This window comes from Streptomyces sp. NPDC031379, from assembly GCF_055569615.1.
This window is the reverse complement of the sequence record NZ_JBVIIT010000001.1, coordinates 1-53523: the sequence shown is the minus strand read 5'-3', so window position 1 is coordinate 53523 and position 53523 is coordinate 1. Positions and strand designations below refer to the sequence as shown.

At 70.9% G+C, this 53523-nt stretch carries 57 protein-coding genes, 2 rRNA genes and 1 pseudogene (1 of these 60 only partly in view); 35 read left to right on the top strand and 25 right to left on the bottom strand.

Going from position 1 to position 53523, the window contains the following annotated elements:
• Both ACZ5CW_RS00300 and ACZ5CW_RS00295 read right to left on the bottom strand, forming a co-directional pair.
• Positions 1–96 carry the 5' end (the start) of a Fur family transcriptional regulator gene (locus ACZ5CW_RS00300; protein ID WP_468596975.1) on the bottom strand. 342 nt of this gene lie to the left of the window's left edge, so 96 of the gene's 438 nt are visible here — the first part of the coding sequence; it begins with the start codon at positions 94–96; its stop codon lies beyond the left edge, outside the window.
• Between the two features lie 30 nt (positions 97–126).
• On the bottom strand, positions 127–702 hold the full coding sequence (locus tag ACZ5CW_RS00295; protein ID WP_468596974.1) for a heme-binding beta-barrel domain-containing protein: 576 nt from the start codon (positions 700–702) through the stop codon (positions 127–129).
• 230 nt (positions 703–932) lie between these two features.
• Here ACZ5CW_RS00295 and ACZ5CW_RS00290 point away from each other — a divergent pair, with 230 nt between their 5' ends.
• Positions 933–1295, top strand: a complete 363-nt coding sequence (locus tag ACZ5CW_RS00290; RefSeq protein WP_468596972.1) for a DsrE family protein — start codon at positions 933–935, stop codon at positions 1293–1295.
• A 46-nt stretch (positions 1296–1341) separates the two neighbouring features.
• Here ACZ5CW_RS00290 and ACZ5CW_RS00285 read toward each other — a convergent pair whose 3' ends face one another.
• Positions 1342–1605 carry a DUF3099 domain-containing protein gene (locus ACZ5CW_RS00285; RefSeq protein WP_468596970.1) on the bottom strand — a complete coding sequence of 88 codons (264 nt, stop codon included), beginning with the start codon at positions 1603–1605 and terminating at the stop codon, positions 1342–1344.
• Positions 1606–1736: 131 nt separating this feature from the next.
• Between ACZ5CW_RS00285 and ACZ5CW_RS00280 the strand changes: the two genes are divergently transcribed.
• From ACZ5CW_RS00280 to ACZ5CW_RS00265, 4 genes are all read left to right on the top strand, one after another.
• Positions 1737–2483: an LmeA family phospholipid-binding protein gene (locus ACZ5CW_RS00280; protein ID WP_468596968.1), complete on the top strand. Its 747-nt coding sequence runs from the start codon at positions 1737–1739 to the stop codon at positions 2481–2483.
• Positions 2484–2680: 197 nt separating this feature from the next.
• Positions 2681–2761 carry an Ms5788A family Cys-rich leader peptide gene (locus ACZ5CW_RS00275; protein ID WP_350751515.1) on the top strand — a complete coding sequence of 27 codons (81 nt, stop codon included), beginning with the start codon at positions 2681–2683 and terminating at the stop codon, positions 2759–2761.
• 122 nt (positions 2762–2883) lie between these two features.
• Positions 2884–3729 (top strand): sulfurtransferase, encoded by an 846-nt coding sequence (locus ACZ5CW_RS00270; RefSeq protein ID WP_468596967.1) that lies wholly within the window; start codon positions 2884–2886, stop codon positions 3727–3729.
• A 45-nt stretch (positions 3730–3774) separates the two neighbouring features.
• Positions 3775–4062 (top strand): DUF1416 domain-containing protein, encoded by a 288-nt coding sequence (locus ACZ5CW_RS00265; RefSeq protein WP_004986406.1) that lies wholly within the window; start codon positions 3775–3777, stop codon positions 4060–4062.
• Positions 4063–4153: 91 nt separating this feature from the next.
• Here ACZ5CW_RS00265 and ACZ5CW_RS00260 read toward each other — a convergent pair whose 3' ends face one another.
• Together ACZ5CW_RS00260 and ACZ5CW_RS00255 are read right to left on the bottom strand one after the other, a co-directional pair.
• Positions 4154–4468: a hypothetical protein gene (locus tag ACZ5CW_RS00260; protein WP_468596966.1), complete on the bottom strand. Its 315-nt coding sequence runs from the start codon at positions 4466–4468 to the stop codon at positions 4154–4156.
• On the bottom strand, positions 4465–4770 hold the full coding sequence (locus tag ACZ5CW_RS00255; protein WP_468596965.1) for a hypothetical protein: 306 nt from the start codon (positions 4768–4770) through the stop codon (positions 4465–4467). Before ACZ5CW_RS00255 ends, ACZ5CW_RS00260 begins: the two co-directional genes overlap by 4 nt.
• 165 nt (positions 4771–4935) lie before the next feature.
• Between ACZ5CW_RS00255 and ACZ5CW_RS00250 the strand changes: the two genes are divergently transcribed.
• Both ACZ5CW_RS00250 and ACZ5CW_RS00245 read left to right on the top strand, forming a co-directional pair.
• Positions 4936–5778 carry a helix-turn-helix domain-containing protein gene (locus ACZ5CW_RS00250; protein ID WP_468597724.1) on the top strand — a complete coding sequence of 281 codons (843 nt, stop codon included), beginning with the start codon at positions 4936–4938 and terminating at the stop codon, positions 5776–5778.
• A complete protein-coding gene (locus tag ACZ5CW_RS00245) occupies positions 5760–5969 on the top strand; it encodes a DUF397 domain-containing protein (protein ID WP_468596963.1) in 210 nt (69 codons plus the stop codon). Before ACZ5CW_RS00250 ends, ACZ5CW_RS00245 begins: the two co-directional genes overlap by 19 nt.
• A 15-nt stretch (positions 5970–5984) precedes the next feature.
• Here the strand turns inward: ACZ5CW_RS00245 and ACZ5CW_RS00240 are convergent, their stop codons facing one another.
• From ACZ5CW_RS00240 to ACZ5CW_RS00230, 3 genes are read right to left on the bottom strand one after another with little or no spacing between them, the layout of a single operon-like run.
• Entirely contained in the window at positions 5985–7223 is a 1239-nt protein-coding gene (locus tag ACZ5CW_RS00240; protein ID WP_468596961.1) for a hypothetical protein, read from the bottom strand.
• 4 nt (positions 7224–7227) lie between these two features.
• Positions 7228–7482 carry a MoaD/ThiS family protein gene (locus tag ACZ5CW_RS00235; protein WP_468596959.1) on the bottom strand — a complete coding sequence of 85 codons (255 nt, stop codon included), beginning with the start codon at positions 7480–7482 and terminating at the stop codon, positions 7228–7230.
• Between the two features lie 56 nt (positions 7483–7538).
• A complete protein-coding gene (locus ACZ5CW_RS00230; RefSeq protein WP_468596957.1) occupies positions 7539–8390 on the bottom strand; it encodes an alpha/beta hydrolase family protein in 852 nt (283 codons plus the stop codon).
• A gap of 181 nt (positions 8391–8571) precedes the next feature.
• On the opposite strand from ACZ5CW_RS00230, the gene ACZ5CW_RS00225 reads away from it, so the two are divergent.
• The 6 genes from ACZ5CW_RS00225 (at position 8572) to ACZ5CW_RS00200 (ending at position 14275) form a co-directional block, all read left to right on the top strand.
• Positions 8572–9351: a response regulator transcription factor gene (locus ACZ5CW_RS00225; protein WP_468596956.1), complete on the top strand. Its 780-nt coding sequence runs from the start codon at positions 8572–8574 to the stop codon at positions 9349–9351.
• Positions 9352–9457: 106 nt separating this feature from the next.
• The gene (locus ACZ5CW_RS00220; protein ID WP_468596954.1) at positions 9458–10483 is read left to right on the top strand and encodes a LacI family DNA-binding transcriptional regulator; all 1026 of its coding nucleotides are present in this window, start codon (positions 9458–9460) and stop codon (positions 10481–10483) included.
• Between the two features lie 99 nt (positions 10484–10582).
• Entirely contained in the window at positions 10583–11716 is a 1134-nt protein-coding gene (locus tag ACZ5CW_RS00215; protein WP_468596953.1) for a S1C family serine protease, read from the top strand.
• Positions 11717–11726: 10 nt separating this feature from the next.
• Positions 11727–11963 carry a hypothetical protein gene (locus ACZ5CW_RS00210; protein WP_468596952.1) on the top strand — a complete coding sequence of 79 codons (237 nt, stop codon included), beginning with the start codon at positions 11727–11729 and terminating at the stop codon, positions 11961–11963.
• Between the two features lie 93 nt (positions 11964–12056).
• Positions 12057–12791: a response regulator transcription factor gene (locus ACZ5CW_RS00205; RefSeq protein ID WP_468596950.1), complete on the top strand. Its 735-nt coding sequence runs from the start codon at positions 12057–12059 to the stop codon at positions 12789–12791.
• Positions 12788–14275, top strand: a complete 1488-nt coding sequence (locus tag ACZ5CW_RS00200; protein WP_468596949.1) for a sensor histidine kinase — start codon at positions 12788–12790, stop codon at positions 14273–14275. The genes ACZ5CW_RS00205 and ACZ5CW_RS00200 overlap by 4 nt, the downstream gene beginning before the upstream one ends.
• A 20-nt stretch (positions 14276–14295) precedes the next feature.
• Here the strand turns inward: ACZ5CW_RS00200 and ACZ5CW_RS00195 are convergent, their stop codons facing one another.
• A complete protein-coding gene (locus tag ACZ5CW_RS00195) occupies positions 14296–14775 on the bottom strand; it encodes a MarR family winged helix-turn-helix transcriptional regulator (protein WP_468596947.1) in 480 nt (159 codons plus the stop codon).
• Positions 14776–14878: 103 nt separating this feature from the next.
• Between ACZ5CW_RS00195 and ACZ5CW_RS00190 the strand changes: the two genes are divergently transcribed.
• Both ACZ5CW_RS00190 and ACZ5CW_RS00185 read left to right on the top strand, forming a co-directional pair.
• The gene (locus ACZ5CW_RS00190) at positions 14879–15778 is read left to right on the top strand and encodes an NmrA/HSCARG family protein (protein ID WP_468596945.1); all 900 of its coding nucleotides are present in this window, start codon (positions 14879–14881) and stop codon (positions 15776–15778) included.
• A 44-nt stretch (positions 15779–15822) separates the two neighbouring features.
• Entirely contained in the window at positions 15823–17895 is a 2073-nt protein-coding gene (locus ACZ5CW_RS00185) for a pectinesterase family protein (RefSeq protein WP_468596943.1), read from the top strand.
• Between the two features lie 79 nt (positions 17896–17974).
• On the opposite strand, the pseudogene ACZ5CW_RS00180 reads toward ACZ5CW_RS00185, so the two are convergent.
• Positions 17975–19773 (bottom strand): annotated as a pseudogene (locus ACZ5CW_RS00180) (bifunctional metallophosphatase/5'-nucleotidase).
• Between the two features lie 168 nt (positions 19774–19941).
• Between ACZ5CW_RS00180 and mshD the strand changes: the two are divergent.
• From mshD to ACZ5CW_RS00165, 3 genes are all read left to right on the top strand, one after another.
• Complete coding sequence (mshD, locus tag ACZ5CW_RS00175) at positions 19942–20868, top strand: mycothiol synthase (protein ID WP_468596941.1); 927 nt, start codon at positions 19942–19944, stop codon at positions 20866–20868.
• Between the two features lie 101 nt (positions 20869–20969).
• Positions 20970–21356 carry a GntR family transcriptional regulator gene (locus ACZ5CW_RS00170; RefSeq protein ID WP_468596939.1) on the top strand — a complete coding sequence of 129 codons (387 nt, stop codon included), beginning with the start codon at positions 20970–20972 and terminating at the stop codon, positions 21354–21356.
• Complete coding sequence (locus ACZ5CW_RS00165; RefSeq protein WP_468596937.1) at positions 21353–22243, top strand: ABC transporter ATP-binding protein; 891 nt, start codon at positions 21353–21355, stop codon at positions 22241–22243. The genes ACZ5CW_RS00170 and ACZ5CW_RS00165 overlap by 4 nt, the downstream gene beginning before the upstream one ends.
• Positions 22244–22772: 529 nt before the next feature.
• Here the strand turns inward: ACZ5CW_RS00165 and ACZ5CW_RS00160 are convergent.
• Positions 22773–23099 (bottom strand): hypothetical protein, encoded by a 327-nt coding sequence (locus ACZ5CW_RS00160; RefSeq protein WP_468596936.1) that lies wholly within the window; start codon positions 23097–23099, stop codon positions 22773–22775.
• 200 nt (positions 23100–23299) lie between these two features.
• Here ACZ5CW_RS00160 and ACZ5CW_RS00155 point away from each other — a divergent pair, with 200 nt between their 5' ends.
• From ACZ5CW_RS00155 to ACZ5CW_RS00130, 6 genes are all read left to right on the top strand, one after another.
• Positions 23300–24052, top strand: coding sequence for a hypothetical protein (locus tag ACZ5CW_RS00155; protein ID WP_468596934.1), 753 nt, complete (start codon positions 23300–23302; stop codon positions 24050–24052).
• A 156-nt stretch (positions 24053–24208) separates the two neighbouring features.
• Positions 24209–26563, top strand: a complete 2355-nt coding sequence (locus ACZ5CW_RS00150) for an RNA degradosome polyphosphate kinase (RefSeq protein ID WP_468596932.1) — start codon at positions 24209–24211, stop codon at positions 26561–26563.
• Positions 26544–27764: a CHAD domain-containing protein gene (locus ACZ5CW_RS00145; RefSeq protein WP_468596931.1), complete on the top strand. Its 1221-nt coding sequence runs from the start codon at positions 26544–26546 to the stop codon at positions 27762–27764. The genes ACZ5CW_RS00150 and ACZ5CW_RS00145 overlap by 20 nt, the downstream gene beginning before the upstream one ends.
• Before the next feature lie 19 nt (positions 27765–27783).
• Positions 27784–28209, top strand: a complete 426-nt coding sequence (locus tag ACZ5CW_RS00140) for an NUDIX hydrolase (protein ID WP_468596929.1) — start codon at positions 27784–27786, stop codon at positions 28207–28209.
• Between the two features lie 357 nt (positions 28210–28566).
• On the top strand, positions 28567–29421 hold the full coding sequence (locus ACZ5CW_RS00135; RefSeq protein WP_468596927.1) for an SCO4651 family lipoprotein: 855 nt from the start codon (positions 28567–28569) through the stop codon (positions 29419–29421).
• Positions 29422–29522: 101 nt separating this feature from the next.
• Positions 29523–29681, top strand: coding sequence for a hypothetical protein (locus ACZ5CW_RS00130; protein ID WP_468597768.1), 159 nt, complete (start codon positions 29523–29525; stop codon positions 29679–29681).
• A 37-nt stretch (positions 29682–29718) separates the two neighbouring features.
• On the opposite strand, the gene ACZ5CW_RS00125 is transcribed toward ACZ5CW_RS00130, so the two are convergent.
• Entirely contained in the window at positions 29719–30024 is a 306-nt protein-coding gene (locus tag ACZ5CW_RS00125) for a metal-sensitive transcriptional regulator (RefSeq protein WP_468596926.1), read from the bottom strand.
• 206 nt (positions 30025–30230) lie between these two features.
• On the opposite strand from ACZ5CW_RS00125, the gene ACZ5CW_RS00120 reads away from it, so the two are divergent.
• Entirely contained in the window at positions 30231–30851 is a 621-nt protein-coding gene (locus ACZ5CW_RS00120) for a DUF47 domain-containing protein (RefSeq protein ID WP_015493282.1), read from the top strand.
• Positions 30852–30858: 7 nt separating this feature from the next.
• Positions 30859–31857 (top strand): inorganic phosphate transporter, encoded by a 999-nt coding sequence (locus tag ACZ5CW_RS00115; RefSeq protein WP_468596924.1) that lies wholly within the window; start codon positions 30859–30861, stop codon positions 31855–31857.
• A 37-nt stretch (positions 31858–31894) separates the two neighbouring features.
• On the opposite strand, the gene ACZ5CW_RS00110 is transcribed toward ACZ5CW_RS00115, so the two are convergent.
• From ACZ5CW_RS00110 to pstS, 5 genes are all read right to left on the bottom strand, one after another.
• Positions 31895–32872, bottom strand: coding sequence for a DUF4331 family protein (locus ACZ5CW_RS00110; RefSeq protein ID WP_468596923.1), 978 nt, complete (start codon positions 32870–32872; stop codon positions 31895–31897).
• 127 nt (positions 32873–32999) lie between these two features.
• On the bottom strand, positions 33000–33776 hold the full coding sequence (pstB, locus tag ACZ5CW_RS00105) for a phosphate ABC transporter ATP-binding protein PstB (protein ID WP_468596922.1): 777 nt from the start codon (positions 33774–33776) through the stop codon (positions 33000–33002).
• A gap of 40 nt (positions 33777–33816) precedes the next feature.
• Complete coding sequence (gene pstA, locus ACZ5CW_RS00100) at positions 33817–34878, bottom strand: phosphate ABC transporter permease PstA (RefSeq protein WP_468596921.1); 1062 nt, start codon at positions 34876–34878, stop codon at positions 33817–33819.
• Entirely contained in the window at positions 34875–35882 is a 1008-nt protein-coding gene (gene pstC / locus ACZ5CW_RS00095) for a phosphate ABC transporter permease subunit PstC (protein WP_468596920.1), read from the bottom strand. Before pstC ends, pstA begins: the two co-directional genes overlap by 4 nt.
• A gap of 120 nt (positions 35883–36002) precedes the next feature.
• Positions 36003–37133 (bottom strand): phosphate ABC transporter substrate-binding protein PstS, encoded by a 1131-nt coding sequence (pstS, locus tag ACZ5CW_RS00090; protein ID WP_468596918.1) that lies wholly within the window; start codon positions 37131–37133, stop codon positions 36003–36005.
• A gap of 323 nt (positions 37134–37456) precedes the next feature.
• Here pstS and ACZ5CW_RS00085 point away from each other — a divergent pair, with 323 nt between their 5' ends.
• On the top strand, positions 37457–39025 hold the full coding sequence (locus ACZ5CW_RS00085; RefSeq protein WP_468596917.1) for an FAD-binding oxidoreductase: 1569 nt from the start codon (positions 37457–37459) through the stop codon (positions 39023–39025).
• Positions 39026–39053: 28 nt separating this feature from the next.
• Here the strand turns inward: ACZ5CW_RS00085 and ACZ5CW_RS00080 are convergent, their stop codons facing one another.
• The 5 genes from ACZ5CW_RS00080 to ACZ5CW_RS00060 form a co-directional block, all read right to left on the bottom strand.
• Entirely contained in the window at positions 39054–39794 is a 741-nt protein-coding gene (locus ACZ5CW_RS00080) for a hypothetical protein (protein ID WP_468596915.1), read from the bottom strand.
• A 16-nt stretch (positions 39795–39810) separates the two neighbouring features.
• A complete protein-coding gene (locus tag ACZ5CW_RS00075) occupies positions 39811–40515 on the bottom strand; it encodes a phosphatase PAP2 family protein (protein ID WP_468596913.1) in 705 nt (234 codons plus the stop codon).
• Positions 40516–40744: 229 nt separating this feature from the next.
• Positions 40745–41746: a C40 family peptidase gene (locus ACZ5CW_RS00070; protein WP_468596911.1), complete on the bottom strand. Its 1002-nt coding sequence runs from the start codon at positions 41744–41746 to the stop codon at positions 40745–40747.
• A gap of 92 nt (positions 41747–41838) precedes the next feature.
• A complete protein-coding gene (locus tag ACZ5CW_RS00065; protein ID WP_468596910.1) occupies positions 41839–42615 on the bottom strand; it encodes a trypsin-like serine peptidase in 777 nt (258 codons plus the stop codon).
• A gap of 121 nt (positions 42616–42736) precedes the next feature.
• Positions 42737–43669 carry an oxidoreductase gene (locus ACZ5CW_RS00060; RefSeq protein ID WP_468596909.1) on the bottom strand — a complete coding sequence of 311 codons (933 nt, stop codon included), beginning with the start codon at positions 43667–43669 and terminating at the stop codon, positions 42737–42739.
• 89 nt (positions 43670–43758) lie between these two features.
• Between ACZ5CW_RS00060 and ACZ5CW_RS00055 the strand changes: the two genes are divergently transcribed.
• The 7 genes from ACZ5CW_RS00055 (at position 43759) to ACZ5CW_RS00025 (ending at position 51947) form a co-directional block, all read left to right on the top strand.
• Positions 43759–44361 (top strand): TetR/AcrR family transcriptional regulator, encoded by a 603-nt coding sequence (locus ACZ5CW_RS00055; RefSeq protein ID WP_468596907.1) that lies wholly within the window; start codon positions 43759–43761, stop codon positions 44359–44361.
• Between the two features lie 363 nt (positions 44362–44724).
• Positions 44725–45033, top strand: coding sequence for a hypothetical protein (locus tag ACZ5CW_RS00050; protein WP_014673544.1), 309 nt, complete (start codon positions 44725–44727; stop codon positions 45031–45033).
• A gap of 177 nt (positions 45034–45210) precedes the next feature.
• Positions 45211–46041 carry a DUF8175 domain-containg protein gene (locus ACZ5CW_RS00045; protein ID WP_468596906.1) on the top strand — a complete coding sequence of 277 codons (831 nt, stop codon included), beginning with the start codon at positions 45211–45213 and terminating at the stop codon, positions 46039–46041.
• On the top strand, positions 46031–47368 hold the full coding sequence (locus ACZ5CW_RS00040; protein WP_468596904.1) for a hypothetical protein: 1338 nt from the start codon (positions 46031–46033) through the stop codon (positions 47366–47368). Before ACZ5CW_RS00045 ends, ACZ5CW_RS00040 begins: the two co-directional genes overlap by 11 nt.
• Positions 47365–48921: an SCO6880 family protein gene (locus ACZ5CW_RS00035; RefSeq protein ID WP_468596903.1), complete on the top strand. Its 1557-nt coding sequence runs from the start codon at positions 47365–47367 to the stop codon at positions 48919–48921. Before ACZ5CW_RS00040 ends, ACZ5CW_RS00035 begins: the two co-directional genes overlap by 4 nt.
• A gap of 14 nt (positions 48922–48935) precedes the next feature.
• Positions 48936–50348 (top strand): ATP-binding protein, encoded by a 1413-nt coding sequence (locus tag ACZ5CW_RS00030; protein ID WP_468596901.1) that lies wholly within the window; start codon positions 48936–48938, stop codon positions 50346–50348.
• 12 nt (positions 50349–50360) lie between these two features.
• A complete protein-coding gene (locus ACZ5CW_RS00025) occupies positions 50361–51947 on the top strand; it encodes a type VI secretion protein (protein WP_468596899.1) in 1587 nt (528 codons plus the stop codon).
• Here ACZ5CW_RS00025 and ACZ5CW_RS00020 read toward each other — a convergent pair.
• Positions 51944–52510 carry a GNAT family N-acetyltransferase gene (locus ACZ5CW_RS00020; protein WP_468596898.1) on the bottom strand — a complete coding sequence of 189 codons (567 nt, stop codon included), beginning with the start codon at positions 52508–52510 and terminating at the stop codon, positions 51944–51946. The genes ACZ5CW_RS00025 and ACZ5CW_RS00020 overlap by 4 nt on opposite strands.
• 113 nt (positions 52511–52623) lie before the next feature.
• Here ACZ5CW_RS00020 and ACZ5CW_RS00015 point away from each other — a divergent pair, with 113 nt between their 5' ends.
• A complete protein-coding gene (locus tag ACZ5CW_RS00015; protein ID WP_468596896.1) occupies positions 52624–53172 on the top strand; it encodes a cysteine hydrolase family protein in 549 nt (182 codons plus the stop codon).
• A 54-nt stretch (positions 53173–53226) separates the two neighbouring features.
• Here ACZ5CW_RS00015 and rrf read toward each other — a convergent pair.
• Both rrf and ACZ5CW_RS00005 read right to left on the bottom strand, forming a co-directional pair.
• Positions 53227–53343 (bottom strand): 5S ribosomal RNA (gene rrf, locus ACZ5CW_RS00010).
• Positions 53344–53426: 83 nt separating this feature from the next.
• Positions 53427–53523, bottom strand: a 23S ribosomal RNA gene (locus ACZ5CW_RS00005); the annotation flags it as partial.

Genomic DNA, 53523 nt, shown 5'->3' with positions numbered 1-53523 from the left:
CTCAAGGGTGTCCACGGCTTCGAGGACAAGCTGCCGCTGCGGCGTCAGCCGGTAGCCGCGCTGCCTGAGGTCGCTCTTCCAGTCGGTGCTCACCACACCGAAGAGTCTAGGACCACTTGGGCGGGCCTATTTGAAGAAGGCGATCCCGTCGTCGGGAAGGTCGTCCGGAAGGGCCTTCGCCCAGCGCTCGACGTCCTCGGGGGTGACGACCTTCTTCAGGTGGGCCGACATGTAGGGGCGCAGCTCGACCTCGGGGGTCTGCTTCTCGCCGACCCACATCAGGTCGCTCTTGACGTAGCCGTACAGCCGCTTGCCGCCGGCGTACGGCTGGGCGGCGGCCGTCCGGGCGACGGCGTCCGTGACCAGGTCGATCTGCGGCTTCTTGTCGGCCATCTCGCCGTACCAGATCTCCACCGTGCCGTCGTCGCGGGTCATCGTGACCTCGACCTTGCGGTCGGCGTCGATCCGCCAGAAGCCGGACTCCGACTCCAGCGGACGGACCTTGTTGCCGTCGTTGTCCAGCACCCAGGTGTGGGAGTGGTACTCCAGGAAGTCCCGGCCGTCGTGGGTGAAACTGACCTCCTGCCCGAAGTTGCACTTCTGCGAGCCGGGGAAGTCGTGCACGCCCGCGCCGGCCCAGTTGCCGAGCAGGAAGGCGAGCGGGACGAGGTCCTTGTGCAGGTCGGACGGGATCTCGATCATGAGCGGAAGCTTTCCTCGGTGTGGATCAGCGCTGGCCCTGGTACAGCTTCTTCACGGTCAGACCGGCGAAGGCGAGCACGCCGACGCAGACCAGGACCAGCAGGGTTTCGAAGAAGATCTCCACGGGTGCTCCTTGAGCGAGGGTGGGCATACGACAGAGCCGGGGCCCAGCTTACGCGGCCGAGGCCCGGCCCTCCTTGTGAGGTGGGCGGTAGGGCTACCCTGCCCCCATGGCGAAGAAGCTCGTGATCAAGGTGACGGCCGGGGCCGACGCCCCCGAACGCTGCTCGCAGGCGTTCACGGTGGCTGCGGTGGCCGTGGCCAGCGGGGTCGAGGTCTCGCTGTGGCTGACCGGGGAGTCCTCCTGGTTCGCGCTGCCGGGGCGGGCGGCCGAGTTCGAACTGCCGCACGCGGCCCCGCTGCCGGATCTGGTCGACTCGATCCTCGCGGCCGGCCGCATCACCCTGTGCACGCAGTGCGCCGCCCGCCGGGACATCACGGAGAAGGACGTCGTCGAGGGCGTGCGGATCGCGGGCGCGCAGGTCTTCGTCCAGGAGGCCCTGGCGGACGACACCCAGGCGCTCGTCTACTGACACCGGCTTCCGCGGGCGGCCCGGCAGGGCCGCCTCCACGGGGCTCTCACGGACGCGGGCGCTTCTTGCCGTCCAGTTCGTCCCACCACTCGTCGGACTTCGGATCCCCGGACGGATCGTCCCACCAGCGGTCCTCCGGGCCCCGCCGGTTGGCGATCATCGCGGCGACCGGCGGGATGACCATGGCGAGGACGCACATGCCGACGGCGGCCGGCACGGACCACAGGCGCACGACCGCCCAGGCCAGGACGAAGAGCCCGATGCACGTTCCCATCATGGCGAAGTAGATGTGCCGCCGCCGTGCGTACATGGTTCCAGGGTAGAACCGACAGCCCCTGTCACAGGTGATCGACAATCCCCGCCCGGGCCCGGCCCCCAGGGTTACCGTGGCGTAGACGTACCGGATTCCGAACGCTGTCGCCGACCCGGGGGAAACACCTCATGCGTGCCCTGCGAATACTTCTGATCGTCGTCGTGATCCTGGGCGTGCTCTTCGTGATCGTGGACCGGGTGGCCGTGCACTTCGCCGAGAGCGAGGCCGCGGACAAGCTGAAGGCGACGGAGAACCTGGCCTCCACCCCGGACGTGGACATCAAGGGCTTCCCGTTCCTCACCCAGGCCGCCGGCGGCTCCCTGGACGACGTCGAGGTCGGCATCAAGGACTACGAGGCGGCCACCGGCAAGGCCGGCCAGACCATCCGCATCGACGACCTGACGGCCGACATGAAGGGCGTCGAGTTCTCCGGCGACTACAGCTCCGCCACCGCGGCCACCGCCACCGGCACCGCGACGGTCTCCTACGCCGAGCTGCTCAGGACCGCCAAGTCCGAGCCGACCGACGTCGGCCTCGGCGTCAAGGCCCAGGTCGTCGGCCTCTCCGACGGCGGCAACGGCAAGATCAAGGTCGCCGTCAAGGTGCGGGGCACGGTCGCGGGGGCCATCCCCATCGACCGGACGGTGTCCGTGCTCAGCTCGGTGACCGTGGAGAACGACAAGGTCCAGGTCCACGCGGACTCCCTGCCCGCGATCAGCGGCCTCGCGCTCGCCGAGAACCGCGTCCGCACGATCACCGACTTCCGGCAGGCCATCGACCGGCTGCCCGGCGGCATCAAGCTGGACAAGGTGGAGGCCGCACCGGACGGCGTGAAGATCAGCGTGAAGGGTTCGGACGTCAGGCTGGCGGGGTAGGCAGGCCGTCGATGGACGCCCGACGTCCGACTGGCGAGACATTCACGTCCGTACCGCAGATGCTGCACCCCCAAGAGCGCCCGGAGGCCGGAGGACGGCCGCCCGGGCGCGATTCATATCCCGCCATTCGGACGATCGCATCTCGCCATATGACACACCGGTGACACGCCCGCCCGGACGTCCCTACGATCGGGCCCATGAAGCGACAGGCGGATCTCACGAAGCGGCGGGCAGTGGACCTGTGCCGCGTTGCCGCCATGCTCTGTCGCCCCTTCTGAGCGAAAGTCCCCGACTTCCGCGTCTCATCCCTGCCCTGCTGGAAGGGCACCCGTGCGCCGCATCAGCGCGCACCCCTCTCTACTCGCACGCCCCGCCGCGACTGCCCCGGAGGAGAAAGAGCATGAGCCGCAGCGACGTCCTCGTCGACGCCGACTGGGTCCAGGACCACCTGGACGACCCGACGATCGCCATCGTCGAGGTGGACGAGGACACGTCCGCCTACGAGAAGAACCACATCAAGAACGCGATCCGCATCGACTGGACCAAGGATCTGCAGGACCCGGTCCGCCGTGACTTCATCGACCAGGAGGGCTTCGAGAAGCTCCTGTCGAAGAAGGGCATCGCCAACGACACGCTGGTGATCCTCTACGGCGGCAACAACAACTGGTTCGCGTCCTACGCCTACTGGTACTTCAAGCTGTACGGCCACGAGAACGTCAAGCTTCTCGACGGCGGCCGCAAGAAGTGGGAGCTGGACGCCCGCGAGCTCGTCGACGGCGGCGACGTGCCCGAGCGCGCCGCGACCGACTACCAGGCCAAGCCGCAGGACACCTCCATCCGTGCCTTCCGCGACGACGTCGTCGCCGCGATCGGCGCGCAGAACCTGGTCGACGTGCGTTCGCCCGACGAGTTCTCCGGCAAGCTGCTCGCCCCGGCCCACCTGCCGCAGGAGCAGTCGCAGCGCCCGGGCCACGTCCCGAGCGCCCGGAACATCCCGTGGTCGAAGAACGCCAACGACGACGGCACCTTCAAGTCGGACGAGGAGCTGAAGGCCCTCTACGCCGAGGAGAACGTGGACCTCGCCAGGGACACGATCGCCTACTGCCGCATCGGTGAGCGCTCGGCCCTGACCTGGTTCGTGCTGCACGAGCTGCTCGGCGTCGAGAACGTCAAGAACTACGACGGCTCCTGGACCGAGTACGGCTCCCTGGTCGGCGTGCCGATCGAGCTCGGCGCCAACAAGTAACCCACCCCGACCGACCTTCCGGTCAGACCCCTCTGGAGAAACAGCATGTGTGGAGCGAAGGCCGGCGGCCCGGACGCCTCGACGATCAAGCCCGGTGAGACCACGATCCAGGGTCAGGTGACCCGCGACGGCGAGCCGGTGACGGGCTACGTCCGTCTGCTGGACTCGACCGGCGAGTTCACCGCGGAGGTTCCCACCTCCGCCACGGGGCAGTTCCGCTTCTACGCGGCCGAGGGCACGTGGACCGTCCGCGCGCTGGTGCCCGGCGGCACCGCCGACCGCACGGTTGTGGCCCAGCAGGGCGGCCTCGCGGAGGTTGCCATCGCGGTCTGAACGGACTCGGTGACGGAACTGAAGGGCCGCACCCCCTGGGTTGGACGCCAGTGGGGGTGCGGCCCTTCGGCCTGCCGTCGTGGGGGATGCGTCAGCCCCGTTCCCGGACGGCCGCGAGGGCGATCGCCGCGAACAACGCGGTGACACAGAGAACGACGAGCAGGCCGCTCACGGCCGCGCCGTCGGCCGCTCGGCGCCCGGAACGACGCCTCGTGCGAGGGCCGGGCCGGGAAGTGCGGCGAGGGACGGGGGCGGGGTCGGCGGCGGGGACGTCGGGTGTGCCGCGCGCACCCGGACGGAACGGCGGAAGCGCGTAGGCCGGCCATGGGGTGGTCCGGTCCCGCGGTGCCATGCGCTGTCCCTGTCGCCTGCACTCCTCGTACGGCAGACCTCCGACGGCCGTCATGCGCGGTGCTCCTTCCTCTGGTGCTGGCGCAGCAGGACGTTCACATCGGTTTCGGCACTGCGGTCGTACGCCACCCGCGCCGCCTCCCGCCGCTCGGCCAGCTCCAGGCACGCGGCACAGCCGGGTACGGGACGCGGTGGCCGACTGGCGGCATCCAAGGGCGGGGGCAGGGGCGGCACCGAGCGGGTGCGCTGGTTGACGGCTCGGACACTCGCGGCGAGCCGTTCCCGGTCCGTGGCCGGACGAAGGGTCTCCGGGTCGGCCTGACGTCCGGGCTCGTGGGACTCCGACTTCGCTGTCATGCGGCCAGCTCCTTTCCGTGAACGCCTGTGCGCAGCGCTCATCGATGACTACGCTGCGTGTTCGGGATGCTTACGAGCATGGCGCACGGAGTGAGCGTCCGGGCTGTTGAAGGGCCCAAATTCAACGGTGGGCCTGCCAAATTCAACAAATTCAACAGGAGCGCGATGCCGCAGCGTCTGGTGTTCACGGGACGGAGTCAGGAGCCGAGGGAGCGGTTCACCGAGGAACTGCGGCGCCTGAGAAGCGAGCGGGGCCTGAGCCTGCGGGACCTCGCGAAGGAGGTGGGCTGGGACTCGTCCCAGTTCAGCAAGATGGAGAGCGGCCGGACGCTGGGCGGGCCGGAGGTCGTACAGGCGCTGGACCAGTTCTACGGGACGCCGGGTTTGCTGGTGACGTTGTGGGAGCTGGCGGCGGGGGATCCGACGCAGTTCAAGGAGCAGTACCGGCGGTACATGGTCCTGGAGGCCGAGGCGATCAGCCTGTGGCACTACGCGGTGAGCGCGCCACCGGGCCTTCTCCAGACGTCTGGGTACGCACGCGAGGCGCTCGCGGTGGGCTGGCTCAAGGGCCCCGAACTGGACCAGCAGGTCGAGGCGCGCCTGGGGCGACGGCAGTTGCTGGAGGGCGACGACCCGCCGCCTTTCCGCGTCATCCTGTCCGAGGCGGTGCTGCGCACCTCGCTGCGTGACGCGGGAGCGTGGCGGGAGCAGTTGGAGCACTTGGCGGAGGCCGCCGAGCGCCCGAACATCACCCTCCAGGTGCTGCCGTTCAGCGCAGGCCCGCATGGCCTGATGAACACCGCCGTGAAGTTTCTGCGCCTGCTGGACGGCCGCACGGTCGCTTACACCGAGAACGATCTGCGCGGCGAACTTGTCGAAGAAAACGCCTCAGTTGAGCTTCTGCAGCGTAGGTACGATGCGATGCGCGACCTCGCGCTGCCCCCAGCCGAGTCGCGCAAGTTCATCCTGCGGATGTTGGAGGAAATGCCGTGCGAGCCATCGACCTGAACGGCGTGACCTGGCGCAAGAGCAGCTACAGCAACACGAGCGGCGGCGACTGCCTCGAAGTCGCCGCCGACGTCCCCTTCCTCGTCCCCGTCCGCGACAGCAAGGCCCCCGCCCGCGGCACCCTCGTCTTCCGGGCCGACGCCTGGGCGGCCTTCGTCAACGAGGTCAAGCGTCGGGGGCCGGTCGGCTGAGACCGTAAACGGTCTTCAGCCGGCCAGTGCGCGTCCCAGGACCCAGACGACCGGTGCCGCCGCCGACAACGGCAACGCCACGCCCGCCGTGAAGTGCACGAACCGGGACGGGTAGTCGTAACTGGCGACCCGGTGACCGATCAGAGCGCACACCCCGGCGGCCCCGCCCAGCAGCGCCCCCTTCGCTCCGAAGCCGGTCATCCCGCCGACGGCGATTCCCGCGCCCGCCGCGGCCAGCAGCGCGACCACGACCGACGCCGGCGTCGGCAGGGGCAGGGCCCGTGCCAGGATCGCCACCGCCACCGCCGCCGCGCCCACGGACACCGCGTGCGTGTCAGCGCCGAGATACCCCGTCGCGAGGACGGTGAGCGACGCCGAGGCGACCGTCGCCATCAGGCCGTACATCCGCTCGTCCGGCGAGGCGTGCGAGCGCAGCTGCAGGACCAGGGAGAGCAGGACCCAGACGCCGAGCGGCCCGAGGATCGCCGCCGGGGCGTGCTCGCGGCCCGCGACCAGCACCGCCGCATCGGCCGTCAGTCCGCCCGCGAAGGCGAGCGCGATGCCCTGCCTGGCCGGCCACATGCCGTTCAGCCGGAACCATCCCGCCGCCGTCACCGCCTGGAGCAGCACCAGCGGGACGAGGAGGGCGTAGGAACCGATGGGGGCCGCGGCGGCCAGCAGCAGACCCAGCAGCGCGGTGAGCGCCGCCGGCTGCATGCCGGGCTCGATGATCGGGGAGCGGCCCTCCAGGCGGGCCCGCTGGGCGTCGGTGATCCGGGCGTTCCCGGCGAGCGTCGCGGGGCCGTAGTCAGGCCCCGGGGACTCCGGTCCGGTGGCCGGGGGCTCGGGCCGCGGCGCCGGCTCGGGCCGCGGCGCCTGGGGCGCGTACGCCTCCGTGAACCCGTGAGCCTGCTGGTGCTGCTCAGGCTGCTGGTACTCCTGATACGGCTGCTGCTGATACGCCGCCTGCGGCTCGTGCTGCTGCTGATAGGCCTGCGGCTCGTGCTGGGCCGGATACGCCTGCTGCTGGTGCTGCTGCGGCGGCAGGTACGCCGTCTCCGGCGACTGCACCGGGGCGTGCGTCTGCGTCTCCCAGGTCTGGCCCTGCCACTGCTGGGTGAGCTGCGGGTCGTAGCCGGGCTGCCGGCCGTACTGCTCGTGACCGGGCCACGCCTGCTGGGGCTGGTGCTGGGGCTGCTGCTGATAGGGGTCGTAGCCCTCGTACGGGCCGCCCTGATACGGCTGGTCGCTCATCGCCTCACCCTCCTGCGAACGGCGGGAGCACCTCGACCGTGCCGCCGTCGGCCAGCCGTACCGTCTCATGCGCGCGGGTCCCGACGGGGTCACCGTCGATGAGGAAGGAGCATCGCTGCAGCACGCGTGTGAGTTCCCCGGGGTGTCGCGCGCGCACGGCGGCCAGCGCGTCGGCGAGCGTGTCCGCGTCGTACGGCTCCTCGGCGACTCCGGCCGCGGCCTTGGCGGCGGCCCAGTAGCGCACCGTGACCTTGGGCATCTGATTCCTCAATCGACGGCAAGAAAAGACAAAGACAAAAGACAGATGGTGTCAGGCTAGCCCGCCGCCGTCGCGGCCCAGTCCCCGATCCGGGCCAGCAGGGCGTCGTCCGCCGCGTTCTCCGCATGGCCCATGCCCGGCTCCACCCAGAGTTCGCCGTGGTCACCGGCGGCCTCGGCCAGCATGCGGGGGTGGTCGAGCGGGAAGTAGCCGTCGCGGTCGCCGTGCACGATCAGCAGCGGGGCGGGGGCGATCCCCGGCACCGCCTCGGCCGGGGAGAGCGGGACCGGGTCCCACTCGCCCTGGTGGATGCGCGTGCGCAGGCCGTAGCGGCTGACCAGGCGGCCCGCGGGGCGGGTGACCAGCCAGTGCAGACGGCGCATGGGGGCCGTGCCCCGGTAGTACCAGCGGGCGGGGGCGCTGACCGAGACCACCGCGTCCACCGTGCCGGGGCGCAGGGCTGCGTGCCGCAGCACCACCGAGCCGCCCATCGAGAAGCCGACGGTCACCACGCGCGCGTGCCCGAGGCCGCGGGCCCACTCGACGGCGGCGGCGAGGTCCAGCACCTCCTTGTCGCCGACCGTGGAACGGCCGCCGGAGCGTCCGTGGCCGCGGAAGGAGAAGGTGACGACGGCGCCGTGAGCGCGCAGGACGCCCACCACCCGTCGAACATGCGGGCGATCCACGTCGCCGGTGAAACCGTGGGCGACCACGAACACGAGGTCACGGGAGGCAGGCGGGAAGGTGTCCGGAGGTGTTTCGTATACGGCGGCGCCGGGATCGTATACGGAATCGATCGGAATTCCGTCTGCGCTGTACAGGAACGTCCGGATAGCGGCACGTCCGCTTGTCTCGGAATTCGGACGAACGGTGGAACCTGCCACATGACCTGCCGGACGGTTGCTCATGTGGGCTATTCTGCTGTGCAGAGGACTCGGGCAGCGTAGCCCCCGGGTCCTTTTGTGCTTTCGGAAGCGTTGTATACGAAGCGGGAAACACCAGGTGACCGCGGATGTACGGGGCCTTCGGGATCGCGAAGCAGTGCCGCACCGCACACGTCCTCGCAGGGACCGAGGAGGAACCAGACGTATGAGTTCTCTGCTGCTCCTGACCAACGCCCTCCAGCCGTCGACGGAGGTGCTCCCCGCCCTCGGCCTGCTGCTGCACAACGTGCGGGTCGCCCCGGCCGAGGGCCCCGCCCTCGTCGACACCCCCGGCGCCGACGTCATCCTCGTCGACGGCCGCCGCGACCTGCCGCAGGTGCGCAGCCTGTGCCAGCTGCTGCGCTCCACCGGCCCCGGCTGTCCGCTCATCCTCGTCGTCACCGAGGGCGGTCTCGCCGCCGTCACCGCCGACTGGGGCGTCGACGACGTGCTCCTCGACACCGCCGGCCCCGCGGAGGTGGAGGCGCGGCTGCGGCTCGCCATGGGCCGGCAGCAGATCGTCAACGACGACTCCCCGATGGAGATCCGCAACGGCGATCTCTCGGTGGACGAGGCGACCTATTCCGCGAAGCTCAAGGGACGGGTCCTCGATCTCACCTTCAAGGAGTTCGAGCTGCTGAAATACCTCGCCCAGCACCCGGGCCGGGTCTTCACCCGCGCGCAGCTGCTGCAGGAGGTGTGGGGATACGACTACTTCGGCGGCACCCGTACGGTCGACGTGCACGTACGGCGGCTGCGCGCCAAGCTCGGACCCGAGCACGAGTCGCTGATCGGCACTGTCCGGAACGTCGGTTATCGATTCGTTACGCCCGAGAAGGGCGAGCGGGCCTCCGACGAGGCCAAGGCCAAGGCGGACCGGGCAAAGGCGGAGGATGCGGACGCATCCGCCGCCCTGGACGGTGCCGAGTTGCACGCGGACGCGTAGTTCTCCCCGGCGGGGCGTGGAAGGCGCTCGGGCGGGGCATTGCTTCCGCACATCCAAGCGGTGATACGCCCTGCCCAGAGCGGGTCAATCCGCGTAGACTCCGCGCGTGGCCAAGGTGACTCGGGATGATGTGGCACGGCTGGCTGGGACCTCCACCGCCGTCGTCAGTTATGTCATCAACAACGGACCCCGGCCGGTCGCCCCGGCCACGCGCGAGCGTGTCCTCGCCGCGATCAAGGAACTGGGGTACCGGCCCGACCGGGTCGCCCAGGCGATGGCGTCGCGGCGCACGGACCTCATAGGCCTGATCATCCCGGACGCCCGCCAGCCGTTCTTCGGCGAGATGGCGCACGCGGTGGAGCAGGCCGCCTCCGAGCGCGGAAAGATGGTCCTCGTCGGCAACACCGATTACATCGGCGAACGCGAGGTCCACTATCTGCGTGCCTTCCTGGGCATGCGGGTCTCCGGTCTGATCCTGGTCAGCCACGCCCTCAACGACCTCGCCGCCGCCGAGATCGACGCCTGGGACGCCCGGGTGGTGCTGCTGCACGAGCGTCCGGAGGCCATCGACGACGTGGCCGTGGTGACGGACGACCTCGGCGGCGCCCAGCTCGCCGTACGCCACCTGCTGGAGCACGGCTACGAGTACGTCGCCTGTATGGGCGGTACGGCCGACACACCGGCCGTCGGCGACCCGGTCTCCGACCACGTCGAGGGCTGGAGGCGGGCCATGGCCGAGGCGGGCCTGTCCACGGAGGGCCGGCTGTTCGAGGCACCGTACAACCGCTACGACGCCTACCGCGTGGCCCTGGACGTCCTCTCCGGCCCGGACCGGCCGCCGGCGGTCTTCTGCTCCACCGACGACCAGGCGATCGGCCTGCTGCGGGCCGCCCGCGAGCTGCGCATCGACGTACCCGGGAAGCTGGCCGTCGCGGGCTTCGACGACATCAAGGAGGCCGCGCTCGCCGACCCGCCGCTGACCACGGTCGCCTCGGACCGCTCCGCCATGGCGCGGGCGGCGGTGGACCTCGTCCTGGACGACGGCCTGCGGATCGCCGGGTCCCGGCGCGAGCGGCTGAAGACCTTCCCGTCCCGGCTGGTGCTGCGCACGTCCTGCGGGTGCACGGGCTGAGCCCTCCGGGCTCCGCCTTTATATCGGGCAAACGAGGTTCTGCCGGGCTTCTCAGGGAGCACTCAGGAAGCTCTCATGGTCGCGGGGGAACCTCTTGTCATGACCGAGAGCATCCGCCGCAGCGGCGAGTACGGGTACGGCACCCCGCAGGGTGACGTCCACCAGGGCACGTACGTACAGCAGGACGCGTACGCCCAGCAGCACAGCTACTCCGCTCCCGTGAACCCCGAGTGGCCGCCCCCGCCGCCGTACGAGCCCACGACGGCGACGGCCGGCGCGCCGGCCCCCGAACCGATGGCTTCCGGGCCGGTGACTCCCGAACCGATGGCTTCCGGGCCGGTGACTCCCGCGCCCGGGAAGAAGCGCACCCGGGGTCCGGTGGCCCTGCTCGCGGCGGTCGCGATCGTCGCGGCGGCGGTCGGCGGCGGCACGGCGTACGCCTTCCAGCAGCTGACCGCCAAGGACACGGTCGCCTCGGCCGGCACCACCACCAAGGTGGTGCCCGCCGGCAAGAAGGGTGACGTCGCCGCGATCGCCGCCGCGGTCAGCCCGAGCGTCGTCGAGATCAACGCGACCCTGAGCAACGGCTCCTCCACCGGCTCCGGTGTGATCATCACGTCCGGCGGGGAGATCGTCACCAACAACCACGTCGTCTCCGGCGCCACCTCGGTCAAGGTGCGCACCAGTGACGGCAAGAGTTACTCCGCCCGGATCGTCGGCACCGACAGCTCCAAGGACCTCGCGCTGATCAAGGTGGAGGGCGCGTCGGGGCTGAAGGCGGCGAGCCTCGGCGACTCCGACAGCGTCCAGGTGGGTGACTCGGTCGTCGCGATCGGCTCCCCCGAGGGCCTGACCGGCACCGTCACCAGCGGCATCGTCTCCGCCCTGCACCGGGACGTCACCGTCTCCACCGAGGAGAACCAGGGCCAGAACCAGGGCGGCGACGGACAGTGGCCGTTCCAGTTCGGCGGCCGTGAGTTCAACGGCGACACGGGTTCGTCCACCACGACGTACAAGGCCATCCAGACGGACGCGTCCCTGAACCCCGGCAACTCCGGCGGCGCGCTGATCGACGCGAGCGGCCACATCATCGGCATCAACTCCGCGATGTACTCCTCGAGTTCGCAGGCCTCCTCGTCCTCGGACGCGGGCAGCATCGGCCTCGGCTTCGCCATTCCCGTCAACACCGTCAAGTCCGACCTCGCCAAGCTGCGGGCGGGCTCCAACAGTTAGGGAGCAGGTCATGATCAAGAAGGTTTCGCACCAGGTCTCCGACCACGGTCCGGCCGACTTCGCCCTGGCCCTCTCGGTCGCGTCCACGCTGCACCCGCACGTCCCGGCACCCCGCGCCCCGGAGGTGCCCGCGACGCTCGTCCCCCAGCTGATGGGCCTGCGGACCTCCGCCTCCCGTCCGCACCGCCGCAAGGTGCCCCTGAAGCGCCTGAACACGATACGCAACCTGAGCGTGCTGACGGTCTGAGCCCCGCGCCTGCCCACCGACCGGCCCGGGACCGTGCGAGGCTGAGAGACGCCCCGCCCACCCCACCCACCGCACCCCGAGGAACCGCGAGCGATGAGCCCCTCCGAAGGCGACCGTGACCCCCAGCGCATCCTGATCGTCGACGACGAGCCCGCCGTCCGCGAAGCGCTCCAGCGCAGCCTCGCCTTCGAGGGATACGACACGGAGGTTGCCGTGGACGGAGCCGACGCACTGGAGAAGGCCACGGTCTACCGGCCGGACCTGGTCGTCCTGGACATCCAGATGCCGCGCATGGACGGCCTGACGGCGGCCCGTCGCATCCGGGGCACGGGCGACACCACCCCGATCCTCATGCTCACGGCCCGCGACACGGTCGGCGACCGGGTGACGGGGCTGGACGCGGGCGCCGACGACTACCTCGTCAAACCCTTCGAACTGGACGAACTCTTCGCCCGCATCCGCGCGTTGCTGCGCCGCAGCTCCTACGCGGTCGCCGTGTCGGCCGAGGCCCAGGAGGACGAGGCCCTCACCTTCGGCGACCTGCGCATGGACCTCGCGACCCGCGAGGTCACGCGCGGCGGACGGCAGGTGGAGCTGACCCGCACCGAGTTCACGCTCCTGGAGATGTTCATGGCCCACCCCCGCCAGGTGCTCACCCGTGAGCAGATCCTGAAGGCGGTGTGGGGCTTCGACTTCGAGCCCTCGTCCAACTCCCTCGACGTCTACGTCATGTACCTGCGCCGCAAGACCGAGGCCGGCGGCGAGCCGCGCCTGGTGCACACGGTGCGCGGCGTGGGGTACGTCCTGCGCCAGGGCGGCGCGGAGTGAGGAGGCTGGCGCGCCGCTACCGGGCGCTGCCGATCCGGGCGCGGCTGGCGATGCTGGTGGCGGCGGCGGTGGCGTTCGCGGTGGCGGCGGTCTCGGTCACCTGCTGGTTCATCGTGGAGCGGAAGCTGTACGACCAGGTCGACAAGGACCTGCAGAAGACCGCGCAGCCCCAGCGGGAAGGGAACGTGGCGTCCGCGCTCGCGACGTGCCCGCAAGCGCCCGGCGGGAACATCATCGGCGGCCTGCACACCCATGTCAGCTATTACTACCTGCAGCTCGTGAAGCGGGACGGCACCGCCTGTGTGTCCGCCGACTCCGCGGGCCGGGTGAAGACCACCTCCGCCGACACGGACGTCATCGTCAGGGCGAACGACAGCCGCGGCGGCGCGCTCGACGGCATGCTGCGCGACGGCACCGACGCCGAGGGCGACGCGGTGCGCGTGCTGACCCAGCCCCTGACCATCAGCCAGGGTCCGGGCGTCCCGCCCCAGCTGTATCCGGAAACGGCCCTCCAGGTCGCGATATCGCTGAAGAGCACCAAGGACACGCTCAAGGACCTCGCCCTGGTCCTCCTGCTCGTCTCGGGCATCGGCGTGGTCGGTGCCGGTGCGGCGGGGCTGGCGGTGGCGCGGGCGGGGCTGCGTCCGGTCGACAAGCTCACGGAGGCCGTCGAGCACGTCGCGCGGACCGAGGACCTGGGCATCCGCATCCCCGTCGACGACGACAGCGAGGACGAGGTGGCCCGCCTCTCGCGGTCCTTCAACTCGATGACGACCGCGCTGGCCGGCTCCCGCGAGCTGCAGCAGCAGCTGATCGCGGACGCCGGGCACGAACTGCGCACCCCTCTCACCTCGCTGCGTACGAACATCGAGCTGCTCACCCGCAGCGAGGAGACCGGCCGGCCCCTCCCCCCGGAGGACCGCAAGGCGCTGCTCGCCTCGGTGAAGGCGCAGATGAGCGAGCTGGCCTCGCTGATCGGCGATCTGCAGGAGCTGTCCCGCTCGGAGGGGCAGCGGGGCGAGCGGGTACAGGTGGTGGCGCTCCAGGACGCCGTCGAGGCGGCCCTGCGCCGGGCGCGCCTGCGCGGGCCGGAGCTGACGATCACCACGGACCTGGAGCCCTGGTTCGTCCGGGCGGAGCCCTCCGCGCTGGAGCGGGCGATCGTCAACATCCTCGACAACGCGGTGAAGTTCAGCCCCGGGGGCGGCACGGTCGACGTCCGGCTGAACGGCGGCGTGCTGACGGTACGCGACCACGGGCCCGGCATCCTCGAGGACGAACTCCCGCACGTCTTCGACCGGTTCTGGCGCTCCCCCAGCGCGCGGGCCCTGCCCGGCTCGGGCCTCGGCCTTTCCATCGTGGCCCGTACGGTCCAGCGGGCGGGCGGCGCGGTCACCCTGGCCCGCGCGGAGGGCGGCGGCACGGTGGCGACCGTACGGCTGCCGGGCGCGCCGACGCCTCCGCCCCCGGCGCCGGCCGCCTGAGCGGGTGCGTCCCGGTCGGCTCAGTCCGGCTCGGGCATGGCGCGCAGGCGTTCGATCTGGGTGTGGCTGAGGTCGTTCGCGCGGCGCATGTGCCGGGTGATCGCCTTCAGCTCGTCCTCGCTGTGGTCGTCGAGGATCGTCTCCCAGGTCCGTCCGAGGTCGTCCCACACCGCGGTGACACGGGCGACGCGCTCCGGCACCGGGGTGACCAGCACCCGGCGGCGATCCTGCCGGTCGGGGGTGCGGGCGACGTAGCCCGCTCGCTCGAGCCGGTCCACCAGGCGGGTGGCCGAGCCCGTGGTGAGGCCCGTGCGGTCGGCGATCTGCTTGACCGTGAAGGGCTCGGCCTCGGCCGTCAGCAGGCTCAGGCACTGCACGTCGGTCGGATGCAGCCCCAGGTGGTCGGCGACGGCCTGGTTGAACAGGACGTACGCCGCCAGATAGCGGCGGGACTCCATCGACAACTCCTCGTACAGCCGGGCCCGGCGCGGGTCTGTCATGGGGTCCCCTTCCTCAATCGCTGCGTGACGCAGCGATAACTGCTACTCTCTGCGTGACGCAGTCAATGCGCCACGCAGTAATTCTATCCACTGGGGGACCACCATGCTCACCGTCGCCGTCACCGGTGCCACCGGCGCCCAGGGCGGAGCCACCGCCCGCGCCCTGCTGGCCGCCGGCCACCACGTCCGCGCCCTCACCCGCCGCCCGGACTCGCCGGCCGCCGGCGCGCTGCGGAGCCAGGGAGCCGAGGTCCGGCAGGCCGACCTCGACGACCGCGCCTCCCTCGACACGGCCCTCGCCGGGGCCGACGCGCTCTTCGCGGTCACCACCCCGTTCGGCACCGACACCGACACCGAGATCCGGCAGGGCAGGGCCCTCGTGGACGCCGCCGCGGGCGCCCGCCTCGGCCACGTCGTGTTCACCTCCGCCGCCCACGCCGACCGGGGCACCGGCGTCCCGCACTACGAGAGCAAGCACGCGGTCGAGCGGTACCTGTGCGCGTCCGGCGTGCCCTGGACGGTGATCGCCCCGGCCGCGTTCATGGACAACTACGCGAGCGGCTGGACCCTCGACGGGCTGCGCGAGGGCACCTTCGCCTGGCCCATGCCGTCCGACCGGCCCCTCACGCTCATCCCCGCCCGTGACATCGGCGCGTTCGCCGCGCTCACCCTGCAGCGCCGCGCGGAGTTCACCGGCCGCCGGATCGACATCGCCTCCGACACGTGCACCCCCGAGCGGATCGCGGCCGTCCTGGCCGGCGCCACCGGCCGTCCGGTCACCCACCGGGAGGTGCCACTGGACCACGTGCGGACCAGGTCCGAGGACCTGGCGTCGATGTTCGCGTACTTCACGACGCACGGCCTCGACGTCGACGTGCCCGGGCTGCGCCGCGTCTTCCCCGAGGTCGGCTGGCACTCCTTCACCGACTGGGCCGCGGCGCAGGACTGGCCCGCGCTGCTGACCCGCCACGCCGGGCACGGCAACCATTCCGGCCGCGGGTGACGACTGCTCAGCAGTCCAGTCCCCACAGGAAAGGCAGCTCGCGCATGAGTGAGCACCGCAGCACCGCCAGGCCCCGCCACCGCAGAAGCCGCCGGACCCTCGCGTTCGGCCTGCCGCTCGCGCTGACCGCCACGGGCGCCCTCGCCTACGGCCTCCTGGGGGCCGGCACCCGCTCGCAGGCCTCCGCCGCCACCACCACCGCCGCCGTGCCGGCCTGGGCGACGGCCACCGCCGACGGGTTCGCCTCCGTCGACGCCCTCGGGCAGAACGGCACCTACGGCGGCCGGGGCGGCGCGATCGTCACCGTGAAGACCCTGGCCGATCTCGAGAAGTACGCGACCGCCGACGAGCCGTACGTCATCGTCGTCGCCGCCACCATCGACATGGACCCCGTCGGCAAGGAGATCAAGGTCCGGTCGGACAAGACCATCATCGGCTCGGGCACGTCCGGGCAGATCGTCGGCGGCGGCTTCTTCCTCGGCCAGGGCGTGCACAACGTGATCATCCGGAACCTGACCATCCGGGACGCGTACCAGGGCGTGTGGAACGACAAGGAGCACGACTACGACGGCATCCAGATGGACGGCGCCCACCACGTCTGGATCGACCACAACGACATCCGGCACATGGCCGACGGCCTCATCGACAGCCGGAAGGACACCACGTACCTCACCGTCTCCTGGAACAGGCTCGGCCAGGAGAACAAGGCCTTCGGCATCGGCTGGACCGACAACGTCACCGCGGACCTCACCCTCCACCACAACTGGATCCGCGAGACCGAGCAGCGCAACCCGTCCACCGACAACGTGGCCCACGCGCACCTCTACAACAACTACCTGGAGGACGTGGCGGGGACGGACATCACGTCGTCCTACGGCAACTACGCCCGGGGCAGGACGAACATGCTCCTGGAGAACTCCTACTTCCAGGGCCTGAACAACCCGGTCGTCAGGGACGCCACCGCCACCCTCGTCCAGCGCGGCAACGTCTTCTCGGGTACGACGGGCAAGAACGACAGCGGTGGATCGGGCACCGCCTGGGACCCGAAGAAGTACTACGCCTACACCCTGGACCGGACGGCCGACGTCCCGGCGCTGCTCAAGTCGGGCGCGGGTCCCCGCGGTTCGCTGGGCACCACCGCGACGACGAAGGCCGCCACGGCCACGACGATCACCGTGGCCGCCGACGGCAGCGGCCGGTTCCGGACCGTCCAGGCCGCCGTGAACGCCGTACCCGCGAACAACGCCTCCCGGGTGGTGATCTCCGTGCAGCCGGGGACCTACCGCGAGGTCGTGAAGGTCCCGGCCGACAAGCCGCACGTCACCATCCAGGGCGCGGGCGGCAGCCGCAAGGACACGACGATCGTCTACGGCAACGCGGCCGGCATGACCAGGCCCGACGGCTCCGGCACCTACGGCACTCCGGGCAGCGCCACCGTCTCCGTCATGTCGGACGACTCCCAGATCCGCAACCTCACCGTCACCAACGACTTCGACGAGTCCAGGCACCAGGACATCGCCAACCAGGCGGTGGCCCTGCTGACGCAGGCGGACAGGATCGTGCTCGACGGGGTCATCGTCGACGGCGACCAGGACACCCTGGAGACGGAGACCGCCGCCAAGGACAAGCCCGGCCGGGTCTACATCGGCAACTCCTACATCACCGGCAACGTCGACTTCGTCTTCGGCCGGGCCACGGTGGTCGTCGACAGGTCCGTCATCACCCTGAAGAAGCGCTGGAACGGCACGTCGGCGGGGTACGTCACGGCGCCCAGCACCCCGGCCGGCCGCAAGGGCATCCTGATCAACCGCTCCACGGTGAACGGCGACGTCTCCGCGTCCTCGTTCCATCTCGGCCGCAACTGGCACCCCGGCGGCGACACGACCGTCGACCCGCAGACGACCGTCCGCAACAGCACCCTGAGCGCCGCGGTCAAGCCCACCCCCTGGTCGGACATGGGCGGCTTCTCCTGGAAGGACGACCGCTTCGCCGAGTACCGGAACACCGGCCCGGGGTCGGGCACGGCGACGTCCGACCGGCCCCAGCTGACCGATGCCCAGGCCGCGGACCAGGAGGTCACGGACTGGCTGGGCGACTGGACACCGGCCGCCTCCTGACACCGGCGCCCCGCACGAGAACGCCCCTGAGAGAAGCTCTCAGGGGCATTTCCGCAACCGGCGGGCCACGCGCACGGGCCTACTGCACGACGGTGATCCGGCCGGTCTTCGGCGGGGCGATCGGCGCGGCGGGCGTCGAGTTCGCCGTCAGGTACTTCTCCAGGGCCGCCAGGTCGTCGGAGCCGACCAGGTCGTTCGTGCCCTGGCCCAGCGTCGGGAAGCCGTCGCCACCACCCGCGAGGAAACTGTTGGTGGCGACCCGGTAGGTGGCCGCCGGGTCGATCGGGGCGCCGTTCAGGCGGATGGAGTCGGTGACCACACGGTCCGCGCCGGACCTGGTCAGGTCCAGGGTGTAGGTGAGCCCGGCGGACGGCTGGAGGATCTTGGGCGCCGCCGCGTTGACCCCGCTCACCTGCTCCTTGAGCACCTGGATCAGCTGGGCACCGGTGAAGTCCTGCAGGTTCACGGTGTTGGCGAACGGCTGGACCGTGAAGCCCTCGGCGTAGGTGACCACTCCGTCGCCCTCGGCGCCCTTGGCCGGGTAGGTCAGGCCGGCCCGCACCCCGCCCGGGTTCATCAGCGCGAGGCTGGTCCCCGGGTCCAGCTCCCTGCCGTGGGCGAGCTGCGCGTCGGCGATCAGATCGCCCATCGGGGACTCGGTGCCGGTGTTGCCGATGTCGGCGGAGATGTAGCCGATGGGGCGGTTGCCGATCGGCGCGGCCAGGGTGTTCCACCGGGCGATCAGGTCCGTCATGTCCTGCGCCTTGGGGACGTCCCGGGTGACCACGTGGTTCGCGGACTTCACGGACGTACGCGCGATGTCGCCGGTGTAGCGGTCGTACCTCAGCGTGGTGTCCGTGTAGAGACGGCCGAAGGAGGCCGCCGAGGTGACCATGCGGGGCCTGCCCGAGGGGTCGGGGACCGTGCACACGTACGCGGTGTGGGTGTGGCCTGTGACGAGGGCGTCGACGGACGGCGTGACGTTCTTGGCGATGTCGACGATCGGGCCCGAGATGCCGTCGCCCGCGCCCGGGGAGTCGCAGTCGTAGTTGTAGGCGCCGGAGGCCGGGAAGCCGCCCTCGTGGATCAGGGCCACGATCGACTGCACGCCCTGGCGCTGGAGCACCTTGGCGTACTTGTTGATCGTCTCGACCTCGTCCTTGAAGGTCAGGCCCTTGACGCCGTCGGCGGAGACGATGCCCGGGGTGCCTTCGAGCGTCACGCCGATGAAGCCGATCCGGACGTCCTTCTTCTTCCAGATCCAGTACGGCTTCAGGATCGGCTTGCCGGTCTGCTCGTCCAGGACGTTCGCTGCCAGGTAGGGGAAGTCCGCCCCCTGGAACTCCTCGTCCGTGTAGCAGCCGTCCTTCGGGTGGCAGCCGCCGTTCTGCAGGCGGGCCAGCTCCCGCGCACCCTCGTCGAACTCGTGGTTGCCGACCGAGGTGACGTCCAGCTTCAGCTTGTCGAGCGCCTCGATGGTGGGCTCGTCGTGGAACAGGCCCGACAGCAGCGGGGAGGCGCCGACCATGTCGCCGCCGGCCGCGGTGATCGAGTACGGGTGGCCCTCGCGGGCCGTGCGCAGGTGGGTCGCGAGGTACTCGACGCCCCCGCGTCGACCGTCTTCGTCGTCCCGTCCGGCTGGAGTTCGCCGACCCGGCCGGAGGAGCCCGACGGGGGTTCGAGGTTGCCGTGCAGATCGTTGAAGGACAGCAGCTGGACGTCCTGGTAGCGGCCGGGGCGGCCGTGCCCGTGGCTTCCGCTGTCGGAGTGCGCCTGCGCGGGCAGCGCGGCGGCCAGTGCGGCGGCCGTGGCGAGAGCGGCGGTCGCCGCGAGGAACGCGGAGGTACGGCGTCCGGTGCGCCGCGGTACGGCTGGCATGAAACCCCCCTGTGGGTCGGCTGCGATGAGTGGGCCGGCAGCGCAGCCTAGGGTCAACGCGCGTAGCGCGACAGGGGGTTCATGGTTACATCCTGGTTTCCCTTCGCCGCCCCCCGCACCGGCTCAGGTGCCGGGACTTCGACCCGCACGCCCCGTACCCTCATAGGCATGAGCAGCGACGACACCGTACGGGCCTTTCCCTCCCGCTCCATCGAGACCTACTCCGCGCTCACCCACGACCAGGCCGAGGCCGTGCTCGGCCTGCTCGCCGAGGCCGCCCGGGTCGACGGGCAGCAGCCGGTGTCCGAGCAGGGCCGGCTGCAGCTGCGCGGGGGCACCCGCGAGGGCGTCTCGCATCTGCTGCTGAACATCGACGGCGAACTCGTCGGCTATGCCCAGCTGGAGGACACCGACCCGGTGGAGGCGCCGGCCGCCGAACTGGTCGTCCATCCCACGCACCGCGGGCACGGGCACGGCCGGGCGCTCGGCGCGGCACTGCTCGCCGCCTCCGGCAAGCGGCTGCGGGTGTGGGCGCACGGCGGGCACTCCGCCGCCCGGCACCTGGCCCAGGTGCTCGGCCTGACCCTGTTCCGTGAACTGCGCCAGATGCGGCGCGCGTTGACGGACCTGGAGCTGCCCGACCCGGATCTGCCCGAGGGCGTGAGCGTGCGCGCCTTCGTGCCCGGCAAGGACGACGCGGCCTGGCTCGCGGTCAACGCCGCCGCCTTCGCCCACCACCCCGAGCAGGGCTCGCTGGCCCAGCGGGACCTCGACGCCCGCAAGGCCGAGCCGTGGTTCGACCCGGCCGGGTTCTTCCTCGCCGAGCGGCGCGGGGAACTGGTCGGCTTCCACTGGACCAAGGTGCACGCCGAGGAGGGGCTCGGCGAGGTGTACGTCCTCGGGGTGCGGCCCGGCGAGCAGGGCGGCGGGCTCGGCAAGGCCCTCACCACGATCGGCCTGCGCCACCTGGCCCGGCAGGGGGTGCCGACCGCGATGCTCTACGTCGACGCCGACAACAAGGCGGCGGTGTCGGTGTACGAGCGGCTGGGGTTCACGGTCCACGAGACCGACCTGATGTACCGCAGCGAAACCTGACCTACACCGCTTGGCGGACGGCAAGGGGCGGTCGGCTTGACGACCGCCCCTCTCTTACACCACCCTTTCACTACTCAATTAGTGAAAGGGTGGTTCTACGCGTGGTCGAGTACCGCATCGACCGGCACAGCGGGGTCGCCACTTACGTCCAGATCGTCCAGCAGACCAAACAGGCACTCCGCATGGGCCTGCTGAAGCCGGGAGACAGATTGCCCACGGCACGCGAAGTCGTCGAAGCCACCGCCATCAACCCCAACACCGTCCTGAAGGCGTACCGGGAGCTGGAACGCGAAGGGCTCGTGGAGGCACGACGGGGTCTCGGGACCTTCGTGCGGCGCTCCCTGGGGGCCGCCCCGGCCGACTCCGCGCTCCGTGCCGAACTGGACGCCTGGGCCACGAGGGCCCGCGCCTCCGGGCTGGACCGGGACGACGTCGCCGCACTCTTCACCGCCGTACTCGACACGCACTTCCAGGGAGAACCGTCATGAGCGACACGGCCATCGAGGCCCACGGCCTCGGCAGGCGCTTCGGGCGCCGGGGAGGCTGGGCGCTGCGCGACTGCGCCTTCCGGCTGCCCGCGGGGCGGGTGTGTGCCGTCGTCGGGCCCAACGGCGCCGGCAAGTCGACGCTGCTCGCCCTGGCCGCCGGGCTGCTCCCGCCCACCGAGGGCCAGGTGAGGGTGCTCGGCACCAGCCCGGCCGAGGCCCGGCCCCGGGTCGGCTTCGTCGCCCAGGACAAGCCGCTCTACCCGCAGCTCACCGTCGCCGAGACGCTGCGCATGGGCGGCGACCTCAACCCCGGCCGCTGGGAGGCGGCCGTCGCCGAGCAGGTCGTCGCGGGCGGCGATCTCGACCCGAGGTCCCGCATCCGCTCCCTGTCCGGCGGCCAGCGCACCCGGGTCGCGCTCGCCCTCGCCCTCGGCAAGCGGCCCGAGCTGCTGCTCCTGGACGAGCCGATGGCCGACCTCGACCCGCTGGCCCGGCACCAGCTGATGGGCACGCTGATGGCGGAGGCCGCCCGCTGCGGCACCACGATCGTGATGTCCTCGCACGTCGTCGCCGAACTGGAGGACTCCTGCGACCACCTGCTGCTGGTCGGCGACGGCCGGATACGGCTGTCCGGGGAGATCGACGACCTGCTCGCCGCCCACCTGCGGGTGACCGGCGCCGCGGACTCCGCCGACCTCGGCGCGCACACCGTGGTCGACTCCCGGGTCACCGGCCGCCAGCTCAGCGCGCTGATCCGCCCGGCCGGACCGCTCCCCGCCGGCTGGCGCACCTCGGCACCCTCCCTGGAGGAACTGGTCCTCGCCCACCTGCGCAACCCGAAGGCCCCGGCCCTGACCCCGGCCGAGAACGAGGAGCACGCCGCGTGAGTGCCGCCACCGACCTGAACCCATCCGCCCAGGCGCCGGCAGCACCGCGCCAGGTCCGCTGGCTGCTGCGGCTGCACCGCCCCGCCCTGTACGCCTGGACCGGCCTCGTCGTCGGCGTGGCCGGCGCGCTGCTGTGGCTGTGGGGCCCGCTCACCGACGCCGCGGCGGCGGCCTGGGAGCAGTACGACAACACGTGCGCGCACGGCGACCCGTGCCGGTACGACCAGGACGCGATCCTGCGCTACAAGGACGTCTACCAGTACACGACCCTCGCCGTCCTCGCCGTCCCGTTCCTGGCCGCCGCCTGGGCGGGAGCCGCCCTGACCGGCCGCGAGCTGGAGACCGGCACGACGCGGCTCGCCTGGACCCAGAGCGTCTCCCCCACCCGTTGGCTGGCCGCCCGGCTCACGGTCCCGGCCGCCCTGGTCACCACCGGCACCGGGCTGCTGGCGCTGCTGCATCACGTGGCCTGGTCGGCGGGCGAAGGCCGTATCGACACCGCCGAGACGTGGGAGGCCGCGACCACCTTCTACTCGGGCGGCCCGCTGATCGCCGGCCTCGCCCTGGCCGCCCTCCTCGTCGGCGCCCTGACAGGACTGCTCCTGGGCCGCTCGCTGGTCGCGCTCTGCACCAGCGCGGTCACCACGGCCGCGCTGTGGGTCGCCGTCCACATGGCCCTGCCGCACCTGTGGCCGACCGCCACCAGCGTCACCGGCCGCCCGGGCTCTCCGACGTACACGGGCATCAAGGTCGAGGAGGGCATCGTCACCTCGACCGGCGCCCACCGGCCCAGCTCCACATGCGTGGCCGACGCCAGCACCGTGTGCCGGGAACTCAACGACAGACGCGGCGCCACCGGCTTCTACATCGACTACCACCCCCTCTCCCACTACTGGCCGCTGCAGCTGGCCGCGACCGGCGTCCTCCTCGCCCTCACCTCACCGCGCTGCTGGCCGTACTGGCCTTCTGGCTGGTGCGGCGCCGGACCACCGGGACCGCCGTCCGCGGGAAGTCCACCGGCACCCCGCCCGCCGCGGCCCACGAAGGAGCCACCGCATGACCGCCCTGGCCCCGGACCGCCCGGCCACCCGCCGCACCCTGCTGCGGCTGCACCGCCCCGCCCTGCTCGTCTGGGCCGCCTTCGTCGCCCTCGTCGCCGGCGAACTGCTCTGGGTCCACTCCTCCGCAGCGCCCCGGGACCGGGACTGCACGGGCCGCGGAGGCTGGTGCACGTACACCGCGTTCACCGACACCAACAACGTCATGAACCTCCTCGGCGAGGCCCTCTCCTACGCCCCCTGCGCGGTGGCCGCCTGGGCCGGTGCCGCGCTGATCGGCCGGGAACTGGAATCCGGCACCGCCAAGCTGGCCTGGACCCAGGGCAGCTCACCGGCCCGCTGGCTGACCGCGAAACTGACCACGGCGGCGCTGCCGCTGCTGGCCGGCGGCAGCGTGCTCGCCCTGGCCTACGGCAAGGTCTGGTCCGCCGACCGGGACGTCCTCGTCACCCACTGGACCTGGGACCGCGTCTTCGTCCCGCGCGGCCCGCTGCTGCCCGCGCTCGTGCTGTTCGCCCTGGCCGCGGGCGCCCTCGCCGGGCTGGCACTGCGCCGTACGCTGCCCGCGCTCGCCGCCGCCGCGGCCGTCACCCTGGCCCTACGGCTGTACCTGCGCGAGCTGTGGAAACCGCTGCGCGGACCGCTGTCCGGCTTCTGGCCCCTGCACCTGGCCGCCACCGGCATGGTCCTCGCCCTGACCGCGCTCGCCACCGGCGCCGCGTACGCGGTGCTGCGCCGCCGGACCGCCTGAACCCGCCTCGCGCCGGTCCGGTACGCCCCTCCACGGGGGGAGGGACGTGCCGGACCGGCGTTTTCGCATCCCAGAACCCCTTCGAGCCGCCCCTCGCTATCCCGCACGTCATGTCTCCGTAACCATCGATTCAGACGAGCTTGCGACGCTCGGCCAATGAAGCCCGCCGTGCCAGAGCCTTCGCCGCCCCCCGAGGGGCCAGCGCTGAACGGAGCCGTGACGCTCCCGCCCGCACGTTCCGACGCGCCCGTCACGCTCGTGGCGCGGAAGAATGGGGTCATGAGTCAGCAAGACACCCAGGCAGAGGTTCAGCACCCGCAGCCCTCTGTGGGCTCCATCGCCGCGCACCGGCCCCACACCGTCGCCGCGGTCGTTTCCGACCTGGAACCCGACATCGATGCCGACCTCGACGCGTACGAGGAGGCGCAGGGCGAGGGGGGTCCCCTGCCGCAGGGGCGCTTCCTCGACCGGGAACGCAGCTGGCTCGCGTTCAACGAGCGCGTCCTGGAGCTGGCGGAGGACCCGAACACCCCCCTGCTGGAACGCGCGAACTTCCTCGCGATCTTCGCCAGCAACCTGGACGAGTTCTTCATGGTCCGGGTGGCCGGACTGAAGCGCCGTATCGCCACCGGTGTCGCCACCCGCTCCGCCTCCGGCCTCCAGCCGCGCGAGGTGCTGGAGATGATCTGGGCCCGCTCCCGCGAGCTGATGGCCCGGCACGCCGCCTGCTACCACGAGGACGTCGCCCCCGCGCTCGCGGAGGAGGGCATCCACCTGGTCCGCTGGAACGAGCTGACCGAGAAGGAGCAGGCGCGGCTCTTCACGCTCTTCCGGCACCAGATCTTCCCGGTCCTCACCCCGCTGGCCGTGGACCCCGCGCACCCCTTCCCGTACATCTCCGGCCTCTCCCTGAACCTGGCCGTGGTCGTACGCAACCCGGTCAGCGGCCACAAGCACTTCGCCCGCGTGAAGGTGCCGCCGCTGCTGTCCCGCTTCCTGGAGGCCGCCCCCGGCCGGTACGTCCCCCTCGAGGACGTCATCGCCGCACACCTCGAGGAACTCTTCCCGGGCATGGAGGTGCTGGAGCACCACGCCTTCCGGCTCACCCGCAACGAGGACCTCGAGGTCGAGGAGGACGACGCCGAGAACCTGCTCCAGGCCCTGGAGAAGGAACTCATGCGGCGCCGCTTCGGCCCCCCGGTACGCCTGGAGGTCGAGGAGTCCATCGACCGCGAGGTACTGGACCTGCTGGTGCGCGAACTGAAGATCTCCGAGGCCGAGGTCTACCCGCTGCCCGGCCCCCTGGACCTCACCGGCCTCTTCCGCATCCACAGCCTCGACCGGCCGGAGCTGAAGTACCCGAAGTTCATCGCCGGCACCCACCGCGACCTCGCCGAGGTCGAGTCGGCGTCCGCGCCCGACATCTTCGCGGCGCTGCGCGCCCGTGACGTGCTCCTGCACCACCCGTACGACAGCTTCTCCACCTCCGTGCAGGCCTTCCTGGAGCAGGCGGCGGCCGACCCCGACGTCCTCGCCATCAAGCAGACCCTGTACCGCACCTCCGGCGACTCGCCCATAGTGGACGCGCTCATCGACGCCGCCGAGTCCGGCAAGCAGGTGCTGGTCCTGGTCGAGATCAAGGCCCGCTTCGACGAGCACGCCAACATCAAGTGGGCGCGCAAGCTGGAGGAGTCCGGCTGCCACGTGGTCTACGGCCTGGTCGGCCTGAAGACGCACTGCAAGCTGTCCCTCGTGGTCCGCCAGGAGGGCGAGACTCTGCGCCGCTACAGCCACGTCGGCACGGGCAACTACCACCCGAAGACGGCCCGCCTCTACGAGGACCTGGGCCTGCTCACCGCCGACCCGCAGGTCGGCGCGGACCTCTCCGACCTGTTCAACCGCCTGTCCGGCTACTCCCGCCGCGAGACCTACCGCCGGCTCCTCGTCGCCCCCAAGTCCCTGCGGGACGGCCTGGTCGCACGGATCGACAAGGAGGTCCAGCACCATCGTGCGGGCCGTCCGGCCTTCGTCCGCATCAAGGTCAACTCGATGGTCGACGAAGCGGTCATCGACGCGTGCTACCGGGCCTCCCAGGCCGGCGTGCCGGTCGACGTCTGGGTGCGTGGCATCTGCGCCGTCCGCCCGGGCGTCGCGGGCCTGTCGGAGAACATCCGGGTCCGGTCGATCCTCGGCCGCTTCCTCGAGCACTCCCGGGTCTTCGCCTTCGGCAACGGCGGCGAACCCGAGGTGTGGATCGGCAGCGCCGACATGATGCACCGCAACCTCGACCGCCGGATAGAGGCCCTGGTCCGGGTGGTCGACCCAGGCCACCGCGCAGCCCTCAACCGGCTGCTGGACACCGGCATGTCCGACACCACCGCCTCCTGGCATCTCGGCCCGGACGGCGAGTGGACGCGACACTCGGCCGATGGGGACGGCCAACCCCTGCGCAACGTCCAGGAGATGCTCATAGACGCCCGGAGGCGCCGGCGTGGCACAGCAACACCTTGACCCGACGGACCCCGCGGCCGGCGCGGTGACCGGGGAGGCCCTCGCGGCCTACCTGCGCGCCCAGGCCACGCAGTTCCTCCGCGCCCTGCGTCTGCACCGGGAGACCGGCGGCAGCTCCGTGGGTGGCGCGGAGGCGTCCGTCGACGCGGCGCGCGCCCTGCGCCGCTCGGCCCGCCGCATCAGCGCCAGCCTGCACACCTTCCGCCCCCTCCTCGACCCCGGCTGGTCCGAGGAGATGCGCCCGGAACTGGCCTGGCTGTCGGGCACATGGGGCCTGGAGCACGCGTACGAGGCCCGTCTGGAACGGCTGTTGCTGGCCCTGCACCGGTTGTCGGGGGCCGCGGTCTTCCCGGGGCAGGCGGCCGACGGCACGGCGAGCGGCGGGGCCGCCCTGAGGGCCACGGTCGGCCGTGCCGGGAGCGGGGCCACGGGCGCGGTCGACACCCTGGCCGACGCGGCCGGCGCGACCGCCGCCGTGGCCGCGGGCAGCCGTGCCGCCGGGGCGGCTGCCGTCCCCCTGAGAGCGGCTCCGGAGAACACCGGTGGCCCGGCCGGCCCGACGCCGGCCCCGGAACGCGGCAACCTCACCGTGGGCGCGGCCAAGGCAGGCGCCCTGCTCGAACGCCAGCTGACGCTGGCCCGGACCCGGGCCCACTCGACCGCCCTCCAGGCCCTCGGCTCCTCCCGCTTCCACGCCGTCGCGGACAAGGTCGCCTTACTCGCCAGTGAGGTCCCGCTCACCCCCGCCGCCCTCACCACCGGCCTGCGCCCCCTCGCCGCCGCGGCCGAGGAGCGCCTCATGGACGCCATCGGCGCCCTCCCCCTGATCACCGCCGGCCTCCCCTACAACGCCGAGGCCCTGGTCCACGGCCTGTCCCCGGACACGTCCCCGCACCCCCAGGACAGCCCCTGGCACCAGGTCCGCCTGCTGCTGCGCCTGCACCGGTACGCCGGTGAGGTGCTGAACGGCGGCAACGCACCGGTGAACCTGCGGCTGCTGGCGGCGGGTCAGGCCCTGAACCGGCACCGGGACGCCTCGGAGGCCGCCGCGGCCGCCGCACAGGCGGCCCGCACACCGCGCATCGCCCCCGCCACGGCGTACGCGCTCGGCGTGCTCCACGCCGACCAGCGGCACGAGGTGGAGGCGGCCAGGTTCGCGTTCCAGCAGGCCTGGCAGAAGCAGACCGTCAACGCACCCTGAACCCCCACGAGGAGGCGGTGTGAACGACATCCTGGTCCAGGCGGCGGGCTGCGTGCTCTGGCGCCGCTCGCCGGTCGCCGGCGGCCTGGAGATCTGCCTGGTCCACCGGCCCAAGTACGACGACTGGTCCCACCCCAAGGGCAAGCTCAAGCGGGGTGAGGAGCCGCTCGCGGGCGCCCTGCGCGAGGTCGCGGAGGAGACCGGGTACACGGCCGATCCCGGCAGCGAGCTGCCGACCTTGCGCTATCTGGCCAACGGCCGTCCCAAACAGGTGCGTTACTGGGCCGCCGAGGCGGTTTCCGGCCACTTCACGCCGACCGACGAGGTGGACCGCATCCTGTGGCTCTCCCCGGCCGACGCCCGCGGCCGGCTCACCCAGCCCCGCGACCGGGACCTGGTGGACGCCTTCCTCCGGCCGTCCGCCCATGCGCGGGGAAGGAGCTGAGCCCGGTCACGGAGCCGTTCTGTGCCCCTCCGCGTCCGTGCGGGCCTGGCTGCGGGCCCGGCGGGCGGGGCCGCGCCAGCCACAACTGCATCTGGCCACACAGAAGCGCCCCTGTTCGGTCGTCGTGGTGAGGTGTTCCTGCCCAGGCCGGGCGGGCTCGGGCCCGTCCTGATACGCCGCGGTGACTGCCACGGTGACAACGCTACCCAGCCGGCGGCGAAGAGTTCCCCCGGCCCCGCCCCGCCGTCCCCCGCCCTCCCGCACGCCCCCGGCGGCGCGTGACGGCGCCCCCTACCCGTCGTTAACCGAACGACAGGGGGGCCCGTGACGGACGTACCGGCTGGGGGTAGGCAGGCCATGGATCGGCGGCAGCACAGGCGCGCGGGCAGGACGGTCCTCGCGGTGGGCATCATGCTCGGCCTCGGCACGGGTGCCACGGGCTGTTCCGGCAGCGGAGCCGCCGCCGAGGACGTCAAGGGCGCGGGCGACCCGGTCGCCGCCCTGCACCGGGCCGCCGACGCGCTGCTCGGCGCGGGCAGCTCCAAGGCCAGCACCTCGATGGAGATGGCCACGGGCGGCACCCGGGTCACCATCCGCGGCAAGGGCGTCTACGACTACCGGCACCGGCTCGGCCGGCTCACCGTCGTCCTGCCCGAGGACCCCGCGGGCACCGCCGAGCACCGGCCCATCACCGAACTCCTCACCCCGGGCGCCCTGTTCATGAAGAACCGGGGCGCGGGCGTGCCCGCCGACAAGTGGGTGCGCGTGGAGACCGCGTCGCTGTCCGACGGCAACCTGGTCACCGGCGGTGTGACCGACCCGTACACGGCGGCGGAGGTGCTGCGCGGGACGCGTACGGCGACCTGTCTCGGCAGGACCGAGGTCGGCGGCACCGAGGTGCTGCACTACCGGGGGACGGCGGATCTGAGCCACGCGGCGCGGTACGCCTCGGCCGGCAGCAGGGCGTCCCTCACGGCGGCGGCGAAAGGGTTCGCCACCGCCGAAGTGCCGTTCGACGCCTACCTGGACGAGCAGGGCCGCATCCGCAAGCTCAGGCAGCGCTTCAGCTTCGTCAACGGCCGCCAGAAGACGGCCGTGGCGGTCGCCTCGACCACGCTGCTGTACGGCTTCGGCGCCCCCGTGGACGTGACGCTGCCGCGCGCGACGGACATCTACGCGGGCCGGATCGCCGAGAACGAGCCACCGCACTAGTCCGGTGCGCCACCCTCGAACTAGCCCGTCCGTGCCATGCGCGGTGTGTAGAGCCCTGCCTACTCTAGGAAGTCGGTGACGGCAGAGAAGAGGTGAGGCAGGTGGCTCCGGTCTGCGGTACGGCGGTTCAGGATCACGTGGCCCTCGCCGAGATCGAGCTGTGCGGGGAACTGATCATCGCCGCCTCGGCCGCCGAGGACCGGCTCAGCCTGGAGAGCATCGACCAGGTGCTGCGGGTGGCCGAGGAGCGGCAGGGCTGAGCGGCGGCGGGCGCGGGGCCGGCTCGTCCGCGGGGGCTCAGGTGCGCAGCAGGCGGCCGATCGCCTTCGTCGCCTCCTCGACCTTCGCGTCGATCTCGTCACCGCCCTTGACGGCCGCGTCCGCGACGCAGTGCCGCAGGTGCTCCTCCAGCAGCTGCAGGGCGAAGGACTGCAGGGCCTTGGTGGAGGCGGAGACCTGCGTGAGTATGTCGATGCAGTACGTGTCCTCGTCGACCATGCGCTGCAGACCGCGGATCTGGCCCTCGATCCGGCGCAGCCGCTTGAGGTGCTCGTCCTTCTGCTTGTGGTAGCCGTGCGTGGCGCCGGCCTCGGTCGTCGTCATCGCGGGCCTCCATCTCGGGACGAGCTGCGGATACATACCCCTACAGGGTATATGGTACCGAACTTTGCCGGGTAGAAGGCCCTTGGCCCGCCCCCGTGCTGATCACTCTGCCTGATGGGCGACACTGGGGGACGGCCCGATAGCCGTGGCCGGATGATGCGCCTAGCATCAGCCTGACCGAAACCGAAGCACCCCGAGGACCCCACGTGCGCTTTCGTCTGACCCCCAGGGAGACGAGCTTCTACGACATGTTCGCCGCCTCCGCGGACAACATCGTCACGGGCTCGAAGCTCCTGATGGAACTGCTCGGGGCGGACTCCTCCGCCCGGGCCGAGATCGCAGAGCGTATGCGGGCCGCGGAACACGCAGGTGACGACGCCACGCACGCGATCTTCCACCAGCTGAACTCCTCGTTCATCACGCCGTTCGACCGCGAGGACATCTACGCCCTCGCCGGGTCCCTGGACGACATCATGGACTTCATGGAGGAGGCCGTCGACCTGGTCGTCCTCTACAACGTCGAGGAACTGCCCAAGGGCGTCGAGCAGCAGATCGAGGTGCTGGCCAGGGCCGCCGAGCTGACGGCCGAGGCCATGCCGAACCTGCGCACCATGGACAACCTCACCGAGTACTGGATCGAGGTCAACCGGCTGGAGAACCAGGCGGACCAGATCCACCGCAAGCTGCTCGCCCACCTCTTCAACGGCAAGTACGACGCGATCGAGGTGCTCAAGCTGAAGCAGATCGTGGACGTCCTGGAAGAGGCGGCGGACGCGTTCGAGCACGTGGCGAACACGGTGGAGACCATCGCCGTCAAGGAGTCCTGAGGCGTCGATGGACACCTTCGCTCTGATCGTGACCATCGCGGTCGCGCTCTTCTTCACGTACACGAACGGTTTTCACGACTCCGCGAACGCCATCGCGACGTCGGTGTCGACGCGGGCGCTGACCCCGCGGGCGGCCCTCGCCATGGCGGCCGTGATGAATCTCGCCGGTGCCTTCCTGGGCTCCGGGGTCGCCAAGACGGTCAGCGAGGGCCTGATCGAGACGCCTCAGGGTTCGAAGGGGATGGGCATCCTCTTCGCCGCGCTGCTGGGCGCGATCGTCTGGAACCTCGTCACCTGGTACTTCGGCCTGCCCTCCTCGTCCTCCCACGCGCTGTTCGGCGGCATGGTGGGTGCGGCGCTGGCGGGCGGCACGGAGGTCCTCTGGGGCGGCGTGCTCGACAAGGTCGTCATCCCGATGTTCGTGTCCCCGGTCGTCGGCCTGATCGCCGGTTACCTGGTCATGACGGCGATCATGTGGCTGTTCCGCCGGTCCAACCCGCACAAGGCCAAGCGGGGCTTCCGCATCGCGCAGACCGTCTCGGCGGCCGGCATGGCCCTCGGTCACGGTCTTCAGGACGCCCAGAAGACGATGGGTGTCGTGGTGATGGCACTGGTGATTTCCGGCCATGAGACGTACGGCGACCCGATCCCGGTCTGGGTGAAGATCGTCTGCGCCGTGATGCTGTCGCTCGGCACGTACGCGGGTGGCTGGCGCATCATGCGCACGCTGGGCCGCAAGATCATCGAACTCGACCCTCCGCAGGGCTTCGCGGCGGAGACGACCGGCGCGTCGATCATGTTCACGACCGCCTTCCTCTTCAAGGCGCCGATCTCCACGACCCACGTGATCACCTCGGCGATCATGGGCGTGGGCGCGACCAAGCGCGTGAACGCGGTCCGCTGGGGCGTGGCCAAGAACATCGTCCTCGGCTGGTTCATCACGATGCCGGCCGCCGGGCTGGTCGCCGCGCTGGCCTACGGCCTGGTGAGCCTGACGGTGCTGTAGCCCTCGTCCGCCGCCCGCCGCCGGAAGGCGGGGGCGGTCAGGAGACCGGGTGCGGGTGGCCCAGGTAGGGAAACTCCGGCAGCAGATCGGTGTGCGGACCGATGTGGTCGTCCGTGATCTTGCCGCCGGAGACCATCGCGAGGCGGGCGGAGGTCACGTCGTCGGTGAGCCTGCGGCCGTTGGGGTAGGCGGCCGGCTCGGTGCGGTCGTAGCGCAGGACGTCCGGCAGGACGGTGCGCAGCGCCCTCTCGGCCTCCTCGGCGCTGTAGCCGCCCGTGTGGGCCAGTACGGCGCTCCACGGCTCGAGACAGGTGTCCCAGTCGTCGGCGGGCTCACCCTCGTTGTACTTCTCCTTGGCGTCCTCGGCGTTGAAGTACGCGGTCAGCGAGGGATGGGCCCCGCGGTCGACCGAGACGAGCCGGCCGTCCTGTCGGAGACTGACCCGTGCCCATACCCCGACGGGCCCGTCACCGAGTTCGCCGTCGGGAACCTCCAGCACGATCCCGAAGACGTTCTTGTCGATCCCGAAGTCGTTGCCGGTCCACTGGAAGCCGGCCACGATGCCGTCCAGGTCGGCGAAGAAGGGATCACTGCGCAGCCCCGCCGAGAAGCGGTGGCCGCCGCTCTCCACGATGTTCGGCTCCGGCCCGAAGGCGACCTCGGCATCCTGGACGACGGCCTGGCCGCCGGGTTCGCGGTCCCGGGCGTCGGCGCCGGCCGCCCGGTGCACGGTGACCGTCTGCCTGCCGTCCGAGGGCACCGAGAAGACGAAGCTGTAGGCCAGGTCGGCGACGTGGTCGCCGTCGGTGTCGATGTCGAGCCGGTACACGGCGTCCGGGTGGAACGCCTCGCCCCGGGTCGGCGCGAAGGGGTTCACGTTCATGATCAGGACGGTGCGCCCGTTCTCGGCCGCGGGGAAGCCGAACACGTCCGTCAGGTCCAGGCGGGCGTCGCCCTTGGGGGAGCGCAGCTCCGGTCCGCTGAGGTGGTGCGACATGGTGGCCTCTCCGTACATGCCTCCTCCTGCACGAGCAGCACCAGGGAACCACAGCACGCGTGGGCCCGCCCCCGGGAGCCAGGGGCGGGCCCTTTTGCGTCCTCGCGGTGGCACCGCCATGCAGCACCGCGAGGGGTTCCGGGGATCAGCCGAAGCGGCCGGAGATGTAGTCCTCCGTGGCCTGGACGGACGGGTTGGAGAAGATCCGCTCGGTGTCGTCGATCTCGATCAGCCGGCCCGGCTGGCCCACGGCCGCCAGGTTGAAGAAGGCGGTACGGTCCGAGACGCGCGCCGCCTGCTGCATGTTGTGCGTCACGATGACGATCGTGAAGCGTTCCTTCAGCTCACCGATCAGGTCCTCGATGGCGAGGGTGGAGATCGGGTCGAGGGCGGAGCAGGGCTCGTCCATGAGCAGCACGTTCGGCTCGACCGCGATCGCGCGCGCGATGCACAGGCGCTGCTGCTGACCACCGGAGAGGCCGGAGCCCGGCTTGTTCAGGCGGTCCTTCACCTCGTTCCAGAGGTTCGCGCCCCTGAGGGACTTCTCGACGATGTCGTTCAGCTCGGACTTCTTGTAGCTGCCGTTCAGGCGCAGTCCCGCGGCCACGTTCTCGAAGATCGACATCGTGGGGAACGGGTTCGGGCGCTGGAAGACCATGCCCACCTCGCGCCGCACCGACACCGGGTCGATGCCGGTGCCGTACAGGTCCTCGTCGTCGAGCAGCACCTTGCCCTCGACGCGGCCACCGGGGGTGACCTCGTGCATGCGGTTGAGGGTCCGCAGGAACGTCGACTTGCCGCAGCCGGACGGCCCGATGAACGCCGTCACCGAGCGCGGCTCGACCGTCATCGAGATGTCCTCGATCGCCTTGTGGGAGCCGTAGTAGGCGGTGAGTCCGCTTACGTCGATGCGCTTGGCCATGTCTACTTCACTTCCAAAGAATCAGTCGCCGAGGCCGCGGTCAGCGACCGGTCTTCGGGGCCTTCCAGCGGGCGATGCCGCGGGCCACCAGGTTGAGGATCATCACGAAGGCGATCAGCGTGAGGGACGCCGCCCACGCGCGGTCGTACGCCGCGTTGGCGCCCGCGCTCTGCGCGTACTGCTGGTAGATGTACAGCGGCAGCGAGGCCTGCGCACCCTCGAACGGGTTGTTGTTGATGAACGGGTTGCCGAACACCAGCAGCAGCACCGGCGCCGTCTCGCCCGCGATACGGGCGATGGCGAGCATGATGCCCGTGGTGATGCCGCCGATGGAGGTCGGAAGGACCACCTTCAGGATGGTCCGCCACTTCGGCACGCCGAGCGCCAGGGACGCCTCGCGCAGCTCGTTCGGGACGAGCTTGAGCATCTCCTCGGTGGAACGGACGACGACCGGCATCATCAGGATGGCCAGGGCCAGCGAACCGGCGAAGCCGAACGGCTGCAGCTCGAAGATGAGCATCAGGCTGAGGATGAACAGGCCCGCGACGATCGACGGGATGCCCGTCATGACGTCGACGAAGAACGTCACCGCCGACGCGAGGCGGCCGCGCCCGTACTCGACCAGGTAGATCGCGGTCATCACACCGATCGGGGCGCCGATCAGCGTGGCGAGGCCGACCTGCTCCAGGCTGCCGATGATGGCGTGGTAGATGCCGCCGCCCGGCTCGGAGTCGGCGACGACGCCCATGGAGTGGGTGAGGAAGTAGACGTCGAGAACCTTGATGCCGCGCGAGATGGTCACCCAGACCAGGGAGACCAGCGGGACGACGGCGAGGAGGAAGGCGACCCAGACGAGCGAGGTCGCGATGCGGTCCTTGGCCTGCCGGCGGCCCTCGACCTTGGTGGCGATGCCGTAGGTGCCCAGGACGAAGAGGATCGCGGCGATCAGACCCCACTGGACCTTGCTGTGCAGGCCGCCGACCAGGCCGATGACGACCGCGAGGGCGACCGAGCCGGCGGCGATGGCCCACGGGGACCACTTCGGCAGGCTCGCGCCGCGCAGCGTGCTGGGGCGCTTGTCGGCGACGAGTGCGTTGCTCATGCGTTGGCCCCCGAGTACTCCTTGCGGCGGGCGATGATCGCGCGGGCCGCGCCGTTGACCAGCAGCGTGATGACGAAGAGGACGAGACCGGAGGCGATCAGCGCGTCCCGGCCCTGTTCGGTGGCCTCACCGAACTTGCTGGCGATGTTCTGGGCGAAGGTGCCGCCGCCCGGGTCGAGCAGGCTGGCCTGGATGTCGTAGCTCGGGGAGAGCACGGTGGCCACGGCCATCGTCTCGCCGAGGGCACGGCCGAGGCCCAGCATCGAGGCGGAGATCACGCCGGAGCGGCCGAAGGGCAGCACCGCCATGCGGACGACCTCCCAGCGGGTGGCGCCGAGGGCCAGCGCGGCCTCCTCGTGCATCCGCGGGACCTGCCGGAAGACCTCGCGGCTCACGTTGGTGATGATCGGCAGGATCATGATCGCCAGCAGGATGCCGACGGTGAGCATGGCGCGCGGCGCGCCGCCCTCCCAGGAGAAGATGCCGGTCCAGCCGAGGTAGTCGTTCAGCCAGCCGTACAGGCCCTGCATGTGCGGGACGAGGATGAGGGCGCCCCACAGGCCGTAGACGATGGACGGCACGGCGGCGAGCAGGTCGATCACGTAGGCGATGGGACCGCTCAGCTTGCGCGGGGCGTAGTGCGTGAGGAACAGCGCGATGGCGACCGCCACCGGCACGGCGATGGCCATGGCGACGATCGAGGAGACGACGGTGCCGAAGGCCAGGACCGCGATGCCGAAGACCGGCGGGTTGAGGTTGGTGTTCCACTCGAAGGTGGTCAGGAAGTTCCCGTGGTCCTTGCTGATCGCGAGGGCGGCGCGGTAGGTGAGGAAGACCGCGATCGCGGCCATGATCACCAGAAGCAGGATGCCGGAGCCGCGCGACAGGCCGAGGAAGATGCGGTCGCCGGGACGGGTCGCGCCGCGGGCGTTGCGCTTGTGCTCGGCCACCGTGGGCTGGGGCATCGGGGGAGGTGCGTCGGTTGTCTTGGTCGATATGTCCATCGGGTTCTCCGGTCTGCGGAGCCGTGCGCCCCCAGGGGGGCCGCGACTCATGGCGGCGGTGCACCGGACGGTGCGGCCCGGCCCGCCCTGTGGGGAACCGGGCCGCACTCTCGGATCAGGTCAGCTCAGGCCGTCGATGGTGGTGCGGACCTTCGCGATGATCTCGTCGGGGATCGGGGCGTAGTCGTTCTGCGTCAGGACCTTCTGGCCGTCCTCGCTGGCGATGTAGCGCAGGAAGGCCTTGGTGGCGGGCAGGGTGTCCGCCTTGTTGCCCTTGTCGCAGATGATCTCGTAGGTGACCAGGGTGATCGGGTAGGCGCCCTCGGCCTTGGTCTTGTAGTCGAGCTGCAGGGCCAGGTCCTTGCCGGTGCCGACGACCTTGGCGGCCGCGATGTCGGCGGTGGCGGTCTCGGTGGACGGCTTCACCGGGGTCTTGGCGCCCGTGGCGATCGAGACGGCGGTGATGTCCTTGGCGTAGGACAGCTCGAAGTAGCCGATCGCGCCGGAGTTCTGCTTGACGCCCTGGGCCACACCGGCGGAGCCGGAGGCCGCCTGGCCGCCCTTGGCCTGCCAGGCCTTGCCGCCGGAGTACTTCCAGTTGTCCGGGGTGGTGGCGATCAGGTACTTGGTGAAGTTGTCCGTGGTGCCGGAGTCCTCGGAGCGGTGGAAGGCCTGGATCTTCAGGTCGGGAAGCTTCGCGTCGGGGTTCAGCTTCTTGATCTGCGGGTCGTTCCAGTTCTTGATCTCGCTGTTGAAGATCTTGGCGATCGTCGGCGCGTCCAGGACCAGGTTGTCGACACCCGGGACGTTGTAGCCGAGGGCGATCGGGCCGCCGACCATCGGCAGGTCGATGCCCTGGCCGCCGGAGCAGACCTTCTTGGAGGCGGTGACCTCTTCGGGCTTCAGCGCGGAGTCGGAGCCGGCGAACGCGATCTGACCCTGGTTGAAGGAGGTGACACCGGCACCGGAGCCGGCGCCCTTGTAGTTGATCTGCACGCCACAGGCCTGGGAGAACTGCTTGACCCAGGCGTCGATCGCGTTCTTCTGCGCGGAGGATCCGTCTGCGAGCAGCTGGCCCTTGGCGTCGTCGCACTTGATCGAGCCGGCGTCGGCGGACGCGGACGAACCGCCCGACGTCTTGCCGCTGTCGCCGTTGTCGTCGGAGCCGCACGCCGTCAGGGCCAGGGCGCCGGAGACCGCGATCGCACCGAGCGAGAGGGCGCGCAGCCGGTTCTTGCGCTGAAGGTTCACTTTCGGGAGTTCCTTCCAGGAGCCGCCGCTGTCGGCGGCGTGCGAGGTCGTGAGGTGCGTGAGCGTGTGTATGGCCGCACTCCGCACCGTGCACGGCCGAAATTAGGCAGAACAGGTGAAGCCGCCGATGGCCGGAAGTGAACGACGGGTGAACCCCTGCCGTCGGCCCGGTGAGGTCACGGAATGCTTACGGGGAGAGCACGTGGAGGTTCCGACAGCCGGGTTACACGGACGCGTATTCGATGTTCGCCCCTCGAACGGGGGAACCCTGGTCGGCATGGCGTCGTCTCGTTCCAGGAGAGCCGAGGAAAGGCGACGGAGACATGGAACGGCGTACGTTCATCTCGGGTGGCGCGGCCGCCCTGGCGACGACCGCACTGACCGCGTGCGGCGCGGGCGGAGACCACTCCGCCTCGGCGGCGCACACCGGTACGCCGTCCCGTTCATCGTCTCTGACGACCCTGAAGAGCACCAGCGCGAACGCCGCGGCGAACTGGGCGGCCCTCGCCCGTGACCTCGACGGCACCCTGGTGCGGCCCGGTGACGCGTCCTGGAAGACGGCCCACCAGCTGTACAACACCCGCTTCGACGGCCTGAAGCCGGCCGCGGTGGCCTATGTCGCGCACACCGCCGACATCCGTACGACCCTGGCCTACGCCCACGCGCACGGCATACGCGTGGCCATACGCAACGGCGGCCACTCCTACGCCGGCTACTCCTCCGGCGACAACCGCCTGATCCTCGACGTGTCCAAGCTGAACCGGATCCGGGTGAGCGGCGGACAGGCGGTCGTGGGCGCCGGCTCCAAGCTGATCGACGTCTACCGGGCGCTGGCCGGCAAGGGCGTGACCATACCGGCCGGCTCCTGCCCCACCGTCGGCGTCTCCGGCCTGGTGCTCGGCGGCGGCCACGGGGTCGCCTCCCGCGCCTACGGCCTGACCTGCGACAGCCTCACCCAGGCCACCCTGATCACGGCCGACGGCACCCAGGTCACCGCCGACGCGAGCCACCACTCCGATCTGTTCTGGGCGCTGCGCGGCGCGGGCAACGGCAACTTCGGCGTCGTCACCGAGCTGCACTTCAAGACGCACCCGGCGCCGCAGGCGGTGACCGCCTACATGACCTGGCCCTGGGCGAAGGCCGCCGCGGTGCTCAAGGCCTGGCAGGCCTGGGGCCCCAGCCAGCCCGACGAGATCTGGTCCTCCCTGCACCTGGCCTGCTCGCCGGGCCGGACCCCGACCGTCTCCGTGGCCTGCTTCTCCCTCGGCACCTACGGCGAACTGCAGAACGCCGTGGACCGCCTGGCCCACCAGGCCGGCGCGAACGCCTCCTCCGTCTCCCTGCGCCGCCGGGGCTACGAGGAGGCGATGGAGATCTACGCCGGCTGCTCCTCCTTCTCCGCCGACGCCCAGTGTCATCTGCCGGGCTCCACCCCGGGCCGCTCCCCGCAGGGCAGGCTCGGCCGGGAGACCTACGCGGCACGCTCCGACTTCTTCGACCGCTCGCTGTCCTCGGCGGGCATCCAGACCGTGCTGAAGCAGATCCGCTCGGTGCGGGGCGGCTCGGGCAGCATCGCGTTCACGGCCCTCGGCGGCGCGGTCAACCGGGTCTCCCCGACCGCGACGGCGTTCGTCCACCGCCGCTCGCGGATGCTGGCGCAGTACATCGCCTCCTGGGGCGCGGGGGCCTCCGGCAGCACCGCCCAGTCCTGGCTGACCTCGGCCCACGACGCGATGCGGCCGTACGCCTCGGGTGCCGCGTACCAGAACTACACGGACCCGACGCTGAAGGACTGGCGCAAGGCGTACTACGGGGACGCGGCGACACGGCTGGCGAAGGTGAAGAAGAGCTACGACCCGCAGCGCTTCTTCTCCTACTCCCAGGGGGTGTAGCGCGGGGTGTAGCGCCCCCCGCGGGCGTTCAGCAGTGGCAGAGCACGTCGACGACCACGGCCTCGGGGTCCAGGTTCTCCAGCTGGTCGTCGGCCCACTCCCGGTAGCCCTCGCCGCTGCCGTCCCGCCACCGGCCGTCGAGGGTGAGCAGCGCGTACCCGGCGACGGCACTGCGCAGGGCCCCCTCCCGGACCCGCTCGTGGTCCCGGGCGAAGTAGGCGACCGGGTCGGTGGTGAGGAACGACATGCCGAAGTGCGGATCGCCCGCGACCGCCCGCTGGGCGACCTCCTGCACCAGGGGCTGCAGGAGATGATCCTCCTTCGCCCGGGCGAGGGGGTAGCCGTCCGGGTCGGATTCGTGGCGGGCGAGGAACGCGGACAGCGGGCGGGCCGGCGGATGCGCCGCGGCCAGTGCCTCCCACGCGGCGCGCAGGGCGTCGTGCCGGCCGACCGCCCGCTGCCGCATGGCGTCGAGGTCGAGCAGGCCCCGGGGGCCGCCGTAGCACTCCAGCGGGCCGAGCGGTGCGAGGTCGGCCTTGCGGCGTGGCACGGTGCCGGCCGTCAGGAGCCTGCGGTCGCCGTCGTGCTCGGGCCGGACGAGCCAGGGGGTCTCGGGGTGCACGTGGATGTACCAGGCGTCCCACTCGCCGACGGGGTTCCAGTCGTCGCCGGCGTTCATGTCGTACGGCGCCATGGCCACGGCGATCGCCGCCGGTACCTTGCCGGGCGCCGTGGACGGCAGGCACACCGTGGCGGTGAACTTGGTCATGCGCGGGAGCGTACGGCTAGGCCGCGAGGTCGCGCTCCTCGGTTTCCACGGGCGTGCGGGCGCTCGGCAGCAGGGCGTCCCGGCGGCTCTCCCCGGCCGGCCGGCGCCGCACGAGCCACCCGGCGCGCGGCGAGCGCTCCACGGCCCGCATCAGCGGGGTGAGCAGCGCCGTGGCGAGCGGGGAGAGCAGCAGCACGACGGCCGTGCCCAGCGCGAAGCCGCCGACGACGTCCGTCGGGTAGTGCACGCCCATGTAGACCCGGCAGAAGCCCTCCAGCAGGGCCAGGCCGATGCCCGCGACGCCGAAGCGGCGGTTGGCGACGAAGAGGCCCACGCCGAGCGCCATCGTGATCGTCGCGTGGTCACTGACGAAGGAGAAGTCGTTCTTGCCGGAGACCAGGACGTCCAGGCCCCGGTGGTCGACGAAGGGGCGGGGGCGTTCGACGAAGCCCCGGATCGGGACGTTCACCAGGACCGCGACACCGGCCGCGAGCGGGGCCCACACCAGCGCGGCCACCGAGGGCGCCGCTTCCTCGCCGCCCCGGCGCCGCACGGACCACCAGCACCACAGGATCAGCAGCACCATCGCGAGCAGCAGGCCGTACTCGCCCACGAACTCCATGATCCGGTCGAACCAGTGCGGGGCGTCCTTGGCCAGGCCATTGATGTCGTAGAGCAGGTCGACGTCGGGGTTCGATCCGGATTCGGCGAGTACAGCCATGGTGCTGCGGCCCCTTCGTCGTCTTCCCGGACGCACTCGTGTGCGTCGCTCCTGCCCCCCGTGGTGCGTAGATCCGCTTCCGCTGCACTGCCGTACTGACGTCCGCTCGGCTACGTCAACAGGAACGCACAGCCACCGTCAATACGTTCCACTCTCCACTGAATGATCACGCAGACGTTATCGAAGAGAGACTCATCACCGCAGCTCAGGGGGTGGGTTCACGCTCGGTTCACACCGCCGTGGGGAGCGCTTTTGCGCCATCTTCGGTGACCCGGGTGGCTCCGAAGTAGTCGGGGGTGTCGACCGGGTCGAACCGGATCACGGCGCCCGACCGCGGGGCGTCGATCATGTACCCGCCGCCGACGTAGATACCCACGTGCCGGATGGTCCGGGAGTCGGTGAGGTCGTCGGAGAAGAACACCAGATCGCCCGGGAGCAGTTGGTCCCGGGAGGGGTGCGGCCCCGCGTTGTACTGGTCGTTGGCCACCCGCGGCAGCGTGATGCCGACCTTCTCGTACGCGGCCTTGGTCAGACCCGAGCAGTCGAAGCGTCCACCCTGGTCGGCGGTGCCGTTGCCGCCCCACAGATAGGGCGTGCCGAGCTTGCTCTGCGCGAAGGCGATGGCGCCGGCGGCCTGCCGGGTGGGGTCGATCCGGGTGACCGGAGCGGCGAAGCTCTTCTCCAGGCTGCGGATCCGCTTGACGTAGTTCTGCGTCTCGCTGATGCCCGGGACCCCGCCCGCCCTGATGACGCGGTAGGCGCCCGCGTTGTAGGCGGCGAGCATGTTGTCGGAGGTGTTCCCGGGCACGTCCTTCACGTACTTGGCGAGTTCGCAGTCGTAGGAGGCGGCCGATGGAATCGCGTCATTCGGGTCCCAGATGTCGCGCTTGCCGTCGCCGTTGCCGTCGATGCCGTGCGTCGCCCAGGTGCTCGGGATGAACTGCGCGATGCCGCGCGCGTCGGCCGGGCTGACGACGGTCGGGTTCCAGCCGCTCTCCTGGTACAGCTGGGCGGCGAGCAGCGCCGGGCTGAGCGCCGGGCACAGGTTGCCCCACTGCTGCACGAGCTGCTTGTAGGCGGCCGGCACGGCTCCCTTGGCGAGCCCCCGGCTCCCCGAGGTCGCCCCGTTGACGATGTTGCCGGCGACGACGTACACCCCGACGACGAGCAGCATGACGAAGCCCATGCCGAGCCCGACGGCCGCCCCACCGATCACCCATACCTTCCGCACGGTTCAACTTTCCCCCATGCGGGCGCCGTTCAAGGCCATTTGGACGCGAAGTGGCGTCATTTCACAGGTGGAACGGCGGGCGTGACGTCCCTTCAGCTGCCGGTCGCGTCCTCGTACAGCTTCGCCGCCTCGCTCCTCAGCACGACGCTGTAGGAGATGTCGGCGGTGGCGCCGCCCTGTTCGTGACCGCCGAGGACGCCGACGACCTGGCCGTCGCCGTTGATCCAGGGGCTGCCGCTGGTGCCGCCGGTGAAGTCCGGGCAGTCGATGCGCTGCTGGGTACTGCTGTGCCGGGACGGCTTGTTGGTGCAGCTGATGGGCACCTCGCGGGCGTCGGGGTAGCCGGTGACGGTCACGGCGGTGGCGCCGGTGGCCACCCCGGTCGCGAACCGGTTGGCCCCGACCACGTCCTCGATGCGTCTGCCACCCGGTGCGGCGACGGTGGCGAAGGCGAGGTCGCTGTCCTCGTCCTGGCTCCTCGCCCACCCGTCGGGCAGATAGCGCTTCGTCAGCTTCCACACCCCGTAGGGCGCCCGCCCGTCCCGGTAGCCCGGCGCGAACACCAGGTCGCCGTCGACGCCGGCGACGCAGTGCGCGGCGGTGACGATGAGATCGCCCCGCGGGCTGTGCACCACCGAGGCGGTGCAGAAGTGGCCCCCGGCCAGCCGGTCCGCCCGGTCCGCGCCGAACAGCGCGCCGACCCGCACGTTGTGCCGGGTCGCGACGGCGTCGGCGGTGACCCCGAGGGGCCCCGGCCCGTCGTCGGCGGCGGCCACGGACGCCGAGGTCAAAGCGAGCAGCACCACAGCGCCGAGCAACGCGGGTCGCGAGGTGGGCGAAATGCGTGAGATGCGTGAGATGCACTTCATCAGGCCCCACTCTGTCCCACGAAGGTGAGAAACCCGCCGCGACTTCACTGAGATTTTCCTGTGAACCTCCGGTACCCCGTCACCAGCCGCGAAAAGCCGCGGGAGAGCGGGGCGGTGCGGGTCAGGACGCGGACGCCGCCGCCGTCGTGAGCCCCCACTCCACGCCCGTCAGCTCCTCCGACAGCGTCCACAGCCGCCGGGCCGACTCCGGGTCGCTCGCCGCCGCGTTGCGGCCGACCAGGGTGGGAGCGCCGCGCATCTCGCCGAGGCCGTCCGGGCCGACGTACGACGCACCGGGGAGGTCCTGGGTGGCCGCGTAGAGGGTGGGCAGGGCACCGGCCCTGTCGTCCTGGGCCAGCACGCGGTTGCCGATCTGCATGGCGACGCGGGCCACGGGGTTCGCGGCGTGGCTCTGGAGGTTGGTGGCCGCCCAGCCGGGGTGGGCCGCGAGGGCGCGGACGCGGGAGCCGGACTCGGTGAGGCGGCGCTGGAGTTCGAGCGTGAACAGGAGGTTCGCCAGCTTCGACTGGGAGTAGGCGCGCTGCGGGGTGTAGATGCCGGTGAGGTTCGGGTTCTCGAAGTGGATCACTCGGTCGCCCATCCGGTGGGCACCGGAGGAGACGGTCACCACCCGGTCGCCGACATACGGCAGCAGCAGGTTGGTCAGGACGAAGTGACCGAGGTGGTTGGTGCCGAACTGCATCTCGAAGCCGTCCACGGTCCGCTGCTCCGGGACCATCATCACGCCCGCGTTGTTGATCAGCAGGTCCAGCGGGCGGTCCCAGGAGGCGGCGAACGCGCGGACGGAGGCCAGGTCGGCGAGGTCGAGCCGGCGCACCTCCGTACTGCCGGTCACGCGCGCGGCGGCGGCCCGGCCGCGCTCGGGGTCCCGCACGGCGAACACCACGTGCGCGCCCGCACGGGCCAGCGCCTCGGCGGCGACGAATCCGATGCCGCTGTTGGCACCGGTGACGACGGCCGTACGGCCGGAGAGGTCGGGGAGTCGGGTCGCGTTCCATGAGCGCGCGGTGCGCGCGGCGGTCTTGTCAGCCATGCCTCCAAAGTAGGCGCCGACAACAATGCTGTCAATGACAACAATGGTGACGCCGACTACAAAGCTGACGCTGACTACATCCCGGTACGATGGTCCTCATGCCCGAGAACCGCCGCTACCACCACGGAGACCTGCGCGCCGCCCTGCTGACGGCCGCCGAGCGGACCCTGCGCGAGCGAGGCGCCGGCGCGCTCTCCCTGCGCGAGCTGGCCCGCGAGATCGGCGTGAGCCATGCCGCCCCCGGCCGGCACTTCAAGGACAAGCAGGCCCTGCTCGACGCCCTGGCCCTGGCCGGGTACGAGCGGCTGGCGGGGACCCTGGAGTCCGCGGACGACCCCGGACAGCCCCTGGAGCCGCGACTGGCCGGGCTGGCGAAGGCCTACGTCGGGTTCGCCGTCGAGAACGCCACGCTCCTGGAGCTGATGTTCACGCGCAAGCACGACCCCGACGCCTCGGCGCAGCTCGCCGAGGCCGTCGACCGGTCCGTCGGCTCCTTCATGCGGCTGGTCGCGGACGCCCAGGCGGCCGGCGAGATCGTCGCGGGCGACCCGGAGCGCATCACCCTCGTCGCCGCCGCGAGCCTGCACGGGCTCGCCACCTTCGCCGCCAACGGCTCGGTCGCCCCGGAGCAGGTCATGACCGGCCTGGACGAGCACGTGCACCACCTGCTGCACGGCCTCAAGCCCCGCTGAGCACCCCCGGGCACGCCTCAACTCTCCCCGCACCGCATCCGGAAGGGGCGCCCGGCAGGGCGTCTCGGCCCGCCCGCCCCGTGAGAACATCGTCTCGACGTCTCACCCGACCAGCCGTCAGAAACCGTGCCAGGTCGTAAAGGGGGTCAACGACAGAACCACACGGCAGGTTCCGGTCTGACCTCGTTGCCCGGCGTGACCTGCCGTGATACACAGAGTGACCGTACGCGCCATTCGTACGAAACCCGCCAGTCAATGACGTCAAGTCGACATACGTTGGCGGCGTTGTCGGCGACAATGATGCCTGACCTCTGCACACCGCAGGGGCGCTCGCGGAACTACCCACCAGGGGCGGTGACTTACATGCTCTTTGCGGCCGACAAGGGAGACATCAACACCATCATCGGCGGGATCGCTCCGGACTGGGGCCCCTTCGGCAGCCTGGGCAACGAGGCCAAGGTGATGATCGAGGTGGTCATGGCCGTGGCCATCCTCCTCTGCCTCGGCATCGCGGTATGGGGAGCGGCCAAGCAGCGGATCGGCGCCACGGCTCTCCGGGACACGTTCAGCGCGGAACAGGGCAAGGGCCTCATCATCGCCGGCCTCACCGGCGTCTTCATCATCGGCTCCCTAGGCACACTGTTCACCATCGTGTACGGCATGGCGGTCTGACGCGCTTTCCGCCCCCGCCCTCCCGGGCACACCCGGCTGTCCCCCTCCACCCCACCCACCCGTCGTGCCCACCGGCTGAGGTTGCGTTTCCCTGATGTCGAGTCACCACACCGCGCCCGCGCGGGAACCAGCACGGCTACCGTCGTATGTCTACGAGGTGGAGGGGGCGTACGCGGCATGAGTCCCGGAGACGAGCAGGGCTACACCGACTACGGCGACACGGGCCACACCCGCACCCGCCTGCCCGAGGGCGACCCCTACGGCGGCGCCCCCCGCCGGGGCCCCCGCCGCTCCTCCTCCCGCAGCCTGGTCACGGTCGTCGGCGTAGTAGTCCTCCTCATCGCAGCCATCGCCTTCGCGAACAGAGGGGACGACTCCTCGTCCGACGGCACGGCGACAAAGGCCTCGAAGCCGCAGACATCGTCAACGGCACCGTCGGGCACCCGCCCGGTGGAGACGAAGTCGACCGGCGTGCCGACGGGATTCGCCCACACGGCACAGGGAGCACAGTCGGCTGCCTCGAACTACGCCGTGGCACTGGGTTCGACGGGCATGTTCAAGACGGACAGCCGTCACACTCTCCTGAACCTGCTCTACACATCCGAGGCGGCAGCCCGCCTCCAGGGCCCGATGGACCAGGCCTACTCTGCCGACTTCCTCGCCAGGATGGGCCTCGACAGGGCGGGCAACCCACCGAGCGGCAGCACGTTCGTCTCCCGGGTGGTCCCTGTCGGCACGACAGTGCAGCAGTACGCGGCCAACGGTGCCAAGGTCGCGGTCTGGTATGTAGGACTCATCGGCATGGCCGGCGACACCTCGACCGACCCTGTCTCCTCGTCCTGGAAGACATGGACGTTCGACCTGCAGTGGTCCGGCAGCGACTGGAAGATCGCCTCCGACACGCAGAAGGTGGGCCCGGCCCCGGTACCCGGTGACGACAAGGCCGCCACCTCCGCCGAGATCAGCAAGGCCATCGAAGAGTACGGAGGGTTCACGTATGCCCGGTAGCTCGCACCATGCGCTCAAGCTCGCCGGAGTCGTAACAGCCGTACAGACCACAGCCGTGCTGCTGGCCACGCGCGCCTTCGCCGCGCCCACGCCCACGCCCTCGGGTAGCCCCTCCCCTTCACCGTCGAAGAAGTACAACTGCGACGTCATCTCGGGCGAGGCCAAGAAGTACTGCGAGCGCGGCAACAGCTCCAGCGGATCCGGCGGTGCCACCACGCCGGACGCCTCCACCCTCGACCCGCTGTCCTCCCTGGCCAAGGGCTGTGCCGAGGCCGCTGCGTGGACGGTGGACAAGCTCAGCAAGGCCGTGAAGGAGACCGCCGACGTCGACTTCACCAACGCCAAGTTCCTGCAGCAGTACGCCGTCGTGTTCGCCGCCTCGACGATCCTGACCCTCCTGCTGTGGCTGCTGGCCGTCGCCAAGCGAGCCGTGCGCGGCGTACCCCTCACCACCGCCATCTCCGAAGCCGTCGGCTTCCTGTGGCTCACCGTGCTGGCCTCCGCCTTCACCCCCCTGATCCTCTACACCGTCGTATCGGCGACAGACGGCGTCACGGACGTCCTCGCGAAAGCCACCGGCGACCAGACCGACACCTTCTTCGGCACCTTCTCCGGCGCCCTCGGCAAGGGAACCGACATCGGCGGCGGCCCGATCATGCTGATCGTCGTCTCCCTGGTCAGCATCCTCGCCGCCGGCATCCTCTGGCTGGAGCTGGTCATCCGCGCCGCCCTGCTCTACGTCGGCGCCCTCCTCGGCACCGTCGTCTACGCAGGACTGGTCGACAAGAACCTGTGGGGACACGTACGGCGCTGGGCCGGGATCATGATCGCGGTCATCCTCGTGAAACCCGTCATCGTCATCGTCCTCGGCCTCGCCGGCGCCCTGTCCGGCGACAGCGGCCCCGACGCCTTCTCCGCCGTCGTCTCCGGCCTCGCCATCATCCTGCTCGCCATCTTCGCCAGCGCGATGATCTACCGCTTCGTCCCCGGCTTCGGCGACGAACTCGCCGGCTCCCGCAGCAACCGCATCATGCAGGGCGCCGAAGGCAAGGCCGCCGCCGTCATCAGCTCCCCCGCCACCCTCGTCGCCCAGGGCATCAAGACCCACAGCACCCGCGCCGACAACAACTCGGGCGGCGGCCAGAACAGCACCCCCCGCCCGGCCAACCCCGCCACCGGCGGTGTCGCCGCCCACAGCAGCCGTACCCCCACCGGGGGCAGCGGAGCCGTCCCCTCCGCCACGCCCGCGCCCCGCGCGTCCAGCCCGGTCAACACCCCGCACGCCAGCAACACACGCAACAACCGCACGGGAGGTGAAGGGCGTTGACGACCGAGTCCCACCTGTCCCATCCGGTCACGCCCCGCCGTACGTATCTCATCGGCCGCGCCCGGCCGAACGCGATCGTCGGCCGGAACCGCGAGTCCGGCGAGATCGTGCTGATCATCGCCGGCGCGTTCCTCGGCATGATGTGCGGCCTTCTCGTCCCGGTCCTGTCCCTGCGCATCGTGCTCCTGATGGGCTTCCCGCTGCTCGCGCTCGCCGCGGTCTACGTGCCGTACAAGCGCCGCACCTTCTACCGGTGGTTCGAGATCAACCGCAGTTACAAGCGCACCGTCAAGCGCGGAGCCGGCTACCGCTCGAACGTCATGGAGGCCGGGACGGGGCTCGACGGACGGGAGGTGGAGATCGGACCGCCCCCGGGCATCGGGCGCATCAGCTGGCTCGCCGCTCCCTTCGGGCCCGACGAGATCGCCGTACTGCTGCACGCCGACCGCAAGACGGTCACGGCCGCCATCGAGATCGAGGGCCCCGGCGTCGGCCTGCGCGACTCCGAGGACCAGGAGGCCCTCGTCGACCGCTTCGGCACGCTGCTCAAGCACGTCGCCAACGGGGACGGCTTCGTCACCCGGCTGCAGATGCTCGCCCGCACGCTGCCCGCCGACCCGGACGCGCACGCCAAGGACGTCGTCCTGCGCGGCGACGACCGCTCCCCCGACTGGCTGCGACAGTCGTACGAGCAGCTGCAGTCCATGGTGTCCACCAGCAGCGAGCAGCACCGCGCCTACCTCGTCGCCTGCATGCACTACAACCGCGAACTGGCCGCCGAGGCCCACGCCATGGCACGCGCCGTCCGCGCGCACGGCGGCAAGGTCGACCGGGACGCCGGGCTCGCCGTCGTCATGGCCCGCGAGCTGACCGACATCTGCTCGCGGCTGCAGGAGGCCGACATCCGCGTACGGCAGCCGCTCGGACAGGGGCGGCTGGCCTCGCTGATCCACTCCATGTACGACCCGGACCACCCCATCGACCACATCCAGGCGATGACCAAGCGCAACGCCTGGCCGGCCGAGCTGGACGCCATGGAGCCCACCTACCTCCAGGCCAAGACCCGGGAGTCCAACACCCGCGCCCCCTGGTGCCACGCGACGGCATGGGTGAAGGAGTGGCCGATGACCCCCGTCGGCGTCAACTTCCTCGCCCCGCTGCTCGTCCACACCCCGGACGTCATCCGAACGGTCGCCGTGACGATGGATCTCGAACCCACCGAGGTAGCCATCGAACGCATGCTGACCGAGAAGACCAACGACGAGGCCGAGGCCTCCCGCGCCGCCAAGATGAACCGCACCGTCGACCCGCGGGACATCGCCGCGCACAACCGCCTCGACCAGAGAGGCGAGGACCTCGCCAGCGGCGCGGCAGGCGTCAACCTCGTCGGCTACATCACCGTCTCCGCCCGTTCCCCGGAGGCCCTCGCCCGCGACAAGCGCACCATAAGGGCCTCCGCCGGCAAGTCGTACCTCAAGCTGGAGTGGTGCGACCGAGAGCACCACCGCGCCTTCGTGAACACACTTCCCTTCGCCACCGGCATCCGAAGGTAGGGGCTGATTCACCGATGCGGGATCCGCTGTCCGTCCTCACCGACGCCTTCACCTCCTTCCTCTTCGGGAAGGTGGAGACGACCCGGCTGCCGGTGCGCACCTCCACGGGCCAGGCCCAGGCCGTCTACCTGCCCACCGCCGCGCCCGGCCTCGGCGACTCCGGCGTCATCATCGGCCGGGAGGTGTACTCCGGAAAGGGCTACATCTACGACCCCTTCCAGCTCTACGGCCAGCAGCTCCCGGCCCCCCACTGGCTGGTCCTCGGCGAGTCGGGCAACGGCAAGTCGGCGCTGGAGAAGACGTATGTCCTGCGCCAGCTGCGGTTCAAGGACCGCCAGGTCGTCGTCCTGGACGCGCAGGGCGAGGACGGAGTCGGCGAGTGGAACCTGATCGCCGAGGAGCTGGGGATAACTCCCATCCGGCTCGACCCCACGGCCGCCCTGGACCACGGGATCCGGCTGAATCCGCTGGACCCGGCCATCACGACCACGGGTCAGCTGGCGCTGCTGCGGACGATCATCGAGGTCGCGATGGGCCACGGCCTGGACGAACGCTCCGGCTTCGCCCTCAAGGTCGCCCACTCCTACGTCAACGAGACCATCGTCGACCGCCAGCCCGTCCTGACCGACATCGTCGAGCAGCTGCGGCACCCCGAACCGGAGTCGGCCGAGGCGATGAACGTGGCCATAGACGACGTACGGGCCTGGGGTCTCGACGTCGCCCTGGTGCTGGACCGGCTGGTCGACGGTGACCTGCGGGGCATGTTCGACGGCCCGACCACGGTCGGCATCGACCTGGACGCCCCGCTGATCGTCTTCGACCTCTCCCACATCGACCGCAACTCCATCGCCATGCCCATCCTCATGGCGATCGTCGGCGTGTGGCTGGAGCACACCTGGATCCGCCCCGACCGCAAGAAGCGCATCTTCCTGGTCGAAGAGGCCTGGCACATCATCAACAGCCCTTTCGTGGCCCAGCTGTTCCAGCGCCTGCTGAAGTTCGGCCGCCGGCTCGGCCTGTCCTTCGTAGCGGTCGTCCACCACCTGTCCGATGTGGTCGACGGAGCCGCGGCGAAGGAGGCTGCGGCCATCCTGAAGATGGCGTCGACCAGGACGATCTACGCCCAGAAGGCGGACGAGGCGCGGGCCACGGGCCGGGTCCTGGGCCTGCCCCGGTGGGCCGTGGAGATCATCCCGACCTTGACGCCCGGCATCGCCGTCTGGGACGTCAACGGCAACGTCCAGGTGGTCAAGCACCTCATCACGGAGACCGAACGGCCGCTGGTCTTCACCGACCGCGCGATGACCGAGTCCTCCGCCGATCTCACGGCCGACGACGCCCTGCGCGCCGCCGAACTGGAGGCCGAGCAGCGGGCGGCGGCCTTCGTGGAGCAGCACCTGGGCGACTCCGAATCGACGGTGGCGTAGAGGGAGTACAGGGTGAGACCGGACGAGCGCCGCGACGACCGCCGGGAGGGCCGCCGGGAGGGCCAGGGCGGCATCCCCGACGGCCTCCTGATCGGCATACTCGCGTTCCTGCTCGGCATGACCCTGCTGGTGTGGACGGCCACGGGCCTTTCGGCCCTCTTCGCCCAGGGCGCCTGGCCCGACGGCGTCACGTTCACCCGCACCGCCCTGGCCATGCGTCACCTCATCGGCCGACCGCACGACATCGCCGGTGCGTGGCCGCACACGCCCCCGTCCCAGCTGTCCGGCTGGGGCCTGTTCTGGGGCCTGGTCATCGGCCAGCTGATGATCCTGCTCGTCCTCACCGTGTTCGTGATGGGGGCGGTGGCCCGGTGGCGAGCGGGGAAGGCCGGGCGGCGCACTCAGGCGGCGACGGCACAGGACAGGGGGGCGGAGCCACCAGCGCCGGCTCCCTCGGCGCCCCAGGCTCCGGTCCAGCGACACGAGGTGCCCGTGCCCCGCCCGGAACCGTCGGAGCAGTCAGAACTGCCGGAGCTGTCGGAGCTGCCGGAGCTGCCGGAGCTGTCGGAGCTGCCGGCGCCGAAGGTGCCCTTCCAGGAGGCGGCCGCGCCGGTCCCCTCGGTCACCCTCGCGGCGGGCGGTGGGCGGGCGGGAGAGTGGGAGGCAGAGCGCGCCACAGGCGCGGTGCACTACGCGCCACCCGCGGCCCGCCACTCCACCGCGATCCGAGCCATCCAGGACGCGCCGGGCCCCACCCTCGTCGTCACGTCGAACCCGGCCCTGTGGGCGGACACCAAGGACGCCAAGGCCAAGCTGGGCCCCACCCTCCTCTACGACCCCGCCCACCTGTGCGACACCCCGGCCCGCCTCCACTGGTCACCCCTCGCGGGCTGCGCGGACAAACAGACGGCCGTGGCGAGGGCCACCGCCCTCCTCGGCCCCGTCCAGCCCACGGCGAAGATCGACCAGGCGGTGGCCGACACCGCGATAACCCTCCTGCGGAGCTACCTCCACGCCGCCGCCCTGGACACCCGCACCGTCCGGCACGTCCACCGCTGGTCGCAGGGCACCCAGGTCCAGGACGCCGTACGAATCCTCCGGACCCACCCCAAGGCCGCTCCCGGCGCCGCGGGCGAACTCGAGGCCGCCCTCACCGCGCACCCCGAACGCCGGGACATGGCACACGAGGTGACGAGCAGAGCCCTGTCCGCTCTCTCCACGGTCAACATCCGTGAGGCCTGCACCCCAAACCGAACTGATGCGCTCGCCTTGGATTCCTTCGTCCACGAAGGGGGCACGCTTTATGTGGTCGGTGAATCCATCGAGGACCCCCGGAGCAACCCCGGCGCGATGCCGCTCCTGACGGCCCTCGTCTCCAGCGTGGTCGAGCACGGCCGGCGCATGGCCGAACGGTCATCCTCCGGTCGGCTCGACCCACCACTCACCCTCGTCCTGGACGACATCGCGGCCGTCGCCCCCTTCCCGGCGCTGCCCGATCTGCTCGCCGCGGGAGCCGGCCAGGGCCTGCCGACCCTCGCCCTGCTCCGCTCCCGCGAACAGGCCCGCTCCCGCTGGCCGCACCGGGAACTCCCGGTCTAGGACCGACGCTCGAGAACGAATTCCAGCTCGTTCTCCGCCGCGTCCTTCGAGAAGGACACGACGACCCCGCTCGGGCCGAACCCCACCTTGCGGTAGGCGCCCTGCGCCCGCGCGTTGTCCGCGTGGACGAACAGCCGCACCCGCTCGGCGCCCTGCGCCCAGGCCCACTCCACACCGGCGTCGAACAGCGCCTTGATCAGCCCGTTCCCGCGGTGCTCGGGCCGTACGAACACGCCGACGACATGCCCCTGCCGCCGCTCGACGGGATACCCGGCCCAGTCCGTCGTCCCGGCCTCCTCGGTGAGCAGGGTGACGGTGCCGGCCCAGGTGCCGTCCGGCGCCTCGGCGACGAACTGCCGTGCGGAACCGGACCCCTCGCCGGATCCCGTCGCCCGTTCCTGCCAGAACGCGTCCGGCCTGGCCGCCGCCTCCTCGTACGTCTCCAGGAAGGCGATCGGTGCCGCCGGATCACGCAACGCGTCGAGCCGCAGCTGCTTCACCGAGGTCCACTCGTCGGGTCGTATCGCGCGGACGACGTAGTCACCGCTGGTCGAGGTACTCATGGAGCCACGGTAGCCGCGCGCGCCGGGCCACTCACGCGATATTCGAGTCGCCCGATATTCGAGTCGCCCGATATTCGGGGCCGGTTGTCGGTGGCGGGTCCTACTGTGGGCGCATGACCACGCTTCCCGATCGGCCGAACACCGCATTGCTCGTCATCGACGTCCAGAACGGGGTGGTGGCGAGCGCCCACGACCGCGACCGTGTCATCGCGAACATCAGCACCCTGGTCGACAAGGCCCGCACCGCGGACGTGCCGGTCGTCTGGGTCCAGCATTCCGACGAGGAGCTGGCGTACGGCAGCGACAAGTGGGAGTACGTCCCGGAGCTGAAGCGCCGCGACGCCGACCCGGTCGTCCACAAGAACTACGCCGACTCCTTCGAGGACACCGTCCTGGAGGCCGTGCTGGCCGAGCGGAAGGTGGGCCGGCTGGTCGTCGCCGGCGCCCAGACCGATGTGTGTGTCCGCTCGACGCTGCACGGCGCGATCGTGCGCGGCTACGACGCGACGCTGGTCGCCGACGCCCACACCACGGAGGACCTGACCTCGTACGGCGCGCCGGCCCCGGAGCAGGTGATCGCCCACACGAATCTCTACTGGCGATGGCACAACGCGCCCGGCCGCCAGGGCGGGACCCTGGAGACAGCCGACATCTCTTTCTGACCCTGAACGCAGAAAACCCCCGCATCTTTCGATGCGGGGGTTTTCCCAAAATTTGTTCGGCGGCGTCCTACTCTCCCACAGGGTCCCCCCTGCAGTACCATCGGCGCTGTGAGGCTTAGCTTCCGGGTTCGGAATGTAACCGGGCGTTTCCCTCACGCTATGACCACCGAAACACTATGAAACTGTGAACGCCACACCGCTATACAACGGGGCTGTTCGTGGTTTCAGAACCAACACAGTGGACGCGAGCAACTGAGGACAAGCCCTCGGCCTATTAGTACCGGTCACCTCCACCAGTTACCTGGCTTCCAGATCCGGCCTATCAACCCAGTCGTCTACTGGGAGCCTTAC

What these genes read in the sequence shown, in the direction of transcription:
- ACZ5CW_RS00050 (WP_014673544.1), top strand. Translation starts at nt 44,725, where the DNA reads ATGCTCTTTGCGGCCGACAAGGGAGACATCAACACCATCATCGGCGGG.
- ACZ5CW_RS00055 (WP_468596907.1), top strand. Translation starts at nt 43,759, where the DNA reads ATGGTCCTCATGCCCGAGAACCGCCGCTACCACCACGGAGACCTGCGC.
- ACZ5CW_RS00265 (WP_004986406.1), top strand. Translation starts at nt 3,775, where the DNA reads ATGTGTGGAGCGAAGGCCGGCGGCCCGGACGCCTCGACGATCAAGCCC.
- ACZ5CW_RS00045 (WP_468596906.1), top strand. Translation starts at nt 45,211, where the DNA reads ATGAGTCCCGGAGACGAGCAGGGCTACACCGACTACGGCGACACGGGC.
- ACZ5CW_RS00275 (WP_350751515.1), top strand. Translation starts at nt 2,681, where the DNA reads ATGAAGCGACAGGCGGATCTCACGAAGCGGCGGGCAGTGGACCTGTGC.
- ACZ5CW_RS00240 (WP_468596961.1), bottom strand. Translation starts at nt 7,223, where the DNA reads ATGAGCGACCAGCCGTATCAGGGCGGCCCGTACGAGGGCTACGACCCC.
- ACZ5CW_RS00225 (WP_468596956.1), top strand. Translation starts at nt 8,572, where the DNA reads ATGAGTTCTCTGCTGCTCCTGACCAACGCCCTCCAGCCGTCGACGGAG.
- ACZ5CW_RS00230 (WP_468596957.1), bottom strand. Translation starts at nt 8,390, where the DNA reads ATGAGCAACCGTCCGGCAGGTCATGTGGCAGGTTCCACCGTTCGTCCG.
- ACZ5CW_RS00190 (WP_468596945.1), top strand. Translation starts at nt 14,879, where the DNA reads ATGCTCACCGTCGCCGTCACCGGTGCCACCGGCGCCCAGGGCGGAGCC.
- pstA (WP_468596921.1), bottom strand. Translation starts at nt 34,878, where the DNA reads ATGAGCAACGCACTCGTCGCCGACAAGCGCCCCAGCACGCTGCGCGGC.
- ACZ5CW_RS00255 (WP_468596965.1), bottom strand. Translation starts at nt 4,770, where the DNA reads ATGACAGCGAAGTCGGAGTCCCACGAGCCCGGACGTCAGGCCGACCCG.
- ACZ5CW_RS00080 (WP_468596915.1), bottom strand. Translation starts at nt 39,794, where the DNA reads ATGACCAAGTTCACCGCCACGGTGTGCCTGCCGTCCACGGCGCCCGGC.
- ACZ5CW_RS00020 (WP_468596898.1), bottom strand. Translation starts at nt 52,510, where the DNA reads ATGAGTACCTCGACCAGCGGTGACTACGTCGTCCGCGCGATACGACCC.
- ACZ5CW_RS00235 (WP_468596959.1), bottom strand. Translation starts at nt 7,482, where the DNA reads ATGCCCAAGGTCACGGTGCGCTACTGGGCCGCCGCCAAGGCCGCGGCC.
- ACZ5CW_RS00135 (WP_468596927.1), top strand. Translation starts at nt 28,567, where the DNA reads ATGGATCGGCGGCAGCACAGGCGCGCGGGCAGGACGGTCCTCGCGGTG.
- ACZ5CW_RS00150 (WP_468596932.1), top strand. Translation starts at nt 24,209, where the DNA reads ATGAAGCCCGCCGTGCCAGAGCCTTCGCCGCCCCCCGAGGGGCCAGCG.
- ACZ5CW_RS00250 (WP_468597724.1), top strand. Translation starts at nt 4,936, where the DNA reads ATGCCGCAGCGTCTGGTGTTCACGGGACGGAGTCAGGAGCCGAGGGAG.
- ACZ5CW_RS00110 (WP_468596923.1), bottom strand. Translation starts at nt 32,872, where the DNA reads ATGTACGGAGAGGCCACCATGTCGCACCACCTCAGCGGACCGGAGCTG.
- ACZ5CW_RS00215 (WP_468596953.1), top strand. Translation starts at nt 10,583, where the DNA reads ATGACCGAGAGCATCCGCCGCAGCGGCGAGTACGGGTACGGCACCCCG.
- ACZ5CW_RS00210 (WP_468596952.1), top strand. Translation starts at nt 11,727, where the DNA reads ATGATCAAGAAGGTTTCGCACCAGGTCTCCGACCACGGTCCGGCCGAC.
- ACZ5CW_RS00165 (WP_468596937.1), top strand. Translation starts at nt 21,353, where the DNA reads ATGAGCGACACGGCCATCGAGGCCCACGGCCTCGGCAGGCGCTTCGGG.
- ACZ5CW_RS00030 (WP_468596901.1), top strand. Translation starts at nt 48,936, where the DNA reads ATGCGGGATCCGCTGTCCGTCCTCACCGACGCCTTCACCTCCTTCCTC.
- pstC (WP_468596920.1), bottom strand. Translation starts at nt 35,882, where the DNA reads ATGGACATATCGACCAAGACAACCGACGCACCTCCCCCGATGCCCCAG.
- ACZ5CW_RS00205 (WP_468596950.1), top strand. Translation starts at nt 12,057, where the DNA reads ATGAGCCCCTCCGAAGGCGACCGTGACCCCCAGCGCATCCTGATCGTC.
- ACZ5CW_RS00195 (WP_468596947.1), bottom strand. Translation starts at nt 14,775, where the DNA reads ATGACAGACCCGCGCCGGGCCCGGCTGTACGAGGAGTTGTCGATGGAG.
- ACZ5CW_RS00125 (WP_468596926.1), bottom strand. Translation starts at nt 30,024, where the DNA reads ATGACGACGACCGAGGCCGGCGCCACGCACGGCTACCACAAGCAGAAG.
- ACZ5CW_RS00295 (WP_468596974.1), bottom strand. Translation starts at nt 702, where the DNA reads ATGATCGAGATCCCGTCCGACCTGCACAAGGACCTCGTCCCGCTCGCC.
- ACZ5CW_RS00085 (WP_468596917.1), top strand. Translation starts at nt 37,457, where the DNA reads ATGGAACGGCGTACGTTCATCTCGGGTGGCGCGGCCGCCCTGGCGACG.
- ACZ5CW_RS00040 (WP_468596904.1), top strand. Translation starts at nt 46,031, where the DNA reads ATGCCCGGTAGCTCGCACCATGCGCTCAAGCTCGCCGGAGTCGTAACA.
- ACZ5CW_RS00115 (WP_468596924.1), top strand. Translation starts at nt 30,859, where the DNA reads ATGGACACCTTCGCTCTGATCGTGACCATCGCGGTCGCGCTCTTCTTC.
- ACZ5CW_RS00270 (WP_468596967.1), top strand. Translation starts at nt 2,884, where the DNA reads ATGAGCCGCAGCGACGTCCTCGTCGACGCCGACTGGGTCCAGGACCAC.
- ACZ5CW_RS00015 (WP_468596896.1), top strand. Translation starts at nt 52,624, where the DNA reads ATGACCACGCTTCCCGATCGGCCGAACACCGCATTGCTCGTCATCGAC.
- ACZ5CW_RS00290 (WP_468596972.1), top strand. Translation starts at nt 933, where the DNA reads ATGGCGAAGAAGCTCGTGATCAAGGTGACGGCCGGGGCCGACGCCCCC.
- ACZ5CW_RS00065 (WP_468596910.1), bottom strand. Translation starts at nt 42,615, where the DNA reads ATGAAGTGCATCTCACGCATCTCACGCATTTCGCCCACCTCGCGACCC.
- ACZ5CW_RS00060 (WP_468596909.1), bottom strand. Translation starts at nt 43,669, where the DNA reads ATGGCTGACAAGACCGCCGCGCGCACCGCGCGCTCATGGAACGCGACC.
- ACZ5CW_RS00260 (WP_468596966.1), bottom strand. Translation starts at nt 4,468, where the DNA reads ATGACGGCCGTCGGAGGTCTGCCGTACGAGGAGTGCAGGCGACAGGGA.
- mshD (WP_468596941.1), top strand. Translation starts at nt 19,942, where the DNA reads ATGAGCAGCGACGACACCGTACGGGCCTTTCCCTCCCGCTCCATCGAG.
- pstB (WP_468596922.1), bottom strand. Translation starts at nt 33,776, where the DNA reads ATGGCCAAGCGCATCGACGTAAGCGGACTCACCGCCTACTACGGCTCC.
- ACZ5CW_RS00285 (WP_468596970.1), bottom strand. Translation starts at nt 1,605, where the DNA reads ATGTACGCACGGCGGCGGCACATCTACTTCGCCATGATGGGAACGTGC.
- ACZ5CW_RS00185 (WP_468596943.1), top strand. Translation starts at nt 15,823, where the DNA reads ATGAGTGAGCACCGCAGCACCGCCAGGCCCCGCCACCGCAGAAGCCGC.
- ACZ5CW_RS00075 (WP_468596913.1), bottom strand. Translation starts at nt 40,515, where the DNA reads ATGGCTGTACTCGCCGAATCCGGATCGAACCCCGACGTCGACCTGCTC.
- ACZ5CW_RS00280 (WP_468596968.1), top strand. Translation starts at nt 1,737, where the DNA reads ATGCGTGCCCTGCGAATACTTCTGATCGTCGTCGTGATCCTGGGCGTG.
- ACZ5CW_RS00155 (WP_468596934.1), top strand. Translation starts at nt 23,300, where the DNA reads ATGACCGCCCTGGCCCCGGACCGCCCGGCCACCCGCCGCACCCTGCTG.